Origin of the sequence: Rhizobium freirei PRF 81, from assembly GCF_000359745.1 — a bacterium.
Taxonomy (GTDB): domain Bacteria; phylum Pseudomonadota; class Alphaproteobacteria; order Rhizobiales; family Rhizobiaceae; genus Rhizobium; species Rhizobium freirei.
This window is the reverse complement of the sequence record NZ_AQHN01000065.1, coordinates 1-56,829: the sequence shown is the minus strand read 5'-3', so window position 1 is coordinate 56,829 and position 56,829 is coordinate 1. Positions and strand designations below refer to the sequence as shown.

At 59.1% G+C, this 56,829-nt stretch carries 53 protein-coding genes and 6 pseudogenes (1 of these 59 only partly in view); 35 read left to right on the top strand and 24 right to left on the bottom strand.

Annotated features, from left to right (window positions below; genetic code table 11):
* Positions 1–1,107, bottom strand: partial view of a plasmid partitioning protein RepA gene (gene repA / locus RHSP_RS17100; RefSeq protein WP_028755142.1) — the 5' portion only. Its footprint begins 114 nt before the window's first position; only the first 1,107 of its 1,221 coding nucleotides appear in the window; the start codon lies at positions 1,105–1,107; its stop codon lies beyond the left edge, outside the window.
* 378 nt (positions 1,108–1,485) lie between these two features.
* Between repA and traI the strand changes: the two genes are divergently transcribed.
* The 12 genes from traI (at position 1,486) to RHSP_RS17040 (ending at position 12,316) form a co-directional block, all read left to right on the top strand.
* Positions 1,486–2,124 (top strand): acyl-homoserine-lactone synthase, encoded by a 639-nt coding sequence (traI, locus tag RHSP_RS17095; protein ID WP_004119859.1) that lies wholly within the window; start codon positions 1,486–1,488, stop codon positions 2,122–2,124.
* Entirely contained in the window at positions 2,121–3,098 is a 978-nt protein-coding gene (gene trbB, locus RHSP_RS17090; protein WP_004119858.1) for a P-type conjugative transfer ATPase TrbB, read from the top strand. The genes traI and trbB overlap by 4 nt, the downstream gene beginning before the upstream one ends.
* Complete coding sequence (locus RHSP_RS17085) at positions 3,088–3,471, top strand: TrbC/VirB2 family protein (protein ID WP_004119857.1); 384 nt, start codon at positions 3,088–3,090, stop codon at positions 3,469–3,471. The genes trbB and RHSP_RS17085 overlap by 11 nt, the downstream gene beginning before the upstream one ends.
* On the top strand, positions 3,464–3,763 hold the full coding sequence (locus RHSP_RS17080) for a conjugal transfer protein TrbD (protein ID WP_004119854.1): 300 nt from the start codon (positions 3,464–3,466) through the stop codon (positions 3,761–3,763). Before RHSP_RS17085 ends, RHSP_RS17080 begins: the two co-directional genes overlap by 8 nt.
* Positions 3,764–3,772: 9 nt before the next feature.
* The gene (locus RHSP_RS17075) at positions 3,773–6,229 is read left to right on the top strand and encodes a conjugal transfer protein TrbE (RefSeq protein ID WP_004119853.1); all 2,457 of its coding nucleotides are present in this window, start codon (positions 3,773–3,775) and stop codon (positions 6,227–6,229) included.
* A complete protein-coding gene (gene trbJ, locus RHSP_RS17070) occupies positions 6,201–7,004 on the top strand; it encodes a P-type conjugative transfer protein TrbJ (protein WP_004119852.1) in 804 nt (267 codons plus the stop codon). Before RHSP_RS17075 ends, trbJ begins: the two co-directional genes overlap by 29 nt.
* A gap of 4 nt (positions 7,005–7,008) precedes the next feature.
* A complete protein-coding gene (gene trbL, locus RHSP_RS17065) occupies positions 7,009–8,187 on the top strand; it encodes a P-type conjugative transfer protein TrbL (protein WP_004119851.1) in 1,179 nt (392 codons plus the stop codon).
* A gap of 24 nt (positions 8,188–8,211) precedes the next feature.
* A complete protein-coding gene (locus RHSP_RS17060; protein WP_004119850.1) occupies positions 8,212–8,874 on the top strand; it encodes a conjugal transfer protein TrbF in 663 nt (220 codons plus the stop codon).
* Positions 8,875–8,890: 16 nt separating this feature from the next.
* The gene (gene trbG, locus RHSP_RS17055; RefSeq protein ID WP_004119849.1) at positions 8,891–9,703 is read left to right on the top strand and encodes a P-type conjugative transfer protein TrbG; all 813 of its coding nucleotides are present in this window, start codon (positions 8,891–8,893) and stop codon (positions 9,701–9,703) included.
* Positions 9,704–9,706: 3 nt separating this feature from the next.
* Complete coding sequence (gene trbH, locus RHSP_RS17050; protein WP_004119847.1) at positions 9,707–10,141, top strand: conjugal transfer protein TrbH; 435 nt, start codon at positions 9,707–9,709, stop codon at positions 10,139–10,141.
* Between the two features lie 10 nt (positions 10,142–10,151).
* Positions 10,152–11,453: an IncP-type conjugal transfer protein TrbI gene (gene trbI, locus RHSP_RS17045; RefSeq protein WP_004119844.1), complete on the top strand. Its 1,302-nt coding sequence runs from the start codon at positions 10,152–10,154 to the stop codon at positions 11,451–11,453.
* Positions 11,454–11,611: 158 nt separating this feature from the next.
* The gene (locus RHSP_RS17040; RefSeq protein WP_004119842.1) at positions 11,612–12,316 is read left to right on the top strand and encodes an autoinducer binding domain-containing protein; all 705 of its coding nucleotides are present in this window, start codon (positions 11,612–11,614) and stop codon (positions 12,314–12,316) included.
* A gap of 3 nt (positions 12,317–12,319) precedes the next feature.
* On the opposite strand, the gene RHSP_RS17035 is transcribed toward RHSP_RS17040, so the two are convergent.
* Complete coding sequence (locus RHSP_RS17035) at positions 12,320–12,634, bottom strand: transcriptional repressor TraM (protein ID WP_004119838.1); 315 nt, start codon at positions 12,632–12,634, stop codon at positions 12,320–12,322.
* A 249-nt stretch (positions 12,635–12,883) separates the two neighbouring features.
* On the opposite strand from RHSP_RS17035, the gene RHSP_RS17030 reads away from it, so the two are divergent.
* On the top strand, positions 12,884–13,120 hold the full coding sequence (locus RHSP_RS17030; RefSeq protein WP_004119837.1) for a helix-turn-helix domain-containing protein: 237 nt from the start codon (positions 12,884–12,886) through the stop codon (positions 13,118–13,120).
* Between the two features lie 263 nt (positions 13,121–13,383).
* Here the strand turns inward: RHSP_RS17030 and RHSP_RS17025 are convergent, their stop codons facing one another.
* From RHSP_RS17025 to traA, 4 genes are read right to left on the bottom strand one after another with little or no spacing between them, the layout of a single operon-like run.
* The gene (locus RHSP_RS17025) at positions 13,384–13,992 is read right to left on the bottom strand and encodes a TraH family protein (RefSeq protein WP_004119835.1); all 609 of its coding nucleotides are present in this window, start codon (positions 13,990–13,992) and stop codon (positions 13,384–13,386) included.
* Positions 13,993–14,007: 15 nt separating this feature from the next.
* Positions 14,008–15,171 carry a conjugal transfer protein TraB gene (locus tag RHSP_RS17020; RefSeq protein WP_004119833.1) on the bottom strand — a complete coding sequence of 388 codons (1,164 nt, stop codon included), beginning with the start codon at positions 15,169–15,171 and terminating at the stop codon, positions 14,008–14,010.
* The gene (gene traF / locus RHSP_RS17015; protein WP_004119831.1) at positions 15,161–15,727 is read right to left on the bottom strand and encodes a conjugative transfer signal peptidase TraF; all 567 of its coding nucleotides are present in this window, start codon (positions 15,725–15,727) and stop codon (positions 15,161–15,163) included. The genes RHSP_RS17020 and traF overlap by 11 nt, the downstream gene beginning before the upstream one ends.
* Positions 15,724–19,035, bottom strand: coding sequence for a Ti-type conjugative transfer relaxase TraA (gene traA / locus RHSP_RS17010; RefSeq protein WP_004119830.1), 3,312 nt, complete (start codon positions 19,033–19,035; stop codon positions 15,724–15,726). Before traA ends, traF begins: the two co-directional genes overlap by 4 nt.
* Positions 19,036–19,291: 256 nt before the next feature.
* Here traA and traC point away from each other — a divergent pair, with 256 nt between their 5' ends.
* The 4 genes from traC (at position 19,292) to RHSP_RS16990 (ending at position 22,588) form a co-directional block, all read left to right on the top strand.
* Entirely contained in the window at positions 19,292–19,588 is a 297-nt protein-coding gene (gene traC, locus RHSP_RS17005) for a conjugal transfer protein TraC (RefSeq protein WP_004119828.1), read from the top strand.
* A gap of 4 nt (positions 19,589–19,592) precedes the next feature.
* On the top strand, positions 19,593–19,808 hold the full coding sequence (traD, locus tag RHSP_RS17000) for a type IV conjugative transfer system coupling protein TraD (RefSeq protein WP_004119826.1): 216 nt from the start codon (positions 19,593–19,595) through the stop codon (positions 19,806–19,808).
* On the top strand, positions 19,801–21,777 hold the full coding sequence (traG, locus tag RHSP_RS16995; RefSeq protein WP_004119814.1) for a Ti-type conjugative transfer system protein TraG: 1,977 nt from the start codon (positions 19,801–19,803) through the stop codon (positions 21,775–21,777). The genes traD and traG overlap by 8 nt, the downstream gene beginning before the upstream one ends.
* 232 nt (positions 21,778–22,009) lie before the next feature.
* A complete protein-coding gene (locus tag RHSP_RS16990) occupies positions 22,010–22,588 on the top strand; it encodes a thermonuclease family protein (RefSeq protein ID WP_004119813.1) in 579 nt (192 codons plus the stop codon).
* 149 nt (positions 22,589–22,737) lie between these two features.
* On the opposite strand, the gene RHSP_RS35145 is transcribed toward RHSP_RS16990, so the two are convergent.
* A complete protein-coding gene (locus tag RHSP_RS35145) occupies positions 22,738–22,914 on the bottom strand; it encodes a hypothetical protein (protein ID WP_015342042.1) in 177 nt (58 codons plus the stop codon).
* A 361-nt stretch (positions 22,915–23,275) separates the two neighbouring features.
* Between RHSP_RS35145 and RHSP_RS16985 the strand changes: the two genes are divergently transcribed.
* The 6 genes and pseudogenes from RHSP_RS16985 to RHSP_RS33710 all read left to right on the top strand — a co-directional run.
* Entirely contained in the window at positions 23,276–23,533 is a 258-nt protein-coding gene (locus RHSP_RS16985) for a WGR domain-containing protein (RefSeq protein ID WP_004119812.1), read from the top strand.
* Positions 23,534–24,034: 501 nt separating this feature from the next.
* A complete protein-coding gene (locus RHSP_RS16975) occupies positions 24,035–24,277 on the top strand; it encodes a hypothetical protein (RefSeq protein ID WP_004119810.1) in 243 nt (80 codons plus the stop codon).
* Positions 24,258–24,869, top strand: coding sequence for an ATPase (locus RHSP_RS16970; protein WP_028755140.1), 612 nt, complete (start codon positions 24,258–24,260; stop codon positions 24,867–24,869). The genes RHSP_RS16975 and RHSP_RS16970 overlap by 20 nt, the downstream gene beginning before the upstream one ends.
* A gap of 121 nt (positions 24,870–24,990) precedes the next feature.
* Positions 24,991–25,158, top strand: a pseudogene (locus tag RHSP_RS16965) (HU family DNA-binding protein); the annotation flags it as partial.
* A 610-nt stretch (positions 25,159–25,768) separates the two neighbouring features.
* Positions 25,769–27,289, top strand: a complete 1,521-nt coding sequence (ltrA, locus tag RHSP_RS16960) for a group II intron reverse transcriptase/maturase (RefSeq protein ID WP_004119807.1) — start codon at positions 25,769–25,771, stop codon at positions 27,287–27,289.
* Between the two features lie 93 nt (positions 27,290–27,382).
* Positions 27,383–27,502, top strand: a pseudogene (locus tag RHSP_RS33710) (HU family DNA-binding protein); the annotation flags it as partial.
* A gap of 72 nt (positions 27,503–27,574) precedes the next feature.
* Here RHSP_RS33710 and RHSP_RS16955 read toward each other — a convergent pair.
* The 9 genes and pseudogenes from RHSP_RS16955 to pmtA all read right to left on the bottom strand — a co-directional run bounded on the left by RHSP_RS16955 (position 27,575) and on the right by pmtA (position 36,829).
* Positions 27,575–27,883, bottom strand: a complete 309-nt coding sequence (locus RHSP_RS16955; RefSeq protein ID WP_004119799.1) for a DUF736 domain-containing protein — start codon at positions 27,881–27,883, stop codon at positions 27,575–27,577.
* 624 nt (positions 27,884–28,507) lie between these two features.
* The gene (locus RHSP_RS16950) at positions 28,508–29,431 is read right to left on the bottom strand and encodes an ArdC family protein (protein ID WP_028755179.1); all 924 of its coding nucleotides are present in this window, start codon (positions 29,429–29,431) and stop codon (positions 28,508–28,510) included.
* Between the two features lie 301 nt (positions 29,432–29,732).
* Positions 29,733–30,320: a hypothetical protein gene (locus RHSP_RS16940; protein WP_004119792.1), complete on the bottom strand. Its 588-nt coding sequence runs from the start codon at positions 30,318–30,320 to the stop codon at positions 29,733–29,735.
* Positions 30,321–30,702: 382 nt separating this feature from the next.
* A pseudogene (locus tag RHSP_RS16935) lies at positions 30,703–31,666 on the bottom strand (ParB N-terminal domain-containing protein); the annotation flags it as partial.
* A 337-nt stretch (positions 31,667–32,003) separates the two neighbouring features.
* Positions 32,004–32,747, bottom strand: a complete 744-nt coding sequence (locus tag RHSP_RS16930; RefSeq protein WP_004119790.1) for an NYN domain-containing protein — start codon at positions 32,745–32,747, stop codon at positions 32,004–32,006.
* A gap of 384 nt (positions 32,748–33,131) precedes the next feature.
* The gene (locus tag RHSP_RS35310) at positions 33,132–33,326 is read right to left on the bottom strand and encodes a hypothetical protein (RefSeq protein WP_028755183.1); all 195 of its coding nucleotides are present in this window, start codon (positions 33,324–33,326) and stop codon (positions 33,132–33,134) included.
* Positions 33,323–33,835: a DUF1419 domain-containing protein gene (locus RHSP_RS16920; protein WP_210305302.1), complete on the bottom strand. Its 513-nt coding sequence runs from the start codon at positions 33,833–33,835 to the stop codon at positions 33,323–33,325. Before RHSP_RS16920 ends, RHSP_RS35310 begins: the two co-directional genes overlap by 4 nt.
* Positions 33,836–33,946: 111 nt before the next feature.
* Positions 33,947–35,050 (bottom strand): DUF3991 and toprim domain-containing protein, encoded by a 1,104-nt coding sequence (locus tag RHSP_RS16915; RefSeq protein ID WP_240535449.1) that lies wholly within the window; start codon positions 35,048–35,050, stop codon positions 33,947–33,949.
* Positions 35,051–36,238: 1,188 nt separating this feature from the next.
* Positions 36,239–36,829 (bottom strand): phospholipid N-methyltransferase PmtA, encoded by a 591-nt coding sequence (gene pmtA, locus RHSP_RS16910; protein ID WP_004119780.1) that lies wholly within the window; start codon positions 36,827–36,829, stop codon positions 36,239–36,241.
* A 634-nt stretch (positions 36,830–37,463) separates the two neighbouring features.
* On the opposite strand from pmtA, the gene RHSP_RS16905 reads away from it, so the two are divergent.
* Positions 37,464–38,549 carry an extracellular catalytic domain type 2 short-chain-length polyhydroxyalkanoate depolymerase gene (locus RHSP_RS16905; protein WP_004119777.1) on the top strand — a complete coding sequence of 362 codons (1,086 nt, stop codon included), beginning with the start codon at positions 37,464–37,466 and terminating at the stop codon, positions 38,547–38,549.
* Positions 38,550–38,731: 182 nt separating this feature from the next.
* Here the strand turns inward: RHSP_RS16905 and RHSP_RS35850 are convergent, their stop codons facing one another.
* Positions 38,732–38,854, bottom strand: a complete 123-nt coding sequence (locus RHSP_RS35850) for a hypothetical protein (RefSeq protein WP_276307826.1) — start codon at positions 38,852–38,854, stop codon at positions 38,732–38,734.
* A gap of 273 nt (positions 38,855–39,127) precedes the next feature.
* Here RHSP_RS35850 and RHSP_RS16900 point away from each other — a divergent pair, with 273 nt between their 5' ends.
* Positions 39,128–39,586, top strand: coding sequence for an Hsp20 family protein (locus RHSP_RS16900; RefSeq protein WP_004119775.1), 459 nt, complete (start codon positions 39,128–39,130; stop codon positions 39,584–39,586).
* 94 nt (positions 39,587–39,680) lie between these two features.
* Positions 39,681–40,190: an Hsp20/alpha crystallin family protein gene (locus RHSP_RS16895; protein WP_004119772.1), complete on the top strand. Its 510-nt coding sequence runs from the start codon at positions 39,681–39,683 to the stop codon at positions 40,188–40,190.
* 130 nt (positions 40,191–40,320) lie between these two features.
* Here the strand turns inward: RHSP_RS16895 and RHSP_RS16890 are convergent, their stop codons facing one another.
* Positions 40,321–41,037, bottom strand: coding sequence for a hypothetical protein (locus RHSP_RS16890; protein ID WP_004119769.1), 717 nt, complete (start codon positions 41,035–41,037; stop codon positions 40,321–40,323).
* A 493-nt stretch (positions 41,038–41,530) separates the two neighbouring features.
* Between RHSP_RS16890 and glmS the strand changes: the two genes are divergently transcribed.
* From glmS to RHSP_RS33085, 9 genes and pseudogenes are all read left to right on the top strand, one after another.
* Positions 41,531–43,357 (top strand): glutamine--fructose-6-phosphate transaminase (isomerizing), encoded by a 1,827-nt coding sequence (glmS, locus tag RHSP_RS16885; RefSeq protein WP_004119766.1) that lies wholly within the window; start codon positions 41,531–41,533, stop codon positions 43,355–43,357.
* A 71-nt stretch (positions 43,358–43,428) separates the two neighbouring features.
* Complete coding sequence (gene msuE / locus RHSP_RS16880) at positions 43,429–43,959, top strand: FMN reductase (protein ID WP_004119752.1); 531 nt, start codon at positions 43,429–43,431, stop codon at positions 43,957–43,959.
* A gap of 424 nt (positions 43,960–44,383) precedes the next feature.
* Positions 44,384–45,457, top strand: coding sequence for an efflux RND transporter periplasmic adaptor subunit (locus tag RHSP_RS16875; RefSeq protein ID WP_004119747.1), 1,074 nt, complete (start codon positions 44,384–44,386; stop codon positions 45,455–45,457).
* A complete protein-coding gene (locus tag RHSP_RS16870) occupies positions 45,457–48,627 on the top strand; it encodes an efflux RND transporter permease subunit (protein ID WP_004119743.1) in 3,171 nt (1,056 codons plus the stop codon). Before RHSP_RS16875 ends, RHSP_RS16870 begins: the two co-directional genes overlap by 1 nt.
* Before the next feature lie 166 nt (positions 48,628–48,793).
* Positions 48,794–49,128, top strand: a pseudogene (locus RHSP_RS16865) (type II toxin-antitoxin system RelE/ParE family toxin).
* Positions 49,129–49,278: 150 nt separating this feature from the next.
* Positions 49,279–49,488, top strand: coding sequence for a hypothetical protein (locus RHSP_RS34675; protein ID WP_135488292.1), 210 nt, complete (start codon positions 49,279–49,281; stop codon positions 49,486–49,488).
* A 143-nt stretch (positions 49,489–49,631) separates the two neighbouring features.
* Positions 49,632–50,228, top strand: coding sequence for an aminotransferase class I/II-fold pyridoxal phosphate-dependent enzyme (locus tag RHSP_RS35600; RefSeq protein WP_092576572.1), 597 nt, complete (start codon positions 49,632–49,634; stop codon positions 50,226–50,228).
* Positions 50,131–50,739, top strand: coding sequence for an aminotransferase class I/II-fold pyridoxal phosphate-dependent enzyme (locus tag RHSP_RS36035; protein WP_376766902.1), 609 nt, complete (start codon positions 50,131–50,133; stop codon positions 50,737–50,739). Before RHSP_RS35600 ends, RHSP_RS36035 begins: the two co-directional genes overlap by 98 nt.
* Before the next feature lie 78 nt (positions 50,740–50,817).
* Positions 50,818–51,201 (top strand): annotated as a pseudogene (locus RHSP_RS33085) (ATP-dependent DNA ligase); the annotation flags it as partial.
* Positions 51,202–51,278: 77 nt separating this feature from the next.
* Here RHSP_RS33085 and RHSP_RS16850 read toward each other — a convergent pair.
* The 6 genes and pseudogenes from RHSP_RS16850 to RHSP_RS35595 all read right to left on the bottom strand — a co-directional run bounded on the left by RHSP_RS16850 (position 51,279) and on the right by RHSP_RS35595 (position 56,563).
* The gene (locus RHSP_RS16850; RefSeq protein ID WP_004119734.1) at positions 51,279–51,602 is read right to left on the bottom strand and encodes a type II toxin-antitoxin system PemK/MazF family toxin; all 324 of its coding nucleotides are present in this window, start codon (positions 51,600–51,602) and stop codon (positions 51,279–51,281) included.
* The gene (locus RHSP_RS16845; protein ID WP_004119731.1) at positions 51,599–51,823 is read right to left on the bottom strand and encodes an antitoxin MazE family protein; all 225 of its coding nucleotides are present in this window, start codon (positions 51,821–51,823) and stop codon (positions 51,599–51,601) included. Before RHSP_RS16845 ends, RHSP_RS16850 begins: the two co-directional genes overlap by 4 nt.
* 396 nt (positions 51,824–52,219) lie before the next feature.
* The gene (locus RHSP_RS16840; RefSeq protein ID WP_240535448.1) at positions 52,220–53,044 is read right to left on the bottom strand and encodes an SH3 domain-containing protein; all 825 of its coding nucleotides are present in this window, start codon (positions 53,042–53,044) and stop codon (positions 52,220–52,222) included.
* 329 nt (positions 53,045–53,373) lie between these two features.
* Positions 53,374–54,624 carry an MFS transporter gene (locus RHSP_RS16835; RefSeq protein WP_004119727.1) on the bottom strand — a complete coding sequence of 417 codons (1,251 nt, stop codon included), beginning with the start codon at positions 54,622–54,624 and terminating at the stop codon, positions 53,374–53,376.
* A gap of 954 nt (positions 54,625–55,578) precedes the next feature.
* Positions 55,579–55,750: pseudogene (locus RHSP_RS34670) on the bottom strand (IS5/IS1182 family transposase); the annotation flags it as partial.
* Positions 55,751–56,068: 318 nt separating this feature from the next.
* Positions 56,069–56,563, bottom strand: a complete 495-nt coding sequence (locus tag RHSP_RS35595) for a hypothetical protein (RefSeq protein WP_240535447.1) — start codon at positions 56,561–56,563, stop codon at positions 56,069–56,071.
* Positions 56,564–56,829 lie beyond the last annotated feature (266 nt).

Below are 56,829 nucleotides of genomic sequence, written 5' to 3'. Positions count from 1 at the left end.
ATCGACTTCGTACAGAGTTTGCTTGGTAATTCCGGCATCTGAAACCGCCGTCGACTTCACCATCTGGTTCTTTAGTATGAACTCGTTGAACATCGTGGACATAAAGCCGACCATCTGGGCTTGCGGAACATCGGTCGGCTCGTAGCGCGTAATCAAGTATCTGTACCAGGAGAGGTTCACTTCCGCACCAGCGGCACGGATCGGCTTTAGGATTCCACCAAGCATCAGAAGGAACTGACCCATCGACATCACGTCGAGCATCTGCGGATGGATTGTTATCAGAACACTTGTAGCTGCGGTCAGTGCGGTCAGCGTCAAATATCCGAGCTGCGGTGGACAGTCGACGACGACGACATCATAACGATCGTCGACCTCAGCCAAAGCCCGCGATATGCGGGTGAAAAACGTTTTGCCTTCATTAGAAGACTTATCAGACATCGCAAGCGGCGTGTCATATTCATACTCCTGCAAATCGAGGTTTGCAGGGACAATGTCCAATCCAGGAAAATTAGTGGTCTGGATGATCTCCGAGATCGGCTTTCTCGCACCATCATAGCGAATGGCATCATAGATGGACGCGATCTGATCGAGCTCCGGTTGGAAGCCGTGCAGAGACGAAAGGGATGCTTGAGGGTCGAGGTCTACGGCAAGGACGCGATGCCCCGTCAATGCCAGGTACTGCGCTAAATGCGCGGCGGTCGTGGTTTTCCCCGAGCCCCCTTTGAAGTTGACTACAGCAAGCACCTGCAGCTTTTCACCGCCGCGCCGGTGGGGAACATACATGCGGTTGTCGGATCGACCGTGCGTATCCAGATATTGACGCAGTTCCAACATCTGTTCGGCGGTGTAGGAGCGACGACCGGAGGACGATGTTTGAGGGGAGGGGCCCTTTCCGTCCAGATGCAGCTTTTTCAATGTGCTCTGCGATACGCCGACATAGGTCGCGACCTCCGCCAGCGAGAAGCTTCGCAATGTCTTTTTCGCGTTGGGCGGGAATCGTTGTACGCTAAGTAGGTGCAGCTTTTTCGAGATCAAATCACCCTGTTCTAGGATTTGATCTTCAAAGTGCATCGGCATCTTAAGCGAAGCCATCGAATTAGCGTTCATTGTCAGAAATCTTTCAGATAACGGTTTTCGGCCCGATATTGCCACTGAACCGTTATTATGTCCGATTCTCGCGGGCCGGCAAGGAAAATGCGGCTAATAAACTGTTAATAGCCGGGACGCCCCTTGACCTATGGTTAACGCCGCCATCTGTATTTCCCTTGCAAATCCAATCTGTTACCGCTCCGAGTCACAACGTTCGTTGCATATTTGTTCACTGGTGATTCCTACAACTAAGGGAATAACACGCGAGATCAGATCAGCGCGTTGTCGCCCAAAACCGCGCGCGACTCACCAAAATACCTTGTAGGATTCTACAACTGCCCAGCCATTCTAATCCGTGCTGATCTTTGTCGATAAATTTAAGCGACGGAGATCAGTATGAAGGTTGTTGCGATATCGACCAGACATGGGCTTCCTGCACAGCACCTTCTCGAAGCACATCATCGACTTCGAGCTCAAGTGTTTTCAAATCGGTTGGGTTGGGAGGTCGGTGTTCTTGACGGCCGGGAAGCGGACGTCTTCGACGCTCTCCAGCCGACTTACATACTCGCCGTATCGGACAGCGCTCGTGTGGCAGGATGCGCTAGACTCCTGCCGGCCATGGGTCCGACGATGGTGACCCATGTCTTTTCGTCACTGCTAACGCATGGACACCTAAACGCCCATCCAAGTATGATCGAAAGCTCCCGTTTTTGCGTGGACACAACCTTGGTCGATCTTCGCGGAGGAGGCCTCGTCCACGAGGCCACTTTGACCATGTTCGCAGGCATCATCGAATGGTGCATCGCAAATGGGTACACGGAGCTCGTCACGGTGACCGATCTTCGATTCGAGCGGATCCTTGCACGCGTTGGGTGGCACCTATCGCGATTGGGCGAACCAAAGAACATTGGCAAGACAATTGCCGTCGCGGGCACCTTACCGGTGAACGCCGAGACATTCCTGAGGCTTCGTCCATCCAGTTACCGTTCTGAATTCATCTCCCCAGATGGGCAGCGGAAAAGGAGAAATCCATGAACCAGCTCCGCTCTCACCACCGGCTTGTCTGCAAACTTCAAGACGCGCTCGGCCATAAGCTGTGCGCCGCATTGGAAGACGTGGATGTGATCGAAATAATGCTCAATCCGGACGGAAAGCTCTTTATTGAGCGCCTCGCTCACGGCGTTGCGGCGGCCGGCGAAATGTCCCCCGTCGCCGCGGAAACGGTGATCGGAATTGTGGCGCATTTCCTTCAGTCCCAGGTAGACACGAAGCAACCGATCATCTCCGGCGAGCTCCCGATAGGTGGGCACCGCTTCGAAGGCCTTTTACCACCAGCGGTCGCCAAGCCAGCCTTTACGATCCGCCGCCGTGCCCCACGCCTAATTCCGCTGGAAGAATATGTGCGGTCAGGCGCGCTGACGGGATGCCACGCCTTAATGATCCGAAAGGCGATTTCCAAAAGGCGAAACATCATCGTATCCGGGGGCGCCGGTTCTGGCAAAACGACGCTTGCGAACGCGTTGATCGATGAGATCGTCAAATTCGCCCCCGAAGACCGTTTGGTGATCCTCGAAGATACCGCCGAAATTCATTGTTCGGCCGAGAACGCCGTTCTTCTGCATACCAGCGATACCGTTGATATGTCACGATTGCTGAAGAGCACGATGCGACTGCGCCCCGACAGGATTGTCGTCGGCGAAGTCCGCGACGGTGCCGCGTTGACTCTGCTGAAGGCGTGGAACACCGGTCATCCCGGAGGCGTTGCGACAATTCACTCGAACACCGCCATGTCGGCCCTCCGCCGCTTTGAACAATTGACCGCAGAAGCAAGCCAGCAGCCGATGCACGAGGTTATCGGTGAGGCAGTCGACCTCATCATCTCCATTGAACGGACACCGCGCGGGCGACGGGTTCGAGACGTCATCCACATCGAACGGTTCGCGGAGGGCCAATACCAGATCGGTTCAGACCAACTCGATGAGGAAGAGGAGGCCCGTCATGTCGCGTAAGCCTTCGCTCGCCAAGGTCACATTCTCTGTCCTAACGACAGTTCTCGCTTCGCTTGATCCGGCACTCGCCAGTTCGGGCGGTGGCGGACTGCCCTGGGAAGGACCACTGCAGCAGATTCAAGAGTCGATCACCGGACCTGTCGCAGGATACATCGCACTTGCGGCTGTCGCCATAGCCGGCGGCATGCTCATATTTGGTGGGGAGTTGAACGACTTCGCGCGGCGACTTGTATACGTGGTTCTCGTCGCCGGCATTCTGCTCGGTGCCACGACCATTGTGGGCCTGTTCGGCGCGACTGGAGCTTCAATTGGCCTGACGAGGGAGCTGGTCGCCTCGGACGGCTTCCAAGGCGCAGGAGTGACAAATGGCTGAGTCCGCGTCCGGTCTGCAGCGGAACCGCATCCACCGCGCGCTGTCGCGCCCGAACCTTCTGGTGGGCGCGGACCGGGAACTGGTGCTGATCACCGGCTTGGCCGCAGTCATCCTCATCTTCGTCGTTCTTACGATCTATTCGGCGCTCTTCGGCGTTGGCGTCTGGATTGTCATCGTCGGGCTCTTGAGAATGATGGCAAAGGCCGATCCGCTCATGCGACAGGTCTATGTCCGCCATATCTCGTACAAGCATTACTACAAGGCGACCTCCTCGCCGTGGCGCCGGTATTGAGAGGAACGCATGGTCGCTCTCAAACGCTTCCGGGCCCCCGACCCATCCTTTGCTGATCTCGTCCCCTATGCCGGCCTCGTCGACAATGGTGTTCTCCTGTTGAAAGACGGAAGCCTGATGGCCGCCTGGTATTTTGCGGGACCAGATTCAGAGAGCGCCACGGCCCTCGATCGCAACGAACTGTCGCGCCATATCAATACAATCCTCTCGCGGCTCGGGAGCGGCTGGATGATCCAGGTCGAGGCAGTTCGCATCCCGACATTCGACTATCCGTCGGATAATCGTTGTCACTTTCCCGATCCTGTAACTCGCGCGATCGACGCCGAGCGGCGGGCGCATTTCGCCCGCGAACAGGGGCATTTCGAGAGTAAACACGCGCTGATCCTGACCTATCGGCCGCTCGAATCCAAAAAAACGGCGCTCAGCAAATACATCTACTCGGACGAGGTGAGCCGCAAGAAGACCTATGCCGACACGGTGCTGTTCATTTTCAAGAACGCGGTCCGCGAGATCGAGCAGTATTTCGCCAATACGCTTTCGATCCGTCGCATGGAAACGCGGGAGGCTCTCGAGAGGGGAGGGGCGCGGGTTGCCCGCTACGACGAACTGCTCCAATTCGTTCGCTTCTGCATCACTGGTGACAACCATCCGATCCGGCTGCCGGATGTGCCCATGTTTCTCGACTGGATCGCGACCGCCGAGCTTGAACATGGGCTGACCTCAAAGGTTGAAAGCCGCTTCCTCGGTGTCGTCGCGATCGACGGCCTGCCGGCCGAGAGCTGGCCGGGGATCCTCAACAGCCTCGATCTCATGCCGCTAACCTACCGCTGGTCGTCGCGCTTCATTTTTCTCGACGCGCAGGAGGCCAGACAAAAACTGGAGCGGACCCGCAAGAAATGGCAGCAGAAGGTGCGCCCATTCTTCGACCAGCTTTTTCAGACGCAGAGCCGTTCGCTTGATCAGGACGCCATGAACATGGTCGCCGAGACAGAAGAGGCTATCGCCCAGGCTTCGTCGCAGTTGGTCGCATACGGCTATTACACGCCCGTCATCGTTCTCTTCGATCACGATCGTGAAGGACTGCAGGAAAAGGCAGAGTCCATCCGCAGACTTATTCAGGCGGAGGGCTTCGGGGCGCGCATCGAAACGCTCAACGCCACCGATGCCTACCTCGGCAGCCTACCGGGCAATTGGTATTGCAACATCCGCGAACCGCTGATCAATACCAGCAACCTTGCCGATCTCATTCCGCTCAACTCTGTCTGGTCGGGCTCCCCTGTCGCGCCGTGCCCGTTCTACCCGCCGAATTCACCGCCACTGATGCAGGTGGCGAGCGGGTCGACGCCGTTCCGGCTGAACCTACATGTCGACGACGTCGGTCACACACTCATTTTTGGGCCGACCGGTTCGGGCAAGTCGACGCTGCTTGCACTAATCGCCGCGCAGTTCCGGCGCTATGAACGCGCCCAGATCTTCGCCTTTGACAAGGGGAACTCTCTCCTTCCGCTGACCCTTGCCACCGGAGGTGATCACTATGAGATCGGTGGCGACGCTCAAGAAGAGGCGAAGGCGCTGGCCTTCTGCCCGCTGTCGGACCTCTCCAGCGACAGTGATCGCGCATGGGCCGCGGAATGGATCGAGATGTTGATCGCGCTGCAGGGCGTGACCATCACCCCGGACCACCGCAATGCGGTCTCTCGCCAGATTGGCTTGATGGCCAGTGCAGCGGGCCGATCTCTCTCGGACTTTGTAAGCGGCGTACAGATGCGCGAGATCAAGGACGCGCTCCATCACTACACCGTCGATGGTCCCATGGGCCAGCTTCTCGATGCTGAGAAAGACGGACTGTTGCTTGGCTCATTCCAGACCTTTGAGATCGAAGAGTTGATGAACATGGGCGAGCGGAACCTCGTACCTGTTCTCACCTATCTGTTCCGCCGCATCGAAAAGCGCCTCGATGGCTCACCGAGCCTCATCGTCCTAGACGAAGCCTGGCTGATGCTCGGCCATCCGGTCTTCAGGAGCAAGATCCGAGAGTGGCTGAAGGTGCTGCGCAAGGCGAACTGCGCGGTGGTATTGGCCACGCAATCCATTTCCGATGCTGAGCGTTCCGGCATCATCGACGTGTTGAAGGAATCCTGCCCCACGAAAATTTGCCTGCCGAACGGCGCCGCAAGTGAGCCTGGGACCCGCGAGTTCTATGAGCGGATTGGCTTCAACGAGAGACAGATCGAGATCGTTTCGAATGCGATTCCTAAGCGAGAATATTACGTCGCAACGTCCGAAGGCAGGCGGCTCTTCGACATGTCGCTCGGCCCCGTGGCGCTCAGTTTCGTTGGCGCATCCGGCAAGGAAGACCTGAAGCGCATCCGCACGCTCAGTTCCAAACACGGCCGCGACTGGCCGATCCACTGGCTACGAACGAGAGGAGTTCAGGATGCCGCAGCGCTGCTCAACCTCGAATAAATTGCTCACTGGCCTGGCGGCTGTCGCATTGATGGCCGGCACTGTCGTGCCCGCAAATGCTGGAACTGCCACGGGTGCCGCCACCGAGTGGACGCAGGTCCTCAATAATGGCGAGCTGGTCGCTTTGGTCGGGAAGTCCGGCGAGCAGATCCAGAACCAGCTCACCCAGATCAGCCAGCTCGCACAACAGATCGAAACGCAGCTGAATATCTACCAAAACCTCCTCCAGAACACGGCGACGCTTCCGTCGCATATGTGGGGGCAGGTCGAAAGCGATCTCAACCAGCTGCGCAGCATCGTCGACCAGGGCCAGAGCATCTCGTTTTCCATGGGCAATGCGGATGATGTGTTGCAACAACGTTTTCAGAGCTACTCAAGCCTTAAAACCAACCTGCCAGACAATTCGTCGTTTTCTACCACCTATCAGTCCTGGTCCGATACGAACCGGGACACGATCGCCAGCACGCTGAAGGCGGCGAGTCTGACGGCCGAGCAATTCGATAGCGAGGAAGGCACGATGTCCTCGCTGCGGTCCATGTCCGAGACCGCCGACGGGCAGATGAAAGCCCTGCAGGTCGGGCATGAGATCGCCGCGCAACAGGTCGCCCAGATTCAGAAGCTTCGCGGCCTCGTCTCGCAGCAAATGACGATGATGGGCACCTGGCTCCAGACCGAACAGACCGACAAGGACCTTGCGCAGGCGCGGCGTGAGAAATTCTTCAGCGGGACTGCCCCTTCCACCTCCGGCGGCGAAAAGATGAAAGTCGAGTGGTAAGCACATGACAACAATATGTCTTCGGCGGCTCCGCACCGCGATGGTGATTGCCACCTTCTGCATGCTGGCAGCACAGCCGGCAGTCGCCCAAGAAGGTTCAGTGCTGACCTCATTACAGAGCCAGATCACCACGGCCGCAAAGGGGTGGGAAACTACTGTCATGGATGCGGCGAAATCCTTGTTCTGGATCCTCGCGACAATCGAGATTGGCATCGCCGCCGTCTGGCTCGCATTGCAGGCAGCTTCGCTAGACAGCTGGTTTGCCGAGCTTGTCCGGCGGATCATATTCGTCGGCTTTTTTGCCTTCGTTTTGGGACAGGGGCCGGCCTTTGCGAAGGCAGTGGTGGATAGTTTGTTTGAGATTGGGGCTGGAGGCGGCACGGCCTCCCCAGCAGACGTCTTCAATGCTGGACTCGCCGTCGCAACGAAGATGTCGGAAAAGATACAGTTCGGTCTTTTTGAGGACAACGCGTTGGCGATCTCGGCTGCTTTTGCAATGGTCGTCGTCGTCATCTCATTCTCGCTTGTCGCCGCGATTTTCGTGTCGGTCATGGTTGAGATGTATATCGGCCTTCTTGCCGGTATGATCATGCTGGGGCTTGGCGGCTCGTCCTATACAAAGGATTTCGCGGTCCGATATTTGGTCTACGCCTTCTCGGTCGGAATGAAACTCATGGCGCTCGTCATGATCTCGCGTATCGGATCAGAGGTGCTGATCGGGTTGGCAGACCAGCCCGACATTGGCGACCAGTTCCAGACTGCGCTTGCGATCGCTGGTATCGCTGTCGTGGTCTTCATTATCGCCATCTACGTCCCGAACATCATGCAGGGTGTTGTTCAGGGCGCGTCCGTCTCGGGCGGAATGGAGGCAATAAGGCACGGTGGTCAGGCCGCATCGTTTGCGACAGGAGCAGGGTTCCTCGCGGCGGGCGCTGCCGGGGCGGGATTTGCGGCGGCTCAAACCGCGCGCGCCGCGGGGTCATCCGTCGCAGGCGCAATGCTGCGGGGTTTCGGCGCAGGGATCGGCTCGGCAGGAAAAGCGGCGGGCTCGGCTACCAAGGAGAAGGCCATCGGCTCTCCCGGTGCCTACGCCGGGTCTATCCTAGGCCTTGCTAACGCCAAGCTGGATCAGGCGCGCAGTGGGCACAGCGGACCAAAGCCACTTCCCGAACTTAAAGACTAATAGCAATCAGAAAGTGATCGATCGATGGCAGCGAAACGCGCTCCCGAAAACCCGTATCTTGCCGCGCGCCAGGAATGGAATGAGCGATACGGCTCCTATGTGCAGGCCGCGGCCGCATGGCGCATCGTCGGCATACTGGGTCTGACCATGGCCGTGATCGGCTTCGGGTACGCGATATACCTAAGCACGCAGGTGAAGCTGGTGCCTTATATCGTCCAGGTCGACAAGCTCGGCACCTCGGTCACCTCAGGGTTCCCCGAGCAGATCGAATACGCGGATGTGCGGGTGGTGCGCGCCACGCTTGGCAACTTCGTAACGAGCTTCCGCAGCGTCACACCGGATGCCGTAGTGCAAAAGCAATATATCGATCGAACCTATGCGCTTCTGCGAGCTTCCGATCCCTCGACCCAGAAGATCAATGACTGGTTCCGCAGCAATTCGCCGTTCGAAAAGGCGAAGTCGTCGACGATCGCCATCGAGGTCAACAACATAGTGGCGCTCTCCAATCAGACTTATCAGATCGACTGGACCGAATACGAACGGGACCGGAAGGGCAAGGAAACCGGGACGCGCCGGTTCCGCGGAATCGCGACGGTTGCGCTTACCGCGCCGCAGGACGAGGCGACCATCCGCCTCAATCCGATCGGCCTCTACGTTAGGGATTTTGACTGGACGGCACAGCTTTGAGGGCAGGGGATTTGACATGCACAGAACAGCACTAATTGCAGCCACCGGCTGCTTGGCGGGACTCGTCTTTGTGGGCGGCGCTGAGGCGCAGACCATGACGGCAAATGAGGTGAATGGCACGACCATTTCCAGGAAATGGCGCGTCGCGCCCGGACTGGTGACGGCAGGCTCCGATGGCAAGGTCACCTTTCTCTTCGGCGAAACCCAGCCGTCCGTTGTCTGCTCGCCCTTGCAGGTCTGCGATATCGAACTCCAGAGCGGCGAGATCGTCCGCGATGTTCTCGTTGGAGATACTGTTCGCTGGAAGGTGGAGCCTGCCACCTCCGGTGCAATCGGCGGCCAAGCGATCCATCTGATCGTCAAGCCGTCGGAAGTAGGTCTTGTCACCTCGATGGTGGTCACGACGTCGCGACGCACCTATTACATCCAGCTCAAGTCACATCCGAGCCAGTACATGGCACGCGTCGGCTTCGAATATCCGGAGGACGTCTCGACCAAGCTCGCCGACATCAATTCCCGGCTCGAGACCGGCGGCATTCCCGGGGCGGCACCCGACAAACTGAACTTCTCATATTCCGTGAGTGGCTCGGCACCTTGGAAGCCGACGCGGGTCTATTCGGATGGCGTGAAAACCTACATCCAGTTTTCGAAGTCGATCTCAGGTCAGGATGCACCGGTGCTGGTCGTGATCCACGGCGGCCAGAGCCGCATCGTCAATTACCGAATGAAGAACGACTTGATGATCGTCGATTATGCCGTCGACGAGGCGATCCTCGTCTCCGGCGTCGGCTGGCGCCAGCAGAAGATTACCATTCGGCGAGGAGGCTAAGCTATGCACAAGCTTCTCGTCATCATCATCAGCGGCTTTCTCACCGCATGCCAAACTGCTGGGGATGGGTCTGACGCCAGGTCAAACGCCGCGCCGGTCTCCGGGCCCGCCGCAAGTGCCATCGCCGCCGACATGGCAAGCCGGCTCGCCGAGCAGATCAGTCCCGTGAGGTCGACGACAATCAAGATGGAAAGGGACACATCGGAGTTTGCGGCGGCACTCGAGGCGGCCCTCAAGGGCTCTGGCTACACCGTTCTAACCGACGGCAAAGTTGGAAAGGACGTGAAACCGGTCGAGCTCACTTACGCGATCGATGGCACTCAAGATCAGGTGCTCGCGCGGCTGTCAACACCGTCCATTACCCTTGGCCGCGCATACAAAGCAACGGCCGCCGGTGCGACGCCGGCAAGTCCGCTCTCCATCATGCAGCGTAATTGAGGGGAAAGGTATGATCCAATCGCTCCAGCTCGGCCCTTCAAAGCAAGCCGACGATCCGAAAGGAATGCGCCGCCTCAATCGGCTGCCAATTATTACCGCAACCGTCCTCATCGCGCTATTCTTCGGCGTGGTCGTGATCGGCCTATCGTGGCGAGGACTTCCCTTCAACTGGAGCTACGATATCGACAGCAACTTGAATACACCGGCGACGAACTTCGGTGACCAGCTCAAGCGCGGCATCAGTGACGGCATCATCGGCGAGCCAGGTGAGCGCGAAGTGCTCCAGCCAACACCCACCGTCGAGCAGAAGGTGGAGAAGGGAGCACCTGTTATAGACCGCCGGCCTACGGAACGGCAAGAAAGAGGCCCGCAGCTCGAATCAGAGGAGGAATGGCGAGCCCGCCTAAAGCGGGAGCAGGATGAACAATATATCCGTGAAGCTCAGCGCCAGCGGATGGCTCACCTGCAGGCGCGGGCAACCGCTTTGGACTCGCCTTTGAAGGTGGATATTTCTGATGTCGAGAAGGCCGCTAAAAGTTCCACAGACGCCGGTCGTCAGACTGCGACGACGACAGCCAACAATGCTTCTGATCTCTACACCGCCGCATCGAAATCCGGGCTGACGGCCCAGAACGTCGACCCGAATGCCCAAAGTTCGAAGGAGGATTTCTTCAATCAGGACATCAAGGATCTTGGCTATTTGCCGAATAAGGTCGTGCCGCAGATGTCGCCGTATGAGCTGAAGCGCGGCTCGGTCATTCCAGCCACGTTGATCACAGGTCTCAACTCAGACCTTCCGGGCCGGATCATCGGGCAGATCAGCCAGAATGTCTATGATAGCGCCACCGGCTACCGGCTCCTGATCCCGCAGGGAGCCAAGTTGTTCGGCCGTTACGATTCCAAGGTTTCCTTTGGCCAGGACCGCGTGCTCGTCGTCTGGACCGATCTGATCTTCCCGAATGGCTCGACGCTGCAAATCGGCGGCATGGCTGGGACCGATGGGGCAGGTTATGGCGGGTTCAAGGATAAGGTCGATCGGCATCTCTGGCGCACGTGGAGTTCGGCAGCACTTGTCGCGATACTCGGAACCGGCATCGACATGTCGATGCCCGAAAGCACGACGCTTGCCACCCAGGACACGGCCTCCGATGCCGCCAGACGGAATTTTGCGGACACCTTCGGTCGCGTTGCCGAGCAGACGATCTCGAAAAACTTGAACGTTCAGCCGACAATCCAAATCCGGCCGGGATACGAGTTCAATGTCTTGGTCGATCAGGATATCGTCTTCCCCTCTACGTACAGCAGTCAGTGATACAGCATCAGAAGAGATCTTTGTTTAACTTCATCTCTTGGTCAGAAGGTTTGATTGCGAAATAGAGGTGAATAGACGTTTGCGCGGGTGAGCGCAGATCTGTATCACTTCCGAAGGAGCGGGGGCGCCTTCACGTACAACAGAAAGGAGACAGGTCTGTGGATCCAGCCTTAAGCGCTCTCATTGACATGGTTGAAGCCTCATACGATGAACGGATGATCAAACGCGGGCTCAAAGGGTTCGTTCATTCGTGCGGATTTCAATTCTTTGCATATCTGCAAACGGAAGGCCTTAGCGCCCGCGCGCTCAGTTCCTATCCCGAGAAATGGCAGAAAATTTACCTAAGCAACCAATATTCTCGGGTGGATCCGGTCGTTACGGAAGCCAAACGCCGGATGGAGATGTTTTCCTGGGCGATCGATGACTGGCCGTCTCGTGGGAGCTCTGAGTTCAATCGTTTTCGGGATGAAGCGGTAGAACATGGCATTCGCAGTGGGGTGACGGTTCCCGTTCAAGGCAGTTTCGGCTCGATCATTATGCTGACATTCGCGTCCTCGGGGCATAAAGCTGATATTTCAAAATGTCAAAAGCAACTAAACCCGCTTCAGGCGGTGTTGGCAATTCACTATCGCCTGAAGATCATAGCTGCGTCGACGATCGTCGCACCCAGCCGGCTGCTTTCACCAAAGGAAGCGATGTGTCTTACGTGGGCGGCAAAGGGTAAAAAGGCTTGGGAGATTGCCATTTTAATGGGAATTACCCAACGAACAGTGCAACACCATTTCGATCGCGCACGCAAAAAGCTGAATGCCGCGACGATCCCTCAGCTCGTGGCAATCGCGAAGGACCGCGGTTTGGTTTAACCATCATTCGTTGTTTTCGGAGGGCACATCGGGAACATAACCAAGCGCATCGACGATTTCCGAGAGTTCTTCCTGCTGCGCTTCTGACTTCTTTTGACGATCGAGATACTCATCTTGCAGGCTCTTGAGCACGTCCCTGGAAGTCGAGGCGTTGGCGGTTGCAAGAGTCCACGTTTCGTAGACAGCTTCATCCGCGGCTAGAAGTCGGCGGTGCTCGCGGATCGCAGAAATTGCTAACGCTTTCAAATCGGCTTCTCGCATCGCTTTATAACGAGACTCTCTTTTGCCGCTTGTCTCGAATGAGACCTCGTTGTCCATCCGCTTCTCCTCTTACCTCGTTTGCGACCCGGCAAGGATCGAGACCTTCCGGTAGCGTATACGCTTTGCAGAATAGATCCCATCCTTCAGTAAGATGGGTGGCTACAAACTCGACAATTCATTGCTCGCAAGAAGAGGGCATCAGTGAACGCCTAATCACCCTGATTCGTATGAACATTCCATATCCGGAATACGGCTGTAGAGAATACTCCGTGGAGAAATACTCTGCAAGCCGCTGCTCTCTCCAGCATGGAGATTCGAGAGGTGTTTGCACGGAATCTGAAAGCCGCGCGTCAAGCCAAAGGCCTGTCGCAAGAAGAGCTCGCGTTTGAGGCAGGCATCGATCGAACTTATATCAGTTCTTTGGAGCGCAGTGTCTATAATGCAAGCATCGACGTTGTCGATCGCCTGGCGACGGTCTTAGGTGTTGAGGCGTCTGAACTGCTGAAACGTCGGCCTGAGACAAAAATTGAGCCACTGAGATGACGGGTACAGGGCTGGGAACCGAAAACAAGGCAAACAAGGACGCAATGCTCAGCGCGTCCTCAACCCCGAATGTCCGACAGGCTCTGGAGGAATTGCTATGCGGCCATAAAAGGTCATGCCATCCGGCGAACGTTCCGCGGTACCCTTTTTCGCCTGTGGCGTTGGCACTTTGGAATTGCCCTTCAACTTTTCGACGAGGATGATTATGCATGCCGGGGATGTTCCATCCGTCGCGCCGTTTCCGACGTAAGAAACTCGAGTGCTTATTTGCCTCCGATCCTCGAAAGATCGATCCGAATTCCGGCTTGGCCAATAACCTCATTCACCTTCGTCCGCATCTCGGGAGTGGTCGCGGTGGCTGGCGGTTCATCGACGGACCGCGCTTCGCTTTGCCGAGGCAATTCGATGGAGGCTCCTGGATCCTGCGCTTGAAACACACCGACGCCCTCGAACTCGCCGGCTTTCCACGCATAGAGCGCATCCTCGAAAATCTGGCGGAAGACGTCATCGCTCTTCGGATCGCCGTACCATTTGGCAACAATGCGCAGGACCTTGGCGAACATCGCCGTTCCCTTGCGCAGGTTCTGGCAAGCATCGACCAAATCCGTTTTGAGATCGGCCAGGTCCTTGACGCCCACACCGGCTGGAAACTGCGTCAGACCGACACGAACGACAGCGTTGCCGGCATATTGGCGCACGATGTCCATCGCCTCGTCGGGTGATCTGGCCTTGGGCACCAGGATCAACCGCCCTCCCGAGCGCACGGTCACCGCAAGGGGATCGGCAGAGCCCGCCGCCGCGACGAACTGCTCGACGATCGCGGGTTTCAGTGAAGGGTCGGCGCAGTCTTTGATAAGGGCGGCGTCGAGCATGGGACCTCCTCGGCATCAGGTGTTGAAAGAAAAAACGACTGGCCTGGAAAACAGCTTTGCCCAGGCGGCGGTGCTGGCGCGCTGGATGGCGACAATGGACGTGCCTTTGGTCCACCAGCCGTTGCCGACCGCAACGATCACGTCCGGACTGCCGAGCATCGATTGCAAGACCGGCCAGACGAGCAGTTGCTCGTAGCAGATCAGCACCGCCACCCGCCCGGAGCCGAGCGCGACGACAGGATTTGCAAAGATGTGCGCTTGCGCTCCGGCGTTGCCGCCGAAGAGCGGCTGCCAGGGCTGCCACATCGAGCCCGGAACCGGCATCCGTTCCCGGTAGAGGATCCGACTGCTATCTGCGGAGATTGCAACCACCACATTGTCGTATCCGGCCGCGTTAACGACTGCCGCGCCCGCGAGAACGGTCGTGTCATGCCCTGATAGCGCGCGGATCCAAAGCCGTTCGACCGTCGGCGTCCAGAAGCCCAACGTACTTTCAGGAAGGATGACGGTTCGAACACCGTCGGTCCCTCGTTCAAGCACCGTTGCAATTAGATCACGGTGGCGGGCCATGCTGGTGTCCCGCCCGACCGACGCACCCAATTCGAGATCGACGCCCCGCCAGGCTTCCGGTAGCTTCGGGTCCGTCCACGAAGCGGCGGACCAAAGCCAGAAGCCTATAAGGCCCATGGCGACAGTTGGGCAGAGGCGGGAAACGAGGCCCGCCAAGCCGGCTGTCGTGACGGCCAGTCCCCACCATCCCCATCCCGGAAACAACACGCCTGCGGCCGTGATGGGATGCGCCCAGCCGGTAATGCCGAAAGGGGGAACCACCATCAGTACGGCCGCCAGGACGTAGCGGCCCGGACGAAGGCCAACCTCCTTCGTCCACAGGAGCGCATGCGCCGCGACAAAGCTGGCCGAGGCAGCCAGCCACAGCAGCAGGCCCGGCCAGATATCCGCAGCATAGAAGGTGGCCACGCCTTGCGGCAGGCCGCGCGACGCCGACAGGAAATATGCTGCGGAAACCAAGGTTGCCGTCTTTTTCGTTCTCGACAGCGACCAGAGGACGGGAAAGCCGAGCGCCACCGGCAACAACAGCACGTGGCCGCTCCATGCCACCGATCCGACGCCGACCGAGGCGATGATAAGCAGCGTTGGCCAAACCCAGTCATGGCGCATAGGTCAGCACCTCACGCGCCAGACCGAGAATGCCGGATGTCGGCACAGGCCCGAAATAACGGGAGTCGAACGAGCCGGCGAAGGCCGAATGCAGGAAGACCTCACCGCCCGGTACCACGCCGCCCGAAAACCGTGTCAGCGGCCGACCTTCTCCGTCTTTTTCGGCGACAGTGGAAGCACGAACCAGGCGCCCATCGACCGTCACCTCGTTGGCGATCTCGACGCGCTGGCCGGCGACCGCGACCACCGACTTGATGAGCGGCGCGAGATGACCGGGGCAAAGTCCGGAGCGGAGATAGCCGCGCGCCCTCGCTTCGTGCATGGCGGCTGTGTCCGGTGGGCAGATGAACACCAGGTCGTCCACACCAGGCGAACGGTCGAGCGGGACAATCTGCCAGAGGCCAAGTGGCTCGCTCGGCGTAAGATTGATGCGATAGCTGCCTAATAGACCGGCCAGTCCGATCACTGCGATGGCGGCAGCAGAAACCGATGAAGTGACGGCAGCTTGTTTTCGCTGCGCCATGGCTCGCTCGCGTGTTCGACCCGGACGCGTCATTTGAGCGAGAGCCCCTGGCTCTTCGTTTGCCGCAGCGTCTCGGCCTGCTTCAACGCCTCGGTCGTGCGCTCATGCGCGGAAAGTTGCTGCACCGTTCGCATCGTGCTCCAGGCCGATTGCACTTCCGCCTTCTGCCCGGCAGACATGCTCGAGGTCACCGACTGGAAGGTCTGACCTGTCATGTCTTTGGCGGCGAGCGGTAGGAAGGTGCGTTCCCCGAAACGTTCCGATACGGCTCTCGCAAAACCTTCGAGTTCGGCTTTCACCATTTTGTCGGCGAGCGCGTTTTCGAGTCCTGCGGGAAGGTCGTTGCGATCGATGGCGTCACGGACGCGTTCGAGCGTCTGCTTTGCCGCCGGCGACAGCGCCGGGATGTCGAGAGAGATCTTCATGCGGACGGCGCGCTCCTCGGCGTCATATTTGTGTTCCGCCTCCGTGCGCTGCCGCAGATAGCGTTCCAGGTTTCGGGCAAGCGCCGGCGCATTGGTGACGGCCCTCTCATGGGCCTGCTTGTCGGCGCGGCCGGCAAGGATCCCGGTCTTGCCTTTCAGCGCACCAAAGGTCTCCGGCTCGGAACCGATCTTGGTGATCGTCGATTTCGCCGCCGCTTCGTTTCTCAGCATCGCATCGACGTTGACAGCCTTGAACGCGTCTTCCGGCTGAGCGTAGACGAGATGGAAGCGCGCTGAGACTTCCTCCCATTGCTTCTTCAAGCCGGCGTCCGCTGCAAGCAGGTCCTCGACGACCTGTTCCAGCGATTTTGGGAACGTGGTGATGCCCGATACCATGGGTTTTGCCTCCTGCATGCTGTGCGATTGACTGGTCTTGGCCGCGCCGGCGGACAGACCAAGCCTGCGGGCGATTGCCGCCAGACGAGCGCCAAGCGCGGCGAGCTTCGACTTTTGCCGGACGGTCCATTCGATCCGGTCGCGAACGACAGTGCGTGCGACGTTAACGAGGTGAAGGCCACGGGCGTCGGCGAAGCGAAGGGCTTGGGCGTAGAAGCGGCCACTCGCATAATCGAGCGTCGTTTCCTTGGCTTGTCTGCGCGACAGGATCGGGATCAGGCCGCCTGCCTTGGCGAAAGATCGGCGGCCGTGGTAGAGACCGAAGTCCTCTCGGTGACGGGTCATGGCCACGTAAGTGAGATGGCGGTCGAGAGAGAGGGAAGCCAGCACCTTCACCCTATCGACGGTGGCACCCTGGCTCTTATGGATCGTGGTGGCATAGCCGTGATCGAGATTGGCGTAGAAGCGTTGTTCGACCGTGACCTGGCGGCGGTGTTCGCCGTCTCCGACTTCCGCGACAATACGCCCGGGCGTCGCGTCCACGACCTTCGCCAGCATACCGTTCTTGACGCCGAGCGAGCCCTCGTTCTTCAGGAACACGATCTGGTCGCCGGCCGCGAATTTTCGGTGCCCGTCTTCGGTCCGGAAGGCGAAACCGTCGGCGACGAGACCGCGTTCGACGAGCTTTGCGCGAGCCATGCCGTTGAGCATGCGCACGTCTCTTCGCAAGTGCGCAAGAATGAGGCTCGACCTTTGCGGATCGTAGTCGCGGTTCCAATCGGCAATCAGCGCCTGCACGGCATCGGCCTTGAGATCGGCTCCGCTGACGCGGCCCTGGGCGCGATAGGCTTCGACGGCTCTGCCGATATTGCCGCGGGCCAGATCGAGCGACGCCTCGCGCATCCACTGTTCACGCTGGCGGTAGATGTTTTCGAGTTCGCCATAGCCGATGCGGTCGGCAATGGCGCGGAAGGCAGCGCCGGCTTCGATCGGCTGGAGCTGTTCCGGATCTCCGACAAGCACGAGTTTGGCGCCGGCCTTGGTCGCCGCTTCGACAAACAGCGCCATCTGCCGCGACGACACCATGCCCGCTTCGTCGAGAACGAATACGGTTTTGTCGTCCAGCTGATTGCGGCCTTGGTTCCAGCGCAGTTCCCATGATGACAGCGTGCGGGAGAGAATGCCGGCTTCCTTCTCCAGGCCCTCGGCGGCCTTGCCCGCAAGCGCCCCGCCGACGACGCGATAACCGGCCGCTTCCCAGGCTTCGCGCGCCGCCTTCATCATCGTCGTCTTGCCGGCGCCTGCACGTCCGATCACCGCAGCGATGCGCTCGCCGCCGGTAACATGTGCGATCGCCGTCTTCTGCTCGTCCGCCAGGCGCAGGTGGCGGGCGAAGGTGGCTTCGCGCACAGCGTCCGCAACGCCGTGAGAAGAGCGTTGAGCCAGCCAGATCGCCCGGTTGGCCATCTCTGCTTCCAGCCGGACGAGGTCCCGCGTCGTGTATTTCGTCGGCACGCGTAGGCCGCCTGAAAACTCGATCCGCTCGCGTTCGAGCCGGAGCGTTTCGGGGCTCTGCAGGATCCTTGCCATCAGACTTTGGAAGAGGCCAGCGTCGTCTATGTAGCGGTGGAGGATCTTGGCAACGTCGCGTTCGTCGAAGACGCTCTTCTCCCGCGTGATCAGGTCGAGCACGAGCTCGGGACGGCGCTGAATGCGGCGGGCGTTTTCGGCCCGGCGCTCCTCCTGCAGCTCCAACCGCTCCAGCGAAGGGGCCCGCTCGGCTTCCGCCGACTTGCGCTCGATCGCCTTGGCGCCGACACCGAGGTGGATGGTTGGCGTCAGATTGATCCCCTGCTTCTCGAAGGAATGGCCGTCGACGCGGAGATCGAGGCCGGCGCGCGCCAGGTGCCGGTTCTGACAGGCGAACCAGCCGTCACGAAAGGCATTGAAATCGTCGAGGCTGCCGGCCCAGAGCTCGTAGACGATCTTGCCGGCATCGTTGCGCACTGGCTTGCCGCCAGGGCCGGTCACTGCAACCTTCTTGGCGCCGAACCCGTCTTCGGTCAGCGGCCGGAGCGTCGTCATCAGGTGCACATGCGGATTGCCGGGTGCATCGTGATAGACCCAGTCGGCGATCATGCCCTTCGACGTGATGTGACGCTCGATAAAATCCCGCACCAGTTCGATGTTCTGCTCGCTTGAGAGCTCCATCGGCAGCGCAACGGTCACATCCTTTGCAAGCTGGGCATCGACGCGTTTCTCGAAGATTTCGACACTGTTCCAGAACGCTTCCGACGCGCCGGAGACGGATCGGTCGGCAATCATCGTCCGCAGCCATGACGGCGCATCGGCAGGGATGACGAACTCCTCGTGCAGCAAGCCCTGCTTGCGGGTGTAGTCGATCGTGCGGGCCTCCCGCTCGTACTCCATCTTGGCGCAATGCCGATAGGCCGCCGACAGCACAGCGCTGCGGCCGGAGCCGCGGGCGACGATGCTGACGGAGAAATGAGGAACGGCCACGGCGGAATTCTCTCCCGATTCCGAGCAAAATCAACATGTTCGCCAGCGAGATCGGCTCCGCCAGGCGCTCTCAAAAGAACGTCGCGCCAGCGACGTATAATTGCGCCCTTCGGATGCCGCTCTTGTCGAGCGGCCGGGATCATCCACGAAAGCATCGCCCTTGGCGATTGTAGGATTCACAGTAGTGCGTTCCGCACCGACATCCGGAAGATGGGGTCCGAAAGACAAGCTTTCGCACCCAAGGAGACATCCGGACATGAAGAAACCATCCTCGAAAATCCGCGACGAAATCGCCAGGCTCCAGGAGCAATTGAAGCTCGCCGAGACCCGGGAGGCCGAGCGCATCGGCCGGATCGCGCTTAAAGCCGGGCTCGGTGAGATCGAGATCGACGAGGGTGAACTGCAGGCAGCATTCGAGGATCTGGCGAAACGCTTTCGCGGAGGCAAGGTCCGTTCGACCGGAGGGAAGGGGGCAAGCGGCGCAGGCGAGGGCAGCGCGCCCGCCGCGCAGAACCCGCCTGGTACGGCTGAGGGCAGGACTGGCGAGGCTTGAGCGGATGCGAAGATCCACGACATCAGATGCCCGCAAGAAGGACACGCGCGAAAAGATCGAGCTCGGCGGCCTGATCATCAAGGCGGGGCTGCGCTACGAGAAGCGCGCGCTGCTGCTCGGGCTCCTCATCGATGCCGCCGCGCGCCTGAAGGGAGACGCACAGGAGCGCTCACGGCTCGCCGCACTCGGTGCTGAAGCGTTCGGAGAGAGAGATGACTAGGATCCTGCTGTTCGTAGCGCCATGCGCGTTGATGATGCTGATGGCCATCGGCATGACCGGGACCGAACTGTGGCTATCCCACTTCGGCAAGAGCGATGCCGCCCGGCAGATGCTCGGCCGTGCCGGCATCGCTCTGCCCTATGTCGCCGCGTCCGTCGTCGGCATCATCTTTCTGTTTGCGAGCGCAGGCTCCGCGCGGATCAGGACGGCAGGATGGGGCGTTGTCACGGGCGCGACAGCGACGCTCGTCCTAGCGGTCCTGCGCGAGGCATCGAGGCTCTCCGCGTATCTCGAACAAGTCCCGGCCGGCAAAACCGTCTTCAACTATCTCGATCCCGCGACGGCGATCGGGGCTGCTGCCGTGCTGATGTCGGCGCTGTTCGGCATGCGTGTGGCGATTGCCGGCAACGCGACATTCGCGAGGGCCGAACCGAAGCGCATCGTTGGGAAACGGGCGCTGCACGGCGAGGCCGACTGGATGAAACTATCGCAAGCCGAAAAGCTGTTTGCCGAGAGCGGCGGCATCGTCATCGGCGAGCGCTACCGGGTCGACCGGGATAGCATCGCGGCACCATCGTTTCGCGCCGACAGCGCCGCGAGCTGGGGAGCGGGCGGCAAGTCGCCGCTGCTTTGCTTCGACGGCTCGTTCGGCTCGTCGCACGGCATCGTGTTCGCCGGATCCGGCGGCTTCAAGACGACATCGGTCACGATCCCGACGGCGCTCAAGTGGGGTGGCGCGCTCGTTGTCCTCGATCCTTCGAACGAGGTTGCGCCAATGGTGTTGAAGCACCGTGGCGACGCCAACCGCGACGTCTTCGTGCTCGATCCGAAACACTCGGAAATCGGCTTCAACGCGCTCGACTGGATCGGCCGGTTCGGGGGAACGAAAGAGGAGGATATCGCCTCCGTCGCATCGTGGATCATGAGCGACAGCGGTGGCGCGCGTGGGGTCCGTGACGACTTCTTCCGCGCCTCGGCCTTGCAGTTGCTGACGGCTCTCATTGCCGACGTTTGCCTCTCAGGCCACACGACGGAAAACGACCAGACACTCCGGCAAGTACGCAAGAACCTGTCCGAGCCAGAGCCCCAACTGCGCCAGCGGCTGCATGAAATCTACGACGATTCGAATTCGGATTTCGTCAAGGAGAATGTCGCAGCCTTCGTCAACATGACGCCGGAAACCTTCTCGGGCGTATATGCCAACGCGGTCAAGGAAACGCACTGGCTGTCCTATCCGAACTACGCCGCGCTGGTCTCGGGAACTTCCTTTTCGACGAGCGATCTGGCGGACGGAAAGACGGATGTCTTCATCAACATCGATCTCAAGACGCTGGAGACGCATGCGGGCCTGGCGCGCGTCATCATCGGCGCGTTTCTGAACGCGATCTACAACCGCAACGGAGAGATGCAGGGAAGGGCACTGTTCCTTCTCGATGAGGTGGCGCGCCTCGGCTACATGCGCATCCTGGAGACCGCGCGCGACGCCGGCCGTAAGTATGGAATCACGCTGACCATGATCTACCAGTCGATCGGCCAGATGCGCGAGACCTATGGCGGCCGCGATGCGGCGAGCAAATGGTTCGAGAGCGCAAGCTGGATTTCATTCGCCGCGATCAACGATCCCGAGACTGCCGACTACATCTCACGCCGCTGCGGCATGACGACCGTCGAGATCGATCAGGTCAGCCGCAGTGTCCAATCGAAAGGATCGTCGCGCACGCGGTCGAAGCAACTCGCCGCCAGGCCGCTGATCCAGCCGCACGAGGTGCTGCGCATGCGGGCCGACGAGCAGATCGTCTTCACCGCCGGAAACGCGCCGCTCAGATGCGGACGCGCGATCTGGTTTCGGCGTGACGATATGAAGGGGTGCGTGGGCGCGAGAGCGTTTTCGAAAGCAGCGAACCCCGCAGAGAATTCGCCCGATCGGCCGGCGCGCAGCGCAGCGAGCAAGGCCGATCGAGAACAATGAAGAGTATCGGAGAAATCAGCGTGGGCGTCCGCCGAAGGGCGGGATTTCTGGAATTCTCGTCGTGCAAGGAGCGGGAAAAAGCGCAGCCGCAGGAGCCTCAACATAGTGGCCCACACCGGGGAGGCGGGACCGACTGCGCCCGCTCCTAAACTCCATCTGAGGCCGGCTTGTTCGTAAAGACAGAAGAAACCGGGCTCGACGTAGATTGATGCGAACAGCAGAGGACAGGCACGTGGCGAAATCGAATGTGGTGCCGTTGAGACCGCGGCGCAAATCCGGCCGCGGGAGCGATCGATATCGGCCGCAGCGAAAATTCCGAACTGGACAGAACGGCCCGCGCAAGTCGCTGATGGCGGTCATCTCAGCCATCATCATTGGAGCAGGCGGATGGTTTGCGTTTGCCGGCGCCGGCGATCTTTCTGGCATCTTAGCTTTGGCCAAGGCGCCGACAACGGATACGTCGCAGGCCACGTTTTCGTTGTGCGGCGAGAGCGTGCGAATGAACTGCGTCGTCGATGGCGACACTTTCTGGTTTGGGGGAGAAAAAATCCGCATCGCTGACATCGACACGCCGGAGCTCAGCCCACCGCGCTGCGAGGCGGAACGGATCAAGGGCGAGGCAGCGAAAGCGCGCCTGCTGGCGCTTCTGAACGCCGGCAAGTTCTCGTTGTCAGTAGGCTTGCGGGACGAGGACAAGTATGGCCGAAAACTCCGGACCGTTACACGGGAAGGGCGCTCGCTCGGCGACCGCCTCATCGATGAAGGTCTTGCCCGGCGCTGGGACGGCGCAAGACATGGATGGTGCGGGTGAGGGGCTGCGAGAGGATCGCACCTGGATGGGCGGAGACCGTTTTCGGGCACCGTGAGCATCGCGAATAGAGCCGTGCGCCGCAGGCGTCTCGCCCAAGAACCGTCGGCTTTGCACGACCGAGGCCCGATATCCATCTGTTGATAGTCACGTTAGCGCGCTCGTGACCCGCGATAGTAAAAGCGCTCGACCAGCGCAGCACCCAGAACCGGCAGCAGCGCCAAGACCGCAAGCTGGAACATCCCATCAAGGCCGAAGAGAATGGACACAGCGACCGCGACGATGGCGCCCAACAATGCGCCGATGACATAGGGAAGATAGCCTTTCATGTGACATCCTCATGCTATTTTCGAAATTTATGATCTTCTCGGAGGTGAAATCCCGGCGAAGTGAGAAACCTGCGCCAGCGCACGCCTAAAAAAAGCGAAGCTCCCTGAAATTAAACCTCTATCATCTGATGTCGGCGGCAGTCGAAGACGCTCATTGTGCCAAGCCCAGCCTCGAAAGGAAATCCCGCGGAATTGGTTTAAGTTCCTTATCGATGGTCGCCATCCGCACGGACCGTCATCAGGCAAATTCGAGCAAGGCCATCGTGTCCGGTCGCAGGTCATCAGCGATATGAATCGATCCTTGCCGACCGATTCATAAGTCTCGTTGGACGCGATTCCCGGCATAGGCGATTCTTGTCTCATGATCGCGCAACCGTACCATCTTTATGTCGAACGCTCTGACGCCGCCAGAAACATGGCGCGCTACTACGCCATGTCGATCGAGCCCAACCTGTTCGGGGATGTCTGCCTGCTCCGGAAATGGGGCCGCATCGGCACGAAGGGTCAGATGATGGTCCACCATTTCGGGCGGGAAGAGGAAGCAGTCGAACTGTTTCTCGACCTGCTGCGGCAGAAACGAAAGCGCGGCTATCGTCCACGCACCTCCGTGCCAACATGAGAATGGCCCGCCGAAGCGGGCCTCATCGGCGCCTGTTCCAGTCGGTCTCGAAGGACATCTCGATCTCGACGAAGAACGGGATCTTGACGCCGAACATATTCCGGTTCCGTATCGCACCGAAAAAGCCGGCGGCAGGCTCGATGTCTGTCGTCGGCTTGCCTATCTGGCCAGTCGGCCCCGCCTCACGGTGGGGCGTTTCCGGCTCAGTCCCGGTTGGTGATGAAAATTTCGAAGCGCCGTTGCGGGTAGCGAGCGAGGCGCAGCCGGTCCGCGTCAGACGTGCCCCATCGAGGCGCCCCTGGAGCCACGAATAACCAGACAAAGGGACATGACAGTGGCGGCCCACGCCTGGTAGATTTCGCAATGCGATTCGGCTGCTTCGCCTTCAACGTGAAGCCGTTCGCTCTCATAGCAAGGCTCGCACACCCTCCAGTCAAAAGCCAACAGGCTCTTTTCGGGTGGGAAAATGATTGCTATATTTGCGGAAAGGTTGGAGCAGACATGGCCAAAGTCGTCGTCAAAAAATTTGGAAGTGCCAAAGTCGGCGTACGCGATACCGCGGTCACGCAGAAACGCGTGCGTGACGCAGGTACCGGGCAGTTTCTGACTGTTCGGACGATCGACGCGCAGAGCAAGACGCTCGGAAAAGATCTGAGCTACGTGTTCAGCAAGAATGTCGCCAAGGCGCGTCGCGAGAACAAGGCTGTAACTGGCGTCCTTGATCGTGCTCCCATCGAAGATTGAGCAGCCAGTCTTCCTGATCATCGCCGGGCCAAATGGCTCTGGGAAAAGCAGCGTGTACGAGAATGCCGACCTTGAAATGGAAGGTCGCTCAGTCTGGATCGTAAATCCGGATCTACTGGCTGCCAGAATCAGCAAAGTCGAGTCCAGACCGCCGCTGGAAGCCAACCTAACCGCGGTTCAACGGATCGAGTCTTGGCTTGAAGCGTCGATCAACGTCCACAAAACAATCGGCGTCGAAACAGTCCTGTCGACAGAGAAGTATCGACGTCTCGTGGTAGCGGCGAAGGCGCTCGGATTCGCGGTCTGGTTCTTATATGTCGTCGTCGATAGCCCCGAGCGCTCGATCGAGCGGATCAAGTTGCGCGTAGCCAAAGGCGGACATCCGGTACCCGACGAAAAAGTCCGCCAGCGGTACCAACGGTCCCTTGAGCAATTTCCCTGGTTTCTGGAACAAGCCGACAAGGCCTGGATCTGGGACAACAGCGGCGCAAAGCCGAAAACGATCGGCGAGAAGTCTGATGGGGTCATTGAACTCGACGTGCACGCTCTGGAGGTCGTTGCCAAAGCGGTTCGGTCCATCGCAACCGAATAAGGAGTCGTGATTCCGCACTTTCTGTGGAGAACCGTCGATTGTCTGGCCTCCAGATAGGTGTTTGCGTGACAGGCTGCGGCTCCGGTGGAAATGATTTCCTTCTTGAAACGAGGAGAAATCGATGACCACGACAAATGAAATCGCTGACAAGATCGCGTCAGACCACGGCCTGACGAAGGTGCAGGGAAAGGCGATCGTCGAAGCTGTATTTGCGGCGATCACGGCCGCTGCCACCTCCGGCGCCGAGACGTTCATTCCCGGCTTCGGGAAATTCAAGGTGAGTGCGACGTGAAAGTCGCCTAAGTAATTGTTTGTACGGGATTTATATTCCGGGACAAACCTGATGTTCCGTCATCAGTAGCCTACCGGCACATGCGGGACTGGTAACGGTCCGGTTTGAAGCTGCCGGGACAATGTAGCCGGGCCTTCGGGCCATGCCGATGTCGTGAGGCTGAGGCATCTTCTGCGAGCATCAATGCGGATGGGGCGCTAGGCTGGGTGGTATGATCAATGCAAATGAACTGCTGATAAACGTCGTGAAATTTGACAAGCCAAAGATGCTGACAGGCTTGAACCAAAAGGTGTGCGGTCGGATGCTTCTCTTCACTTTGGAGGCACACGGACGAAGGACCGCCGGCGGATAGGCAGGGTCTAACCCGCCCGCGTTATTTAGGTGAAACACGGTAAACCCGCATCGTCGCCCGGCAATGGGCAGGCCGACCGCAAGGAAAGTTGTTGGCGGTGCGGGCAGAGGATGTCGGAGAAAGCGAACGCCGGACTGTAATGGTTTGGACAGGGGTTGCGGCTCGCCAACATCACCCCGCCCGAAAGGGAGCAGACTTCCGACGGGTCTCCCGTCGCGAGAGAATGTGCAGAACCCTCGGCAGGAGGACAGGCAAATGACGGTCACAACAGTGACTGGTGCGGCCTCCCGCGAAGCGGCGAGCTGGGGCCAGATTGACTGGCGCAAGGCTTACCAACACGTGCGACGGCTGCAGATGCGTATTGCGAAGGCAGTTAAGGAAGGTCGCTGGGGCAAGGTGAAAGCCTTGCAACGGCTGCTGACCCACTCGTTCAGCGGCAAGGCGCTTGCGGTGAAACGGGTTACTGGAAATCAGGGAAAGAGAACACCCGGAGTGGACCGGATCATCTGGGACACACCGGATAAGTGCGTCAGAGGATTATTGTCGCTCAAACGGCGTGGGTATCATCCTTTGCCGTTGAGGCGGGTATATATCCCGAAAGCAAACAGCAAGAAACTGCGTCCGCTCGGTATTCCGACGATGAAGGACAGGGCCATGCAGGCACTTCACCTGCTCGCTCTGCTACCTGTCGCGGAAACGACGGCAGACCCTAATTCGTACGGTTTTCGACCGTATCGAGCAACCCGTGATGCGGCCCGGCAGTGCTTTATCGCGCTGCGCGGGCGCGGCACGGCGGAATGGGTCTTGGATGCGGACATTGCTGGCTGCTTCGACGAAATCAGCAAGGACTGGCTCATCGCCAACATCCCCATGGACAAGGTGGTGCTCCGGAAGTGGCTGGACTCCGGTTACATAAAGGACGGTGACTGGCACGCGACGAAAGCGGGAACTCCGCAAGGGGGAATAATCTCGCCCACGCTCGCCAACATGGCCTTGGACGGAATGGAAAAGATGTTACGGGACTTCTACGGCCCAAGACGTCGCAACAGCCTGACCAAGGTCCACTTGATACGTTACGCCGATGACTTCGTCGTCACAGGTGCTTCAAAAGAAGTGCTGGAGGAGGCGAAATCTATGGTCGAGGAATTTCTGTCAGAACGGGGCCTGTCTCTGTCTGAAGAAAAGACTCGCATCGTGCGGGTCGAGGAAGGTTTCGACTTCCTCGGCTGGAACGTGCGCAGATATGATGGGCATACCCACATCAAACCCGCCAAGAAGAACGTGGTGGCGTTTATGCGCAAGATCCGAACTATCACCAAGGGTGCCGCCGATGTGAAGCAGGAGTATCTGATAATGTCGCTAAACCCGGTCATAAGGGGATGGACCAATTATCATCACAACCAGGTGGCGAAGGAGACCTTTCGCAAGGTCGATCATCTCATCTGGAAATGTCTCTGGCAGTGGGCCTGTCGTAGACACCCGGACAAGCCGCTTCGCTGGGTGAAGTATCGTTACTTCGCTCGGGAAGGTACACGAGACTGGGTATTCCGCACCGGGATGAAGGATAAGGCAGGAAACTTCAAGTTCATCCGCCTCATCCACGCATCCGACGTACCGATACGTCGCCACTGCAAAATCCGCGCCGAAGCGAATCCTTTCGATCCCATGTGGGACAGCTACTTCGCCGGAAGGCGCGGTCTGCCGTCGGAAGTTACGGATCGGCCCGGTGATTCCACATCTCATACCGATGCACAGGAACTGGCGGCTCTGGTCTAACAGGGCTTGGCGGAGGCTTGAGCTGTATGCTGGGAAACTCGCACGTACAGTTCTTAGGGAGGAGCGGCCCGGCAACGGGTCGTTCCTACCCGACAGCATACCCCGGAGCGCGAAGGCCGCAATCCGTCGACCGGTGCGGCGATCAAGGTTGCTGCGGCAAGAAAGCTGGGCTTCCAGCCTGCCAAGGCTCTGAAGGACGCCTTGAACACGTAAGGGTTTGCGGACCGCTGAGCCGGCCTTTAACCGAGAGATCGACGGCCCCGCTTTAGCGGGGCCGTCTGCGTGTCAGTCCCGGTTAGGGCGGGACCAGATCAGCTGGTAGCCCTCTTCGCCCTCGACCTCTGTGAGCGTCGCGTAGATCGGGGCAGGGAAGCTCGGATCGTCGAGCTTGACCGAGAGGTAGTCGCGGTCCTGCTCGGAGCGCTTCTGCCAGGCCGCGCCCAGCTCGACGTTGCCTGCGTAGATGCGGAAGTGCGGGCCCTTGTCGGAGGGGTTTTCGATGCGGGCGATGCGGGCCTTGACGTTGAGGGCGAGCGTGCGGATCGATCCGTTGAAGCCGGTTTCGGAGGTGGTGAAGGTGCCGATGGTTGCCATTGTCGTATTCCTTTGCTGTCTCGGGCCGCGCCCATCGCGGCCTCGATGGCTGTCGCAAGGATCGGGGACGATCGGTCCGCACCCGTAGGGCCGAAATGAAATGGCGGGCGGCCAGGAGAAGCTTTGTTGCTCCGCGAGGAATGAGCGCATCGCGCTCAGCGGAAGAAAGTTTCGCAAGGCCGTTGCGGGAAGACGATCGAGGCGAAGCCGGTCTTCGATCAGACATGCCTCATCGAGCCCGCGAAGGACGTGGCTTGCTGCAGTGCTCGAAGGGATATGGCAATGGCAGCCCGTCCCCGGTGCCTGCCCGGACGCTACAACGATCAGTCCGCTGTCTTGTCCACATGCCTAGCCCAAACCTCGCAGAACCACCCAGCGTGAGGGCGTTGCATTGCCCGCTCCGCGCTATCGCGGCGCCTCGCGAACCGTCGCCTGAGGATCTATACGTCAGCAGACAAAGCCGTTTATCGTCGAAATCAAGCCGTCCCGGAAGCTCAAGCCGATCGACCGGACAACCTCGATCTGGGGCAAACTGGACCTCGCGGCTGATCGTGACGCGCCCCCCGACCGACGGGCAAGAGTTGCCGACCGCTGGCGAGGCCAACGACCGGCGCTGACAAGTCTTCACGCGACGAGCCGCTCGTCGGCTGCGGCGAGCTGCAGCGAATGCAGGAACGCTACGGCCCGTTGCGCATGCGCCGACGCCTGGAATATCGCCCGTCTGTCGTCGGTCAGGACCTTAAGCCAGGAGTCGAGGTAGGAGGCGTGATCGGGGCGGGGCTCGAGCTCGGGAACAATCCCGAGATCGGCGCAAAGGAAGCAGCTACCGAGCTCCGCTATCAGTTCCTCGCGGGCTCGCTCGGATTTGTCCTTGGCATAGCGGCTGAGGTCGCGAGCGAGGCGGTGGGCCGGCGCCGTCCAGTGCGTGACCTCGTGGCTTAAAGTCGCGTAGTAGCTTGCCGCATCCTTGAAGCTCTCAAATGGTGGCATCTGGATGAGATCGGCGGCAGGCGCAAAGAAGGCCTGGTTGCCGCCATGGCGGATTGCAGCGCCGGTGTCGCGGAAGAACCGATCGGCATGCCCAACCCGTTCAACCGGATCGAGAACCGGTGCCGGCCGGTGATGATACTGGTCGGGAAGTCCGTCGATCTGTTCGACGTTGAAGACGCTGTAGGCTTTCAGGAAAGGGATCTCCCGCTCGACCTCGCCGCCGTTCCCGTCGGTTTCGGACTTGGTGAATCGGCTTGCGAAGACGACGGTCGTGCCGGTCTCGCCCTTGCGCACTGCGCCGCTCAGTTCCAGGGCCTGCTTGAACGTCATCCATGTGGATGACGTATAACCCCGTGTGATACCCTCCGACCATAAAAGCAGCACGTTGACGCCAGAATAGGGTTGCCCGTTGTAACGCAGCGGGCGGGTAATGTGGCCTGCCGTGTTCGCCGAATTCCATGGTTTCATCCAGGGCCGCACGCCTTTCGCCAGGTCTTCGATGATCCTGTCGGTGATGCGGCTGTAGAGATCGCCCCGCTGATTTTCTGTCTTGCTCATATCCAAACCTCCGTTTCAAGGCCGCGCCCGTCGCCGCCCGTTACGGAGGGCGAAAGCAGGAGCAGATCAGCCGGTGGATGCACCGGAACAGCCGCAACGCAGTGGAGGACGGCGAAGCCGTTGCATCCGCCGGCGGCTCCTGCAGACCCGACGAAGGAACGGGCGGCGACGGGCGTGCCATCGGCTTCATTTCTTTTTCCTTGCTGGCCGGGTTCGCAAAACGACAACAGGCCGGTCCCGCCATGGAACCGGCCGGCTCGAGTTGATGGAAAAGGCGGGGCCGGAACCCCGCCGGAAGTGGCTAGTCGAAGGCGGAGATCTGCGCTTCGGCAGCCTTGCGGTCGAGCGCGCGGCCCGGTTGTTCGACGGGACGGTCGAACGGTTTCCAGCTCTCGCCGATCACCTGGACATAGGCGGCGACGGCGCCTTCCGCCGCCATTCTGAGCGAATGGGCCTGTATGCCCATGTCGGCGGCAAATTCGCGCTTACGCTGGGCGGCGCTGTCATAGCCGACGGGACCGTCGAGGTCCTCGTCCCGGGCATCGTTGGCGGCCTTGGCCGTGGCATCGCGTGCCTCGGTGACCGCGCGGCTGTAGAACTGGCCGGCGCCATGGGCGGAGCCGACGTAGGCGCCGACGATCCGTTGCAGGTGGATCTGCATGGCCTTGTCGCCAAGGCCGTCGCCGAGCGCGTCGGCTGTCTCCGTGACGAGCCGCTCGTGCAGGTCGCGGATGCCGTCGCTGTCGATGACGGCGGTTCCGAAACTCTCGGCGATCTTCAGCGCCTGCATGGCGTCGGGGCAAGTCAGCCGAACCATGTCGACGGTGGCGCCTTTGCGCAGTTGCACGACACGCGTGGATTGCCGGGATGAGGGAGTGGACTTGGCCATGGTCGTTTCCTTTCGAGGTCGTCCGAAGCGGCTCCGGCCCCATGCCGGCTTGCCCTTCGGTGCGGTCACCCCGGACCGGCGGAAAGACGGGCGCCTCAAGGTCCGGCCCCTCCTGGACGAGCGGAGCCGGTTTGCGTGCGAAGAGGGCAACCTGTCCTCGATAAAGCACGCAAGCCTGCTCCGTGAAGGACGGCGGGGTCCGGCCGCTCCGCGGCGCGATAGCGGCCTGGAAGCGCACGGCCGCCGGTTCAGACCGCAGCAAAACGAAGGGCAATCCGGCATGGGGAGGAAGGTGACGTCCTCAAATCAACGACAGGCGCTCCCACGAAAGGCTGGTGGCGCCGAGGCTGCGCTCGCCCTCCTTGCGGATCAGCCGGCCTCGGCTGTTACGGGCCTCCTCCGCCCCATCAGCTGCCGGGCCGGTCTGACCGGTGGGCTTCCTGACCTCCGGCATCCGGCAGTGGACGCTGTGCACCTTGCCCTCGCGATCGCGGTACAGTCGCCTTTGCCTGGCTTGCCGTAGACGCGTTCGGCTTTCTTCGGCAGGTCCGGCTGGCCCCAATTGTTGACTTCGACGATGGTACCCTTCTTCGGCACGTTGCTCGCCATCCATTCCTGCTGGGCGCCAAGCAACTCTTCGACATTGGTGGTATAGCGATTGTCCTCATCGGCAGGGCCGAACAGGTCCTCCGCCCACTCGATCCCATAGGCCTGGCGCAGATCGTCGCCGAAGCTTGCATCACGTGCATACATACGGGTCTTTGTGAGACCGTTGGCGATCTGCCACCAGGCCGCCGTTCGCCTTTCTTCGGCTAGTGGGCCTTCCAGACCTCTTTTTGCTCGTCGTGCGAGGCGGCCGCAATCGTTCTGAGCCGCTGCTCGTTCGGCATATCGCCCTTGGCTATCTGATCGAGCATGGAGGGCAAGAGGTTTGCGAGCAGACGAAGCTTGCGGATCTGGCGGACGGGAAAGGCAAGCGCTACGGCGACCGCCTCCTCGGTCCAGCCGAGCGCGACCAGCCGCTCGATGCCGCGCATTGATCGATGGGATTAAGGCACAAGCTATATTCTCGGTCATCGAGCGCATCGCGCCGTTGTCGTTGGCCACCGCGACCACGACCACGTCGATTTCCTCGATACCGGCGGCGATCGCCACACTGGTGGGGCGGTGACCGGCTTCGATGATGTAACCGTTGCCGCCGGCTTCCGGGAAATGACCGGCGCTGGATCACGCCGACGGCCTTGATCGTCGCCAAGCAGGGCGTCGGCCTGGGGCGTCGACTTCGACTGGCGCGTGTTGTCGGGGTCGTCCTTTAACGCACGCGGATCGACCTTCATCAATTGCATGGGATATTCCTTTTCGAGGATTGGACAGGCCTCTGCCTGTCCTTCGCGTCTTCATTCCTTCCGAAGACACGACCCGAAGCGCGGAGCGGGCAGCCGGGTGCAACTGCGGCCGAGCATCGCTGCCGCGAAGGACGAGCGGAGCTGACAGCCCTGCGAGGACCAGTGGCCGCCATTGCGAGCGGCGCGGTTGAGCGTCAGCGACGCCCGGCTACTCGATCTGCGAGTAGTCTTCCTCCATCTTTTCTTCCATTTCCATTCGCCTATCCCTTGCTCTCTCACCACAAAGCTTGGAGGATGCGGCGAACCAAAACGTGCTGATGGAGACCCGTACTAAACGTCACTTGGCGCTTTTCTTGGCAGAAGGTTGTTTGACGCGGATGCGCAGAGGTCTGCTGTCCGAATGGTCTATCTCGAACGCATTTGTCTTCTTCACGAGGTCGCTGAGCTTCCTGAATCCATATGTTCGGGGATCGAAGTCTGAAGAGAGGTTCGCAAGCTGCGTTCCGACTGCGCCGAGCGGCACCCAACCATCCTCACTCTCCATCTGCGCGATGACCTTTCTGATGATCGGCGCCGCTGCACTTGGCGGCTGGAGCGAAGGAGTTGCCTGAGTAGCATCGCCACCATTTGTAGGCGCTGAAGAGAGGAGGTTTTCAGTGTAGATAAACCTCCGGCACGCCTGGCGGAAGCTTTCGGGCGTTTTCTGCTCGCCAAAACCGAACACATCGATGCCTTGCTCACGGATCCGAGAGGCGAGGCGTGTAAAATCGCTGTCGGAGGAAACAAGGCAAAAGCCGTCGAAGCGCCCGCTGTGGAGGAGGTCCATGGCGTCGATCACAAGTGTGATATCAGAGGCATTTTTACCGGTCGTGTAGGCAAATTGCTGCTGCGGAATGATCGCGTGCCTGGCAAGGACGTCGATCCAGGCTTTCGAGCGAGCGTTTGCGAAGTCACCGTATATGCGTCGGACGCTCGCCTCGCCGATTTTGGCTATTTCCTCGAATAAGCCGTCAACGATCTTGGCCGACGCATTGTCAGCGTCAATTAGTACAGCAAGTCGCGGTGAACGTGTTTCAGGCATTCGATAGCTCCAATCTGTCCTAATGGACCGAAGACCACAAGATGGACAAGGGGCCCATGCCTCACAAGCCCGAAAGTGTCAGATGCTATCGGACCACGCGCAGTTTGCTGGCAAGGGGAGTCGCGTCAGGATCGTGCGCGGATAAATCGTCGGATGACCTGAACAAAAAAAATGGGCCAGCGAAAACCGCGGCCCATGAAGCGTGAAGGTCAATAAACCTCCAGAGGGGAACAGCTGCTGCGGCGGCACTGGGAGGAAATCCGCCATGTGCATCAGCTGTGTGCACTATGATTAATTTTTGATCGGAAGGAAAACATTTATTGTGCAATGCAGCTATGCGCGTGCTGCACCGCCACGGACGACCCATCGAGACGGGCTTGATCGTCAAGCGGCGTCAGACGTCCCCGCCGTTTCCCCGCGCGCCGCGGTCGCCAGGACCTCATCGACCTCCCGAACCTGTTGGCGCTTGTCGGAAAGGTCGTCCGCGAACGCGAACATGCCGCCGTCGCGCGAGCGATAGGAGACAAGACCGCCGCTCGGCCTCGTGCAAGCGATACCGATAGCGCTCCTGCGCCTCATCGACACCGTCGAGCGCATGCTCGAGCCGTGAAACCGCGCCGAGCGGCGTCATGGTGACGGCAAGATCGAGCTCCTGGGTTGCGCCGGTGCGCTGCAGCAGGGTTGTGTAGTGATAGCCGTCGATTGCGGTAACCGCCATACGTCGCGGCATCGGCGCTGCCGCGCGCAACCAGGTCGCGCACAGATGCGATCGGCGCGGGGAGGTGGCGCAGTTGGACCGGCAGCTTGGCGGCGACTTCGTCGTACACCTTGTCGGAGAGGTCGCAGTAACCGTGGAAGTAACGGATCGCCTCGTCGATGCGCAGCGCGAAGAACACGTATGTCACCGAGCCGGTGAGGAATTCCCGCATCGCGAACAGCGAGCCGCGGATCCAGAGCGGCGGCAGGATCTCGAACATGTAATCGTGCTCGGCCTCGGGGATTTCGAACCATTCGCCTGCATAGAGCGGAGTTGCGTCACGGTCCCGACGATCGGGTCGCTGGACGTGGCGGTCGAACGTGGGAAACATCTGCTGGCGGCTTGCGACGCCCTGAAACACTTGCGGAGGGAAGAGGCCATTTGCGGCTCCTTGCGCGGGCGGACCAAGCGCGGCTCAGTCCTCTCGACCCTGCCATCTTCTTCAGTCCTTCGTGATCCGTTTCCTGCCGCCGGCATCGCGACCTCCCGCATCCAGGGCTGGCTTTAGCCGGGAGAAGCCTCCCTTGACGCGGCCGGCTCGCCTGCGGCACGCCTCTTCCTCTTTCGCTTCTTCCTCCAATTTCTGTTTCTCGCTGCCCCGCTTCGGGCGTAGCTTCTGAACTTCGTTCCAGTCTTCTTGTGACGGGCGAAGTCGCATCCAGTCGCATCCCGCCTCCTCGGCAAGTGCGCGTAGTCGCTCGGCAAACATCTCGCCTTGTGGGTTGGCGTCGGTGGCAGCGACAAGCTGGACGTTGGGGCCCGACGCAAGCCTGCGGAGTGCCGCGGCCGTGGTCGGCGACCAGCCGCCGCCGGTGCTGAGGTAGAGTGTGCCGTCTCGCAGGCCCTCGATTGCCGCAAGGCTCATCGCGTCGATCGCAGCTTCCGTGACGGCCAGTCGCACCGCTGCACGCGACCCCAGACGAAAGAGAACCTTCGTTCCTCCCGAGGCGAACCCGCGGTATTGCGGACCGCGCGCCTCCCAGCCTGTGACACCGCCTGCCTCGTTCGTATGGGCGGCCCACATGGTGCCTTGCGGACCTTCGCGAAGAAGGTTGCGTTTGATCGCCGAGCATAAAAGAACCGTCGGCAGGCAACGCACGTCCTGCAGGTACCGCCATGTTGATGAACCCCGCCAGGGGCGGCGGCGCGCCTGCCAGCGATCGCCAAGCGGAAGGTCGGATTGGCCGTCCGGAATGCCAGGCTGCCACTCAGCCTTGGAAATATGGAAGCCTATGAGGTCCGCGACCTTTGCGACGCATGCCGAAAAGCCAACACGGTCAAGGTGCTCGACCAATCCAAAGATATCGCCTTTCGCATCGCTGAGCGGATCGAACCATCCACGCCCTCCATGCGTCACGATGATGATCTCACTGCCGCGGCGGTACTTGACCGCCCGCCGGGTGCTTTCCTTGACGTCAATGGCAAACCCGTTCTTATCCAGCACGGCGGCGCAGCTTACCTTGTCGCGAAGCGATTCTATTTCTCTTCTCTCCATTTTCCTTCCGATCGCGAAAGCGATCGCCTCCTGCTCGTCAGTTCTATTCATCGGCCACTTCAGCGGCCGCGAAGAGCAAAGGACGCAAGGGCGCGGCTGGCAATTTGGTGAATCGTGCAAGGTCGACCGCGGCGAAGCCTCCCTTGCGGCCTGCCGCTCGCTAGCGGCACGCCGCAGGCCATGCCGCCGGCTCAATGCCAAGGCGTGTATTCATGGACGATCTCAAGATCGTTCATCGGCGTCGATTGCGTCGGACGGCAGGACGCCGTTATCCGCCGTCGACGGAGAAGAGGGTGACCGGGACCATCAGGTTGCGGGAGAGCTGGAAAGCGTGGGACTGGGCGAGTGAGAGATTCGTGCGACATGTGAGTGGTTCCTTCGGAGCGGCCCAATTCCCGCTCGATCACTCCACAAAAGGCCCGCCCGGGGAGGGCGCGATCACCGCTGCGCGACGCGGAAGCGGCCGCAGCATGGCTAGCGGACCGCTCGCGGGTGGAAGATCCGGAACCGGGCCAGGACTCCATCAACAGAGAGCGGGATTGGACTGGTTAGGGAGGTGCCTCACGCAACGACGCTCGACTGCATCGACCAGGTCACGATCTGCGGCCTGCGGTCTCGAAATGCCGGGCGGATTTCATCGGCCGCCTGCCTGCGCGATGCCATCGTATCGACCGGCTTATGGCATATTTGAACTCGGTGATTCCCCTGATGAGAGAGGATTGAGATAGCCAACGATATCAGCATCGGAATGTCTTTGTTCTTAGCTTAGAGGATGGCCGGGAACAGAGGTTGCCGACTTCTATGAGGCCGCTTTTGGTGCCCAACAGATCGACTTTTGCAATCTGGATGGCGCTTTGGCGGGCTTTGCAATGCGCTTTGGCGCAATGCCCGTTGCAGTCGCTGGATCCAATCCCCGGCGCGAGCAACACCCTTCTTACGGCGGCCCTTTTTCCCGAAAGCGCTGGGCAGTCAGCGCCATTTTCACGATCAACGTGATGACATTGAGCAAACCGCCGGCGCGGTGTGACTGCCGGAGCGATTGTCCGCGATGAGATAGAGACGGACATTTCTTGGCCGCCGCGAGGCCTCGATCTTCGATCGTTCGGCCCGCTCTGGGCGCTGGTCGAACGAAGGGCAGCGCGCGTCTGGAAAGCCGCCCAAGCGCTTTCCACATCGGTCGCGTTCGTCATCAGCCCAGCGATCAAAACTTTTCGATCAATGTTTATGAGATGGCCGAGGTCATCTCGTCTTTCGGTAGGTCCAAAGTTGTGCCGGCGGAATGTTGCGCATCATGAAAGCCAGATGACGGACCTCGTATCCGGCGGGAAGCGCGACGACTGGAGAGAGCAATCCATAGGTGATTTGGACGACGGGCCGCCCTGTCGGAATCCGTTCGAGAAGATCGAGGATCAGCGACAATCGCTTTGAAGGCGGCAAATGAAGGAGGGGCACAGCGGAGATGACGCAGTCGAACTTTGCACCTCGCTGAGCGCCCAGAACGAGATCCAGCGCAAAGGCGTCTCCACATCGAACGTCGACCTCGGGAAACTCCTGCTGAAGATGCCGACAGAACTCGGGCGAATACTCGATGGACAAGAGCTCCTTGGGCCCAACGCCGCGCGCCAGGATCTGTTTTGTGATTACGCCGGTTGCCGGACCCAGTTCAAGGACAGGAAGGCTGGAGAAAGGATCGATAACGCTTGCCATCTTCTTTGCCGTCGCAACGGAAGTGGGCGTTATGGCGCCTACCGCTGTGCGGTCGCGCTTCCAGCCCTTCAGGAACGCGATCTCATCCTTGAACTTCAACCCCAGCCGCTGCCGCACGCCCATTTTGCCTCCGCTTTGACACCCGATCAGAATCATGGGAGCGACAAACACCGTCAAAATGCGACAAATGCAAGCCCGGCGGCGGCATTTTCAGCTCAACATCGCCTTTTGCTCATAAAAGAAACCCGCGGCGAGCACCATTCACTACCAAGCCACGCCCTTTGGGCGCCTTGGTTCTCCGGTTCAGACCGGCATACTTCGAAAGAAATGCCAGCTTTACCATATTCTCGGGAGTTCCATCACAGTTAAAGCACACTCACAATGATCGCTGAGGGCTCCCCGATCAGGCTGTCAACGAACCAATCAATTCGTCACGTCTCCAAAAGCGAGCGACATACGATTTTGTCGGAATACGTCGACGCGGCGCACGGGCGAGGAGCCATGCCCCGACATTTTGATGATATGCCGTTTTTGGTGGCATGAAATTTGTACGAAATCAGTCGTGGAGGAATGCACCACGACATTCGATCCGAGGTTGGGCATCTTCTATGTTTAGCAGCGCGGCAACAATTGCAATCGAATCTGTGGCTTTCGGCAGGGGCAGTGAACCGCATGCGGCACGAAAAGCCTCCTCTGACAATCTGGTCGCAAATTTAAGGGCGCGACCAAAGCTATTCCCGCAAAGGGGTATGAGGGTATGAGCGCAAAGATTTTTCCGGATTGGAAGAAAACCAGGTTTTGTAGCCTGGTTAAACGAATTGTCACCGCAAGTTTCAGCCTGCTGCTGCTGACCGGGGTGGCACAAACCCAAGCGCTGCCAAAACTGAAGATCGATCGCAACGCGATCTCGGTGTCGGGCCTATCATCGGGAGCGTTCATGGCCTCGCAGTTGCAGGTCGCGTATTCATCAAGTTTCATGGGAGCCGGCATTGTCGCTGGTGGACCTTATTTTTGCGCTATGGGCAATCTCACCTATACGGGAATCTGCATGGGCCAAGTGCCGCGCGTTCCTCCAAATCCTGCGATGTTGTTCGCTGCGGCGGAAACGTCTTCGCGGATCGGCGCCATCGACCCGCTTTCCAACCTTGGATCAAAGAAGATTTACATTTTCAGCGGTACGGCCGATACGATCGTCAAGCAAAGTGCCGTCGATGCTAGCGTCCAGTTTTTCAAATTGGCCCGAGTTCCCGATTCAAACCTCGCCTATGTCAGCAATTACCCTGCCGGTCACTCGTTTGTTTCGAAGGTCTTCGGGAATTTGTGCCCGACCAACGCAACGCCGTACATCAACGAATGTGTGAACGATCCCCCAAATACTGCCAACGACAACAATTACGACCAGGCTGGCGCGATTTTGCAGTTCATCTATGGCAAGCTTAACCAGCCGGCCGCCAAACCAACTGGGAAGTTGAGGGCGTTCGACCAGAAACTCTACGGGGCCGCCAACCCGGTGTCGAGCATGGCGGATGTGGGGCATGTCTTTATCCCCGACAGCTGCGGCAAGCCTAGGGCCAACTGCAAACTGCATGTTTCCATCCATGGCTGCCGCCAATCGCAGCAATCGATTGGGGACGATTGGTATACCAAGCTCTATCTGAATAACTGGGCGGATACCAACGGTATCATAGTGCTGTATCCGCAAGTCAATAAGTCACTCCGGAGGCCGTATAATCCCCGGGGTTGTTGGGACTGGTGGGGCTTTACAGGCAGCAACTATGCGATCAAGGGTGCTGTCCAAATGGACGCCATTATGAAGATGATCGCTGCTCTGGGCGCCCTCTGACGGCGAAGCGCCAAGACACCTGCAGTTATCGCCGTGGCGACATCCGTTCTCCTTGGGTGGACCGAGTGTTACCACACGCGGGCATCATAACCGCGTTGCGCCTTGGGGCCGAGCTTAACCTTGACCATATTGGCGAGATTCGACGCCCTACGGCATCTTCTCCCGAGCGTTCGAAAGGAATTTCACTTCAGATTACCATCGTTCGAGAGATCGAACGTGACGACCTTCTGCGCATGGACAAAGAGGTTCTTATGAGTTTCTACGCGCGGCATCGGAATGAAAATGACGCGCGAACTGTAATCCATTTGGCATCGCGCCAACCTATCTCGGTTTTGATTTTTGCGGTTTTAACACGATGGTGAGATTCCAAAGCTCTCGAACGTCTAGATTTCTAACCGTATGAACTTATAGTGATTGTTTGAGTCACTCCCGCTCGAAAAGTCTTGCGCGCCCTCTTGACCCTACCTCGCTAGCTACCCATTTCATCTGTCGTCGACGCCAAAAAGAGTCGACTACGTCAGGGGCGCCGAGCTTCTTGGCGTTCCTCGTATCTATGTTGCTCCGTGGAGGATGTAGCTATGAGAACAAACCTCGATCTTACCCCTTTCTATAGGTCCAGCATCGGCTTCGACCGCATATTCGATCTTCTCGAAAATGCCAGCGTTAACGCCGACAAGTGGCCGCCTTTCAACATCCTAAAACTCGGCGAAGACACGTATCGCATCGCGATCGCGGTGGCAGGTTTTGCCGAAAGCGAACTGACGATCACCCACGAGGCAAAAATGCTCGTGGTGAACGGCGCGAAGTCCGAGGACGACGAAGCACTGTATCTGCATCAAGGCCTTCCCGTAAGGTCGTTTGTGCGCAGATTTGAGCTGGCTGATCACGTGATCGTCGAAGGAGCAAAGCTCGAAAACGGGCTACTCCTCATCAATCTCAAGAAGGAAACACCTGTGGAGATGAAGTCGCGTCGGATTGCCATCCAAGCCGAGACTGCCAAAGCCGCTTCAAAGCAGATTGAGGGCGCCAAAGCCTAGCGTGATGCGCACCTGCTTACTCCTCGGCTGTTCCCGAACCGCCAAGGACGTCATCGCACGACAGGAGAAAAAAACCGAAGAAAGGATGATAGTCATGAGTGTACGTGACCTGATCCCATGGAGCCGTGGCAACAGCCAGGTTCCGAACGTCTATCGTGGCGACGACATAGACCCGTTCCTGTCGCTTCACCGCAATGTCAACCGTCTGTTCGACGAAGTCTTCCGCAGTTTCGGTCCGCCATCGTTGTTTGGTGGCACATCGCCGATTGGCGCCGAGTGGCCGCACGTAGAGATCAAGGAGAATGACGACGAAATCCGAGTGATAGCGGAAATTCCGGGCATCGATCCAGAGGATATCGAGTTGCTGCTGAAAGACGGCGTGCTTACGCTTCGTGGTGAAAACAAGTCCGATACCGAGGACAAGGATCGCGGGTTCAGCGAGCGTTATTACGGACGCTTCGAACGGCGACTGGCTTTGGGTCGCCAGCTTGATGAGAGTAAGGTCGCCGCAACGTTCAAGAACGGCCTTCTTACGGTGACGCTGCCGAAGACCGAGAAGGAGCGAGCCAACGTCAAGCGGATCGCCATCGACAACACCGAATAATACCGACAGCTGCAAGCTCGCCGGGTACAAACGCACCCGACGAGCTTCGGCAACGGCGACGCTGTCTTACGGTCGCGATCGAAAATACCATCCCGGGCGCTGCGCTTTTGGTCGCAGCGCCAATGGGCACTTAGTGGGTAAGCAGAGGTGGAGGCGGGAAGTCCAATACATTGCTCGTATAGCTTTCGACCAGCGCACTGAACGGAGTGCCGTCCTGAAGCTTCAGCACTGCATGATGTTCGAGAAGAAAGGGCGGTAGTATAAGAGATCCCGTTGCGGGTGTCGGTAGTTCCTTTTCCACGTCCCATCCTTCTGGAAGAGGGGACCACAGCAAATTGGAAGATAGATTTGTGCGGGTGAATTTAAGAGATTGGACGGCTCTGCCAAAGGCAACGTCGCTCGTATTCAACGCTTTATTCATGTCCATTGTCAGCCTTGCCGGAACATACCAATTGTCAGCCTCAGAAAGGACGCGATTGCCGCAAACGAGGCGGACATGTCGGTAGGCGATGGGCTCGTCGGGGCCGACCGCCAGAAGTTCTCGGATGCGGCTATTGACGGGCTTGTCTCTCCCGCGTACCCGCTGTGCAACGATCTTAGAACCTTGCGGTGCGAGATTGTGTCCGGCACACCACCGGTCGAGCGTCAAAGTGGCACTAGCATTACTCAGGAGAGTTGCATTCAAGGTCTGGAGAATCGCAAGCGCCTCAATCCGTGCCGTTGGCGTGTTTGGCCATTGCACCGTGGTGAACGATTCCTGCGCCGATATGCTATGCGCGGCCAGCATGATCGCAGCAGCAGGTGCAAATGCGATAACCCGTATAAACTTCCAACAGTAAATTGACACGAAAAGTCATCCTTTGTGCGAGTTTGATGAGCGGTCGAGACGATATTTATTGCCAGGGAGGCTTTCCCACAAGAACGCTCGAAGGTGACTTCTAAAAGGCTGTGTGAGCGGACCTACCGTCCCGCTTTCAAGGTTTCCGTAGATACCTGGCACCAATGATGGCTGCTGAGCGCATCATGACGGACGTTACCTCTGCCTTGGGAAACCGGCCGGTTTATGTCCGAGGCGGCACCCGTCGTCCCAGCGTGAAAACCGATGCGGCGATAATCCATGACGTAAATGGGTGCGATCCAAAGAATCGATTTTTCCAATAAGTCGAGTGCCGTTAGAACGCGCTGAATTTGGCTTAGCGCGACAGCACGACGGTTTTGCCACGGAGTTCTGACGGAATGATAGCCGTCATGGCGATCAAGGAGTGAAGCAGCTTCGCTCACTCCAGACTGACGGACTAGGTGAGTGCGTTGTGGCCGATATGCGAAAACGCGGAGAATGTATGTGCGGGATTGTGGGTATTGTCGGCCATCATCCGGTTTCGGACCGGTTGATAGACGCATTGAAACGGCTTGAATATCGTGGCTACGATTCGGCAGGCGTCGCGACGATCGACGGTGGAGCGCTCCATCGCCGGCGCTGTGAGGGCAAGCTCCTCAACCTTGAAGCAAAGCTGAAAGAACTGCCCCTGGCGGGCACAATCGGCATTGGCCATACGCGCTGGGCAACCCATGGCGCGCCGACGGAACGCAATGCCCACCCACATTTTAGCGACGGCATCGCAGTCGTCCACAATGGGATAATCGAGAATTTCGCCGAATTGAAGGATGAGCTGACCGCGGCCGGCACCGAGTTCCAAACCGACACCGACACGGAGGTCATCGCGCATCTCGTGGCAAGACTTCGCCGGGACGGCATGGCCCGGCGCGAAGCTATGCATGCGATGCTGAAGCGCGTCCGAGGCGCTTACTCGCTGGCTCTGCTCTTCGAGGAGGACCCTTCGACCATCATGGCTGCCCGGAATGGCCCGCCGCTCGCGATCGGTCACGGAAGCGGCGAGATGTTTCTCGGATCGGACGCGATTGCGCTGGCGCCCTTCACTAACGAGATCACCTACCTGATCGACGGCGATTGGGCGGTCATCGACAAGACTGGCGTCCGTATCTTCGATATCGACGGAAAGGTCACCACCCGACCGCGGCAGATCTCGGTGGTGACGGCCCATATGATCGACAAGGGCAACTATCGCCATTTCATGGAGAAGGAGATTTACGACCAGCCGGAGGCCATCTCCGATACCCTTGGCCATTACATCAACTTCAGCGACAATCAGGTGGTCGCGGCTTGGCGCGACACCGTCTTCACCAACGTGCAAAGCTTGGCGATCTCCGCCTGCGGCACTGCGTACTTGGCCGGACTAATCGGCAAATACTGGTTCGAGCACTACGCACGTCTGCCGGTCGAAATTGATGTCGCCTCCGAATTTCGGTACCGCGAAATCCCGTTCTCGCCACAGGTGGCAGCTCTCTTCATCTCACAGTCGGGCGAGACGGCCGATACACTTGCTTGCCTACGCTATTGCAAGGAGCACGGCTTGAAGACCGGTGCAGTCGTCAACACGCCCGAATCGACGATAGCACGAGAGTCCGACACTGTGTTCCCGATCCTCGCCGGACCGGAGATCGGCGTTGCGTCTACGAAGGCCTTTACATGCCAACTCGCCGTATTGGCTGCGCTCGCGGTTGCTGCCGGCAGGGCGCGTGGCACCCTTACGGAGAAGGAGGAACAGACACTGGTCGCCCGGCTTGCCGAGATGCCGCGCGTCATTGGGCAGGTGCTCAACAGCATCCAACCCAGGATCGAACTTCTGTCGCGTGAATTGGCAAAGTGCCGCGCCGTGCTCTATCTTGGCCGCGGAACCAGCTTCCCTTTGGCCATGGAAGGCGCCCTGAAACTAAAGGAGATTTCCTATATTCACGCGCAAGGGTATGCTGCCGGCGAACTGAAACACGGTCCAATTGCTCTCATCGATGAGAACATGCCGGTTATCGTGATCGCACCACACGACCGCTTTTTCGATAAGACCGCTTCCAACATGCAGGAGGTTGCGGCCCGCGGCGGACGGATCATCTTGATCACGGATGAGAAGGGCGCTCGCGCCTTGAAGCTCGACACGATGCAAACAATCGTTCTTCCAAATGTGGACGAGATCATTGCGCCGATGATCTTCTCGCTGCCGGTCCAACTACTCGCCTATCATACGGCCGTGTTTGCGGGCACGGACGTCGATCAGCCGCGCAATCTGGCGAAATCAGTCACCGTCGAATAGGTCATCGTTTCCGTAAGGGACGAATGACAGAGTTTAGATGACTTATAACTGCTGAGCATTTGGAGATCGACATGCCGCAAACGAAGATATTTGGCTTCTCGGGGAACATAACACGACCGTCCACGACGCGCACATTCGTCGACCATATCGTCGGGCAATTGGCAATCAAAACGCGAGCGGTGGCGCAGTCCTTCGATGTCGATGACCTTGGACCTTCACTATTGGCGGCCAAACGGCTAGACGACCTCAGCGCTCAAGCACGCGGGGTCGTAGACCAAATGCTGGAGGCAGACGTCCTGGTTGTAGGCTCACCCACCTACAAGGGCAGTTACACCGGCCTATTCAAGCACTATTTCGATTTGCTCGATCCAACATCGCTGAGGGGCAAGCCTATCATCATCGCTGCGACGGGCGGAGGCGAGCGTCATTCGCTTGTCGTCGAGCATCAGTTGCGCCCTCTGTTCGGGTTCTTTGAAGCGCTTGCGATGCCGACCGCAATCTATGCCACCCGTAATGACTTCGCCCACGGGGAGGTGATTTCCGAGGCCATCCGCATGCGTGTAGGCCGGGCTGTCGAGGAAGCAGCATACGCAATAGGATGACCAGACGCAGCAAACGTCGGCGCAACAGGCTCTATTGTCCCACGCGAACCTTAAGAGGCGATTTAGCGGTATTCACCGCCTCGAAGACAACGTTGACTCTGTGTTTCCCTGGTCCAATCGGATGCCAGTGTCCTCAAAACGCTAGCCTCTCCCCGGCCGTAGGTGGTCTTGTTATAGTTGGCGAGTGCGCCCAATCCTGGCTCAATCCAGCAGCTGATTGGCGATCTCTGACGGAGTCGCCGACAAAAAACTGCTGCTTTGGACGGCGGAATAGCCCGACATCACTGGTGTCGCCAAGATGTTTTGAACAGTTGAGTTTTGTCACCTTCGAGACCGTCAGGCATTTCAACTTTGCACCACAACAGCCGACATTTTTGACGCCACGGTTGAGCGCGGACACCCGTGAACTGCGAGGAATTGCCATTTGAGAAAACCGTGTCTTCTACTCGCTGCCGTTCTTGTCTGTGCAGCACTCCAGTTTCCCTGCGCCAATAGCATGGCTGAACAGGCGGCCGCACCCGCTCTGACGGTTTCTCTGACGGCGCCGGCAATACGGGACTGGCCGGAGACCGTTCCCGCGAGCGGCTGGTTGAAGCCCTGGCAGGAAGCAATCATCGCGTCCGAAACGAGTGGCCTGCGCATCACCGACGTCCTGGCGGATGTCGGGTCCGTGGTCACGAAGGGGCAGACGCTGGCCCGGCTTTCGCAGGAGAGCGTGCTGGCGGACCTTCGCAAGCAGGAGGCGGCTGTCGTGACTGCCAAGGCAAATCTGACAAAGGCCAAGGCGAATGCGGATCGTGCACGCCAGCTCAGCACTTCGGGGGCCCTCGCCGACGAGAAAATCACTGGATATCTGGCCGACGAGCAGACGGCGACGGCAAGCCTGACATCCGAGGAAGCCGCGCTCGACAGTGAAAAGATCAAGCTTGCGCAGACGACTATCACCGCCGCCGACGATGGCCTCATAACCTCGCGTTCGGCCGATCTCGGCGCCGTCGTCTCCACCGGCACCGAGCTGTTCCGCATGGTGCGCCAGCAGCGTGTCGAATGGCAGGCCGAAGTATCGGCGCGTTATCTGCCGCGCATTTCGGAAGGCTTGAGCGTTAGGATCAACGGGCCGGAAGGTCACGTCATTGCCGGCAAGGTGCGGCTTGTCGGACCCTCGGTCAGCACCGACACCAGCCGGGCGATCGTCTATGTCGCGCTTCCCGCCGACATTCGTCCGCGGACCGGCCTCTACGTCACGGGCAGCATCGAGTTGCAGACCACACCGGCGCTCACCGTCCCCGAGACCGCAATCGTGTTCCGGGATGGCATCAGCTACGTCTTCACCGCCGGCGAGGACAAGCGGGTGCGACGGGTCCGCGTCGAAACCGGCCGCCGCAACAATGGTGAAGTCGAGATCGTCTTCGGCATCGATCGGTCGTCGAAGGTCGTGACGTCAGGCGGTGCCTTTCTGTCGGACAATGACCTCGTGAAGATTGCGGAGAAGAACTGATGAATTTCTCCGCCTTCTCGATCCGCAATCCCATACCAGCGATATTGCTGTTTGTGATGTTTGGATTTGGTGGGCTTTGGGCATTCAAACAGCTGGCGGTTCAGTACTTTCCGGATATGGACCTGCCGACCATCAGTGTCACCGCCACGCTCGACGGCGCTGCGCCGACGCAGCTCGAGACGGAGGTTGCCCGCACCATCGAGGATAGCCTCACCTCCTTGAGCCATCTCGATCATATTCTCACGACGATCACCGACGGCACCGTCTCGACCAAGGTATCCTTCAAGCTGGAGAAAGACAGCGAAACGGCCCTCAATGAGGTCCGCAATGCCGTCGATAGCGTCAAGGCCGATCTGCCGGCACAGATGGCGACGCCGATCATTACGAAGGCCACCGTCCAAAGCTCCGCACTTGTCACCTATGCCGTCCGCTCGACCGCTCTCAACGAGACCGAACTCTCCTGGTTTGTCGATAACGATCTGACCAAGGCACTGCTATCGGTCCCGGGCGTCGGCCAGGTCAACCGCATCGGCGGGATCGATCGCGAGGTCCATGTCGATCTCGATCCTTCGACGATGGCGTCGTTCGGCGTCACCGCCGCGACCGTATCAGCGCAGTTGAAGGCCGTGCAAGCCGACAAGTCTGGCGGCCTTGGCGAAGTCGGCGGCACGCGTCAGACATTGCGCACGCTCGGCGCCGTAGAGTCGGTCGAGGCCCTGAGGGAGCTCACTATACCGCTCGCTAACGGGCAGCAGGCCCGACTCGACGACATCGCCTCGGTCAAGGACAGCTTCGCGGAGCGCACCTCGATGGCCTATCTCGACGGCAAGCCGGTGATCGCCGTCGAAATCAAGCGTTCGAACGGGTTTTCCGACAGCAGCGTTTCGGCTGACGTTAACACGGCAATGAAAAATTTCGCAGCGTCGCATCCCAATGTGCAGATCCATGCAGTCTACAGCCTGATCGGGTCAATTCTCGGCAATTATGACGGCGCGATGCACATACTGTATGAGGGTGCGATCCTGGCGATCGTGGTTGTCTGGCTCTTCCTTCGGGACTGGCGCGCGACGATCCTGTCGGCTGTGGCACTGCCCTTGTCGGTCATACCGACCTTCCTGGTCATGTACCTGGCGGGCTTCAGTCTGAACGTCGTCACCTTGCTGGCGCTGTCGCTTGTGGTAGGTATTCTCGTCGACGACGCCATCGTCGAGATTGAAAACATTGCCCGCCACCTGCAGATGGGCAAGCGGCCGATCGATGCCGCGATGGAGGCGGCCAACGAGATCGGGCTGGCCGTCATCGCCACCACCTTCACGCTGGTCGCCGTCTTCCTGCCGACGGCATTCATGAGCGGCATACCGGGCCTCCTGTTCCGTCAGTTCGGCATCACCGCCGCTGTTGCCGTCGTTGCCTCGCTTGTCGTTGCGCGTCTGCTTACCCCCATGATGGCAGCCTATTTCATGAAGGCTCATCCGTCGGAGCAGAAGGATGGCCGAATCATGCGCGCCTATATGGCGCTCGCGAAGGCTGCCCTCGATCACCGGAAGACAACAGTGGCCGTGACTGCCGTCGTCGTTGCGGTTTCGCTTTCCGTTATCCCCCTCTTAAGAACGGGATACCTGCCAGCCGCTGACGACTCGCGGACGCAGATCACGCTCACCCTGCAGCCCGGCGCCACTGTCGAGCAAACCGACGCCGCAACCAGGAAGGCCGCAGATATTCTCAGTGAGATTCCCGACGTGACACATGTGTTTGCGGCTATCGGCTCGGGATCCTCGGGCGGTGGTGCGACGGTCGCCAGGAGCAGTGTCGGGTCTGCCGCGATCGTCGCCACGCTGACGCCGATTGATGAGCGCGACCGCAAGCAGTCGGAGATCGAAAACGATATCCGGCAGGCGCTCTCCGTCCTCCCCGGAGTGCGTGTGGCGGTCGGTATCGGCAACGGTACCAAGCTCGAGTTCACTCTGGCCAGCGACGATGCCAGTGCGCTCGATAGCGCAAGCACGGCGCTCGAGGAGCAGTTGCGCACGCTGCATGGCATCGGTGCGGTGACATCAACGGCCGCAAGGCAGGCGCCGGAAATTCAGATCACGCCCGACTTTGCGCGCGCCGCAGCGCTCGGGGTAACGTCGAATGCGATCGCCAGCGCCGTGCGCGTGGCGACAAATGGGGAATATTCCTCCGACCTGCCGAAGCTCAACCTGCCGCAACGCCAGATCCCGATCGTCGTCCGCTTCTCGCCGGAAACGCGCACCAGTCTGGATGATATCAAGACCATGCGGGTGGCCGGCACCAATGGCAATGTCGATCTCGGATCGATTGCCGATGTCCGCATCGGCGGCAGCCCTTCGGAGATCGACCGTATCGACCGCATGCGCAATGTCACCGTTTCCGTCGAACTCAACGGCCGCATTCTGGGCGATGTCAACCGCGAGGCGAAGGCGCTGCCGGCTCTCCAGCATCTGCCGCCAGGCGTTACGCTGGTGGAACAGGGCGAGTTGCAGCGCAGCTCCGAGCTGTTCCAGAGCTTCGCGCTTGCGATGGCGATCGGTGTGTTCTGCATCTATGCGGTGCTCGTCCTGCTGTTCCACGATTTCCTGCAGCCGCTCACGCTTCTGATGGCCCTGCCGCTCTCGCTCGGCGGCGCGCTGGTGCCGCTGGTGGTGACGGGCACCAGTTTCTCGATGCCTGCCGTCATCGGCCTTCTCATGCTGATGGGCGTTGTGACGAAGAACTCCATCCTTCTCATCGAATATGCGATCATGTCACGTCGCCGAGGCATGTCCCGGTTCGATGCGCTCGTCGATGCCTGCCACAAGCGGGCGCGGCCGATCGTCATGACCACCATAGCCATGGCCTCGGGCATGCTGCCGGCCGCGCTCAGCCTGTCGGGTGGGGATTCCAGCTTCCGGCAGCCGATGGCCATTGTGGTGATCGGAGGCGTGATGATATCAACGCTGCTCAGCCTCATCATTATCCCGGTCATCTTCACCTTCGTCGACGACCTGCAAAATTTGCTCAAATCGTTCAATCGCCGAGCGCTTCGACGCCATGCGACCTGCGGGCGAGAGACGGAGTTCAGTAATTTGCCAGGCGATCTCGGCGGCGATACAGGGAAATCCCTAGAGATGACTCCATCTCAGCATAAAGTCATCGAACCCACACCTTGATCGGGACTGGAGGCGTTTTTGGCAAACGCTTCTCGTTGTCGATCAAATCACGCGAATTCCAACCCTCGGCCTGTCATTGATATTGCCTCCTGCGGTCAAGTGCGAAGCTCGGCGCCTTCTTTGTTGCGGCAGTCGCGCGTGTGGATACTATGCGCGGCAGCAGATAATGCATTTTAATTTTAGCCTTTCAGTTGAGGCGGAAGAGGACATCATTGCGATCGCCGAACAAGGTGTAAGCATGTTCGGATCCACACAGGCGAGGCGATATCATGATGACTTGTTCGCTGTGCTTGACCTCATTGCCGCCAACCCGCGAATGGCACGTGAGCTGGAAGAGATTTCGCCACCGTTAGAATTCATCCGTTCGAGGCCCATCCTATTGTCTACAAGATCGAGGAAAACGGAGCAATTTTCGTGATCCGAATACGCCATAGACATGAAGACTGGACCGGCGATCCTGTCTTGGACTCACTGAGTAGACCAACATGCATCATTGTGTGAGAGGCGTTACGGTCGGGCTGTGACGCATGTCAGATCAGCTACATCGCCGTTATCCTGTGCTTTTTCTCCTGATTTTTTGGAGGAGATGGCCTAACCGATTTGCCGGACAGCAGTCTGGAGAGTTCGTTCTAAGATAACGTCGGGGACTGAGTGACGCAGCAGTTCGATTTGTTTGTTTCAAGTGAGACACCTTCCGCGAAGGCAGCTGCTTCATTGCCTGCCAAGCGCCAACGGTCAGCTGCTTTAAGTGAGGACGATATGGTGCAGCAACTCCAGGCGACCGGCCGATATCGCATCCTCAAAAAACTCGAACCGCGTGCCATCGCAACGGAGGCGCGGCCCGGATTCCCGTTGAAGTGAGGTGGCTCCTGATCGAGGCTCGCCCGGGCAAAGGAACCTTCGTTCGCGAGGGGCCCGCAAGTCCCGCCGAGGTTGTCGACCTATCTTGGCAATCTGTCGCGCTTGGAGCTGCGCGGGGAGACGGTGGTTTTTTGGAAACTTCATTGACGCTTCCACCAGCCGACGGCTTGATCTTGAGCATGGGCTACCTGCCGCCTGATCTACAGGCGTCTGGCCTTTTGGCACACGCGCTCCGTCGAGCCGCAGGTCGTGTCGATCTTTGGGATAGACTGCCGATCGAGGGTCTTCAGTCATTGCGGGCGTGGTTCGCGCGCGAGATCGGAAACGGCGCCGTGTTCTCACCCCACGATGTCATCATATGCAACGGCGGACAGGCGGCGATCACTGCGACGCTACGGGCACTTGTGCCGCCTGGACGTCCCATTCTTGTGGAGACGCCGACCTATACTGGCGCTATGTCGGCTGCCCGGGCGGCGGGTCTTGAAGTCATTCCCGTAGCCATTGACGAAAACGGAGTGCGACCGGAACTGCTGGAGGACGCCTTCGAACAGACGGGGGCCCGGGTCTTTTACAGCCAACCAACCTTCTCCAATCCTTCGGGCGTCGTCATGTCGAATGAGCGGCGAGCTGCTGTCCTCGACATTGCTGCAAAGGCAGGCGGGCGCCTTCATCATCGAGGACGACTGGGCGCGCGATCTCGATCTGGCAGGCAACGCACCGGCTCCGCTTGCGACGGCTGATCGCCATGGACACGTTGTTTATATTAGGTCCCTTGCCAAATCGGCTGCACCCGGTTTGAGGGTCGCAGCCGTTATCGCAAGGGGAGCTGCCCTGGCACGGCTGAAGGTGGCTCGCGCGAGTCAAGACTTTTTTGTTTCCGGTCCCTTGCAAGCGGCGGCTTTGGCCGTTGTCTCCGCGCCAAGATGGAAGCCTCATCTCAAGGCCGTCCGCGCTGCCCTAATCGAGCGGCGCGATGTCCTCGTCGGGGTGCTGCGCGAGGAAGTTGGGGATTGCGTGACGTTCCAGGTCCCGACCGGAGGCATGCACCTTTGGCTACGCTTGCCGGATCACGTCTGCGATGTCGCACTCGCTGCAGACCTGGCCCGGAACGACGTTATCGTTGGCGCTGGTCGCCCATGGTTTCCTGCGGACCCAGAAGGCTCTTTCCTGCGGCTAACTTTCGCAGGCCACCCCACCACTCTTGTTGAGGGCGCAAAGCGCCTCAGCCAGGCTATTAAACACAAACTTTAATCTTGGATAACGGAAGGAATAGGGGTTAGTCCGCTGCGCGAGAAGCGGCAGGGCCAGCCACGCTTTCCATTTGACCCAATGCCGGAACGGGTCGAGCCATGCCTTGCACTGCTCGAAGCCGCCGAAGGGTGCCGATTGGGTCTATGAGATCAAATGGGACGGATCCCGCTTGGCCGTCCATATCGAGCCGCAGCGTGTTCGCATCCTTACGCGTGGTGCCATGATTGGACACATCGCTTTCCATCGATTGCCGCGGCAGCAGGTGAGATCGGTGGGAACGCCATCCTCGATCGCGAGGCGGTTGTTCTTGATGAGGTAAGACGGTCAGACTTCCGTGCCCTTCAGCAGGCGCTGGGCGGTCGCGGCGGTAAACGGAGTTCGGGGGAGGCGATTTTCTACGCCTTCGATCTTCTGTACTTCGATGGCCACGATCTCCGCCAGATGGAGCTATCCGAGCGCCGGTAGGCACTTTCCGGCGTGGTACACGGGGACGCGGATGCAGTTATGCCGGGCTACCAGCACCCCGGATGGGTTCATCTTTAAGCAACACCTAAAAAAACGGCGAGCGATCTTGTGACCGCCAGGAGCGCATCATCTTCCAGGCGACCGATCGTTGTGCCAATTCTATCCCGTTTCACGGACATGGCTTTGTCCACCATCACTTGCGAGGCTTTTCGCAATCCGCTTTGCACTGTCGGCTGAATGGTTGGTCGAATGAGCGGCGCGTCGACCAGTGTGCTGGAGATCAGCAGGACAGTGATCGTTCCAGTTGCATCAAACTGATCGGCCTGGATGATTAGTGCTGGACGCGGCTTGCCGAAATCACCGCTGATTGCGACGGTCACAATGTCACCGCGCCTCACGCTTCACCCTCGTCGTCCAGGTCATCGAGAGCGGCGTCAAGGAAGTCTTGCAGACTGGGATCGGCGGCATCGGCAAGGGCTACCTGAACGGACTGACGATGGCATTCGGCGGCAAAACCAGGGCGACGAGTATCGGGAACCCATATTTGCACAGGACGCAGCCCAGCGGCGCGCAACGTCTCACGGCGCTTTTGAACTCGTTCGTTGACCGAGCTTGCCATGATCAAACTCCAATGTGATTGTTACATGTAACATAATGGGCGAGCCCCGCCATGTCAATGAGTCGCAGCAGAGCGTGAAGGTACTCACTCTGGCGGGGACAAGTTGCGGTATATTCAGGCGTCGGTTGGGAGGGGCGGGCTGATCGAGTTCCGGCGCTTGCCTGGGGCCTTTGCCGAAGAACCGACCATTCATCGTCCACAACGACTGGTCGTCAAAATGTGTCGACGAAGTGGATTGGTGACCCGACATTTTCAAAAACAAAAGAGGCAATTACCTCAGAGCGATACGGCACTGTCGCGTACGCTTCAGGATACAGTAAATGCGAACCATCCTGTGCCCATATTTGCGCCGCCCAATGTTTGGCAGATGCGAACGAATGCCAACACAACGCCCGGTCAGTTGGCAACGAGTTTGAGCCAATTCGCGTTGACCCAGCCCTTGTTCTTATAGGGCAGGGGGTGCGTTTTCGTTGAATGGCATCTCACATTGGGGGTCTCGCTCCCGTAGACGACACCGGCCCACTGTCCGCGCTGCTGGAAGGCGATGACCATATCGCCATTGTGAAGTTCGCCAAGCTGGCGGTACTGGCTGCCAGGCCCGGACCTTATTGCGAGAAAGCCGTCCCCGTTGGCTTTTAGTCCGGCAACCATGTTGCTCGAGCAGTTTGCCACCTGACCGTCTCCGCCCTCTTCCAGAATTTGGACGTCCAGGTCACCGCCCGCGGCCGTCGCTTTTTCCGTGGCAGGCTGATCGCTTTTTCCTTGCTCCGGTTTGAAATCCCTGCCGTTCCAGTACAGGGTCGAATAGCAGGTGTCGGACCCGGCGCGGCCGCAGCTACTTCCATGCAGGGCAAGCTTGATCGCCGGTCGCCCTGCGATCTCGACAAAGCCTATGCCCTGCACATAGTCGTCAAAGATGGATTTGTAACTTTTGTTGGGTTTGGCCACGAAAATCTGCGTCTCGCATCCAGCCGAACCGCAAAAGGATGAAGGCATGCCGACACATTTCAAATGAGCGTAATCAAGAATGTAATCCGGAACCTGATCGCCGTTGATGTCCTTGATGCTGACGAAGCCCTTTTCAAGCTTGGCAGGCCCTCCGCAGTCTTTCTTGGACTCGTCGATCGCCGCCTGAACGGGCTGGGGGAGCGACTGCGCCGATGCGGCGCCCGAGCATGCGAGAGCGGCCGCCGCGCTTACCACCAGAATTGCCTTGCGCATTTTTCCCTCCGGAGCAGCCGAATTGCGACGCCTCGCCTGGACATTGGTGTCCGAGACGGCGCGTGTATTGCAAGGAAACATACATGAAAGGGCGAGCGTCTTGTATCGCCTGAACGGGCGATGACCGCGCATATAGCCCAGCACTGCGCCGTCACATTGCGGAATGGACCGCGGACAGTGATCGCAGTGGCCGTAGAGTGACGAACTGCTCGAAGCTCGGCGCCACGCCAAATCCGGCGTCTACAGGCCATAAGGCTAAGCCGCTGCGGGCTGGCTCGCTGCAATTCGTGCAGATTGGCTAATGGGCTCGCGGTCCTTAGCCCTGTCTCTTAAGGTCGATTGCTCCAAGCAATAAAACCTCCGACGAGCATTAGGAATGACGTAAAAAAGAACACTGAATGTATACCGGCATGAGCAGCTAATACGCCGCCAATGGCCGGGCCGAGCACTTGACCCGCGTGCTGCGCCGATGTCGACCAGCCGAGGATCGCGCCGACGGCTTGCTCGGGGACGCTGTGGCGTATCACGCTGCCGATACAAGGTAGCAAGCCCCCTAAAACGAGCCCCATCAATATTCGCAGCCCCACCAACTCCAAAACGTTCGTAACGAAAGCTTGTGACAGAAGGAGTGCCGCAGCGATGCACATTGCGACAACGATAACTTTCCAGTGCCCGACGCGATCTGCTAGTCTTCCAAGGTGCGAGGCGGAAAGAACACTCCCAAACGCTGTACCCGAAATGACCAGACCGGCCCAAAGGGTAACATGACGATTTGGCTCGACGAGTTGCGAAATGTAAATCGCTGTTATTGGTTCAATGGACAGATTGGCGATCATCAGAAGCAAGCCCGTCGCCAGCATTGCCAAGACAGGCCTCCTGCTTGGGATCGTCGACCAACTGTTGGAGTGTTCACGCTCTGTCGTTCGAGCATTGAAATTCTCTCTGATCAAAAATGCGCTGGCAACAAAAGTGAGGAAGACTAATGCCGCAGTCAAAAAGAACGTTTCTCGAATGCCGATTAATGTTGGTAGAAATCCGCCGATCAGCGGGCCGACGAGGTTGCCCCCCATAATCCCCGTGGCCAAGAACCCCAACGCCCAGCCAATACGGTCTTTGGGAACCTGTGTCGCTACCAAAGCATATGATCCAGACGAGTAGCCTCCGAGTAGACCGGCTAAAAATCTCATAGCCAGCAACTGCCATACATCTTGAGCTACACCCATCAAGGCCATCGCTGCGACCACGCCCAAGCTTGCGCGAACCATCATCGCCTTCCGACCGTAGCGGTCGGCAAGTCTTCCCCAGAGCGGGGCAACCAGTGCGGCCGCAAGGAAAGTCACGCCGTACGCCACGCCCGAAAACTGCGCTATGGATGCTTGGTCGCTGACGCCTAATTCCCGGATATATAGGGGTAAGAAGGGAAGTAACATTGTCATGGCAACGGTCGTGGTGAACGAACCGGCAGCACAAACAATAAGGTTCGTCCTCCAATAGGGCGTGCTGCCGTTCAGATACGAGCTCGCATTCCCAAGCTTATTTCCACTGTTGAGCACTGTGAATCGCACTTCTTGCTGGGGCATATGGATTTCGGGCACACATTCGGTGTCAATGCCGACCTCGAACCGACTGCTTCGCTTCCGTGTGCGTCGAGGATTGCTAAAGACGTTATGGATCAGAAGTCCTCCTCAGTCGCGGGATAATCCGCTCTATGGCGGAAGGGATTGACCCTGTGGTCAATGCCTTCTCCGGTAGAATGTACTCTGGTAGATATCTGACATGTTGCTCTTGTAGCCCCCGGTCCGTCCGCTGGATTTAGCCGAGAAAGGAATGTTCGCCGGCAGCTCCCGCCGTTTCGCTACAGGGCTGCAAGGCTCGTGCCAAAAACACCGAAAGACTTCCTGTCAGCTTTTCAGCTATTTAACTTGAGACAAAATGAGTTTGCTCAACAAAACTGTGTCGCAAACCCGGTGCAGACGCGTCAAATGAGATGCTCCCGCCGTCTCAACTATGCATTTCGCGGACATCTTGTAATTTCCGTTGCCAGCAGGTTGTCAACGATGAAATCGATATTGTGTTCTTAGAGCGCGCACGCGAACGCGTCTCTCGTGCCGCTTGTTCTCTGTAGCATTTAGGAGCCGCATAAAAGCGGCAGAGCCGGCTGCTCGGCTGATAACAAGATAGGTTGTCATTCTTGAGTTCAGGAAGTCGGCGACACAGTGAGATCGGTGCGCCATGCTGCGGCACTCGCGAAACCAGCCAAACTTAAATCAGCAGGTTTGGAGCACCTACCGTCGCTCTGCCCCACTTCCCCAAGCATGCAGCACGCCGCGGTGTTGACCCAGATCAACGTAGCCAACCGCATTGCTGGTAATCTTAAGCATTGCTAAATCCGAAGGTTAAATGCGGAGGTGACACAATGCTAGCGGCAGCAAGAAAAGATTATCTCGTCGGCCCGTCGCGGAATGCAATCCCGTGTTTGGGGCGTTGGTGCATGGATTGGGATTTGAGGGGATGGCGATCTTTGAAACGGCTGTCTATGGCGTGGCTGCCCTACGGCGGACGGATTTCGGGCGTGCGCAAGCAAGCATGCGGTTGAGGACGGCGCAGCCGATAGCGACTTCGGTCTGCTGCACGGGAGACGATCTTGCGCGCAAAACGTTTTCCGATGATGGACTTGTATCCCCCAATGGCGGTCTCGATCAGCGAGCAACGGCTCAGCCATTGAATATCGCGAGTTGACCGAAGGCGAAACCGTTGAAGATCGCTGGAACTGCTCTATCCGCGACTGACGACCGTGGGCGCACCGCGGCGAAGAATTTCGCGCGATCCACGATGTCTTTTCCTTTTTTGGATAGCTTCGGCAGCAACCGGCATTCAGTTTGGTTTCATCGTGTGGTAACGGACCGTTGCGCGAGCAAAACGCCCCCCGGAAATTTGCTCGCGCACAATGAACCACACCCGGTTCCTCGGCCCTGCCTCACTGCCTTGAGGTGGGGCCATTTCACTAAAGACCGCTCCAGAACGTCACAGCTTCGCCGCCCCGGTGAAGAAGTCGTCGATCTGCTGGGGCGTGAAGCCCATCGCCTGAAAGCCCTCCTGCATCATCGGCGACGATTTGACGAACGAGCCGGAATATTCATAGGCGATCTGCACCGATCGGTCCTGCGTTTTCACCCATCCATCGACCTGGTCGAGAAGGCCTGCAGCGAGGAGCTGCAGTTTGAATTGGCGCGCTGAAACCATCTCAGGGACAACGATTGGCGCAACATAATCGGCGATCATGCCCCCGCCATTTACCCAATCGACTATGATCTGATTGTCCTCTGCGACGAAGAATTCCCCTTCGTCGGAAACGATACGGATGGATTTCGGATCAGATGCCGTTCGTGTGACGCCGGGAGAAAGCGTCTGGTCAATCGTATCGAGCACCGGCGAGATATCGACCGGTGTGGCCTGCCCGCGAGCGGCGCCGTAGAGCTGGTTTGCTTCAGCGTTGCGAGCATTCGTCAAGTCGGTCATTACCCGCGCCGCACTGTCGGGAGCATCGAAGCCTTCGGATATTCGATGGCGCAACGTCCGTCGTCTTCAACTGCGGCACCGGCGCTCTGGCATGTGCTCGGCCCTCGAAATCGCCCATGTGGCGTTCTCCGCGGTCGCTGCCACCGGCAAGATCAAGCCAGCGACTGTTTCCAAGGAAGGCGCCGCCTACGCGGGCGTCGAGACGATCTGCGCCGATCCATCCCACACCACCACCGTCAATGCCGTTGTGCTCGTCGCACAGGCCT

Excerpts from the sequence above, each read along its gene's own strand:
- RHSP_RS16835 (WP_004119727.1), bottom strand. The coding sequence starts at position 54,624 with ATGCCCCAGCAAGAAGTGCGATTCACAGTGCTCAACAGTGGAAATAAG.
- pmtA (WP_004119780.1), bottom strand. The coding sequence starts at position 36,829 with ATGGGCGTGCGGCAGCGGCTGGGGTTGAAGTTCAAGGATGAGATCGCG.
- RHSP_RS35145 (WP_015342042.1), bottom strand. The coding sequence starts at position 22,914 with ATGAAAGGCTATCTTCCCTATGTCATCGGCGCATTGTTGGGCGCCATC.
- RHSP_RS17020 (WP_004119833.1), bottom strand. The coding sequence starts at position 15,171 with ATGCGCCATGACTGGGTTTGGCCAACGCTGCTTATCATCGCCTCGGTC.
- RHSP_RS35850 (WP_276307826.1), bottom strand. The coding sequence starts at position 38,854 with ATGGATTACAGTTCGCGCGTCATTTTCATTCCGATGCCGCGCGTAGAA.
- trbG (WP_004119849.1), top strand. The coding sequence starts at position 8,891 with ATGCACAGAACAGCACTAATTGCAGCCACCGGCTGCTTGGCGGGACTC.
- RHSP_RS17075 (WP_004119853.1), top strand. The coding sequence starts at position 3,773 with ATGGTCGCTCTCAAACGCTTCCGGGCCCCCGACCCATCCTTTGCTGAT.
- RHSP_RS17035 (WP_004119838.1), bottom strand. The coding sequence starts at position 12,634 with ATGGACAACGAGGTCTCATTCGAGACAAGCGGCAAAAGAGAGTCTCGT.
- RHSP_RS16930 (WP_004119790.1), bottom strand. The coding sequence starts at position 32,747 with ATGCCTGAAACACGTTCACCGCGACTTGCTGTACTAATTGACGCTGAC.
- msuE (WP_004119752.1), top strand. The coding sequence starts at position 43,429 with ATGCCGCAAACGAAGATATTTGGCTTCTCGGGGAACATAACACGACCG.
- RHSP_RS16950 (WP_028755179.1), bottom strand. The coding sequence starts at position 29,431 with ATGAGCAAGACAGAAAATCAGCGGGGCGATCTCTACAGCCGCATCACC.
- trbL (WP_004119851.1), top strand. The coding sequence starts at position 7,009 with ATGACAACAATATGTCTTCGGCGGCTCCGCACCGCGATGGTGATTGCC.
- RHSP_RS16955 (WP_004119799.1), bottom strand. The coding sequence starts at position 27,883 with ATGGCAACCATCGGCACCTTCACCACCTCCGAAACCGGCTTCAACGGA.
- RHSP_RS16915 (WP_240535449.1), bottom strand. The coding sequence starts at position 35,050 with ATGAATAGAACTGACGAGCAGGAGGCGATCGCTTTCGCGATCGGAAGG.
- RHSP_RS16920 (WP_210305302.1), bottom strand. The coding sequence starts at position 33,835 with ATGTTTCCCACGTTCGACCGCCACGTCCAGCGACCCGATCGTCGGGAC.
- RHSP_RS16845 (WP_004119731.1), bottom strand. The coding sequence starts at position 51,823 with ATGGCAAGCTCGGTCAACGAACGAGTTCAAAAGCGCCGTGAGACGTTG.
- trbI (WP_004119844.1), top strand. The coding sequence starts at position 10,152 with ATGATCCAATCGCTCCAGCTCGGCCCTTCAAAGCAAGCCGACGATCCG.
- trbB (WP_004119858.1), top strand. The coding sequence starts at position 2,121 with ATGAACCAGCTCCGCTCTCACCACCGGCTTGTCTGCAAACTTCAAGAC.
- RHSP_RS35310 (WP_028755183.1), bottom strand. The coding sequence starts at position 33,326 with ATGAGGCGCAGGAGCGCTATCGGTATCGCTTGCACGAGGCCGAGCGGC.
- RHSP_RS16985 (WP_004119812.1), top strand. The coding sequence starts at position 23,276 with ATGATCGCGCAACCGTACCATCTTTATGTCGAACGCTCTGACGCCGCC.
- RHSP_RS16895 (WP_004119772.1), top strand. The coding sequence starts at position 39,681 with ATGAGTGTACGTGACCTGATCCCATGGAGCCGTGGCAACAGCCAGGTT.
- traG (WP_004119814.1), top strand. The coding sequence starts at position 19,801 with ATGACTAGGATCCTGCTGTTCGTAGCGCCATGCGCGTTGATGATGCTG.
- RHSP_RS17030 (WP_004119837.1), top strand. The coding sequence starts at position 12,884 with ATGGAGATTCGAGAGGTGTTTGCACGGAATCTGAAAGCCGCGCGTCAA.
- traI (WP_004119859.1), top strand. The coding sequence starts at position 1,486 with ATGAAGGTTGTTGCGATATCGACCAGACATGGGCTTCCTGCACAGCAC.
- glmS (WP_004119766.1), top strand. The coding sequence starts at position 41,531 with ATGTGCGGGATTGTGGGTATTGTCGGCCATCATCCGGTTTCGGACCGG.
- trbJ (WP_004119852.1), top strand. The coding sequence starts at position 6,201 with ATGCCGCAGCGCTGCTCAACCTCGAATAAATTGCTCACTGGCCTGGCG.
- RHSP_RS17025 (WP_004119835.1), bottom strand. The coding sequence starts at position 13,992 with ATGCTCGACGCCGCCCTTATCAAAGACTGCGCCGACCCTTCACTGAAA.
- ltrA (WP_004119807.1), top strand. The coding sequence starts at position 25,769 with ATGACGGTCACAACAGTGACTGGTGCGGCCTCCCGCGAAGCGGCGAGC.
- RHSP_RS16870 (WP_004119743.1), top strand. The coding sequence starts at position 45,457 with ATGAATTTCTCCGCCTTCTCGATCCGCAATCCCATACCAGCGATATTG.
- RHSP_RS35595 (WP_240535447.1), bottom strand. The coding sequence starts at position 56,563 with ATGACCGACTTGACGAATGCTCGCAACGCTGAAGCAAACCAGCTCTAC.
- RHSP_RS16905 (WP_004119777.1), top strand. The coding sequence starts at position 37,464 with ATGAGCGCAAAGATTTTTCCGGATTGGAAGAAAACCAGGTTTTGTAGC.
- RHSP_RS16840 (WP_240535448.1), bottom strand. The coding sequence starts at position 53,044 with ATGCGCAAGGCAATTCTGGTGGTAAGCGCGGCGGCCGCTCTCGCATGC.
- RHSP_RS16940 (WP_004119792.1), bottom strand. The coding sequence starts at position 30,320 with ATGGCCAAGTCCACTCCCTCATCCCGGCAATCCACGCGTGTCGTGCAA.
- RHSP_RS16900 (WP_004119775.1), top strand. The coding sequence starts at position 39,128 with ATGAGAACAAACCTCGATCTTACCCCTTTCTATAGGTCCAGCATCGGC.
- traF (WP_004119831.1), bottom strand. The coding sequence starts at position 15,727 with ATGACGCGTCCGGGTCGAACACGCGAGCGAGCCATGGCGCAGCGAAAA.
- RHSP_RS16975 (WP_004119810.1), top strand. The coding sequence starts at position 24,035 with ATGGCCAAAGTCGTCGTCAAAAAATTTGGAAGTGCCAAAGTCGGCGTA.
- RHSP_RS17080 (WP_004119854.1), top strand. The coding sequence starts at position 3,464 with ATGGCTGAGTCCGCGTCCGGTCTGCAGCGGAACCGCATCCACCGCGCG.
- traD (WP_004119826.1), top strand. The coding sequence starts at position 19,593 with ATGCGAAGATCCACGACATCAGATGCCCGCAAGAAGGACACGCGCGAA.
- traC (WP_004119828.1), top strand. The coding sequence starts at position 19,292 with ATGAAGAAACCATCCTCGAAAATCCGCGACGAAATCGCCAGGCTCCAG.
- trbH (WP_004119847.1), top strand. The coding sequence starts at position 9,707 with ATGCACAAGCTTCTCGTCATCATCATCAGCGGCTTTCTCACCGCATGC.
- RHSP_RS17085 (WP_004119857.1), top strand. The coding sequence starts at position 3,088 with ATGTCGCGTAAGCCTTCGCTCGCCAAGGTCACATTCTCTGTCCTAACG.
- RHSP_RS17060 (WP_004119850.1), top strand. The coding sequence starts at position 8,212 with ATGGCAGCGAAACGCGCTCCCGAAAACCCGTATCTTGCCGCGCGCCAG.